This window comes from Stenotrophomonas sp. YJH_SMC_40 (assembly GCF_059368615.1).
The window spans coordinates 57,672-114,491 of sequence record NZ_JCAFRX010000004.1; the positions used below are offsets into that span (position 1 = coordinate 57,672).

Here is a 56,820-nt window from a genome sequence, read left to right on the forward strand (position 1 = left end):
GTACGGCCATGCAGCGCGATGCCATCAGCGGCACCCACATCGAGCCATCGAAGTCGATTCCATCGCGGGCCCAGGGACCGCCATGCGGGTGCACGACCGCCTTCCAGGGGCCGGCGCCACACAGTTCGGTGTTGGGCGTGGTCAGGAATGCCGGGATGTCCAGCCCGTCGCGGGCCTTGTAGTAGACCAGCTTCGTATCGCCCAGGGCCGCAGGCTGGATGTCCGGATAGGTCTTGGCCAGCAGGGTCAGCTTGCCGTTGCGCAGCAGGTGGTACTCGGGTGGGTTGGACGGGCCCGACGTGACCACCAGCACGGTGGACAGGTCGGGGGTGTAGTCCACCACCTGGTAGCTGCGGCCAGTGTCGTAATTGGTGGTGAAGCGCTGGCCATTGGCGGTGTCGACCATTTCCAGCGGTTGCTGCTGGATGCCCAAGGCCTGGCGAAGGCCCTGGTCCAGCGCCTTCATTTGCGGCGATGTCCACTGCAGGTCGTCACCGCGCGGGCCCGCATAGCGGATGCCGAGGATCTCGCCGAACGGGATCGCGCCGTTGCGATAGCGGTTGATCGACATCGAGCTGGCGTTGAACAGCTTGTGTTCGTACAGCACTTCCTTCTGCTTGCGGGCGGCGATGTCGTACTCGTACACGATCGCCTTGTCACGGCCGACGTTGCTCAGCACGAAGGCGATGTTCGGGTCATCGGCAAAGCCGATCACCTGGTTGACGTCGCGGTTCTTCACATAGGAGCGGAAGTGCTCTTCCCACGCACCGCTGCCAGTGTTGCGGAACTCGGTAGCGACATAGGCGCCGGTTCCGTCCACGTCCTGGCGCAGGCGTGCACGCAGCTCGCTGTCCAGGTCGGTGACATAGCCGGCCACACGTTCCTCGGTCTTCTGCACGCGCTGCGAGGTGAAGCTGCGCAGGTCGACCTTGTAGACATCGCCGGAACTGCCCCCGCTGCCGTTGATCACCAAAATGTGGTCCGGATCATTGGGAAGCGTGTCCAGCACCGTCGGGTTGGACAGCGCCTGCTCGAGTTCCTCGCTGCGGCTGCTGGCACGCGGCGGCGTAATGGGCTCTTTCCACTGCTTGCCCTCGATGTCGGTGATGAAGAACTTGCTGACGAAGGTCTTGGTCACGCGGTCGGTGCGCAGGTCGAAGGGCTGCCACAACACCACCGCCAGCTGCCCGTTCTTGATGAACGAGACGCTCTGGAACTTCATCCGGTTGGCGCCGATCACCGTCGGCGGCTTGTCCAGCGCATCGGTACGCCAGACCACGATCACGCGCTCTTCGCCATCGGCGCGCAGGCCGGCGATGTGCTGGCCGTCCGGTGAGAGCGACAGGCTGGAGATGGCAGGGAAGGCCGCCAGTTGTTCGACGGTTGGGGCGACAGGTTTGGCATGTAGCCAGGGGGAGATGCCGGCCAGGGCCGCCAGCAGCAGGGTTCGCTTCATTGCTTGCCTCGATCTCGGGACGATCCCGGCGCAAGGCCGGGGCCGGAAACGAAACCGCCGCCCCGAAGGGCGGCGGTGGGTGACAACAGGATCAGAACGAGCGGGTGATGTTCACGAAGTACGTGCGGCCGAAGTAATCGAAGCCGCTGTACAGGGGCGCGTTGCCAACCGTGCTCAGCACGCCCTGCGAAATGGTCGGCGGCTTCTTGTTGGCAAGGTTGCGCACGCCGCCGGTGACCGACCACTTGTCCGCTTCATACTGCAGCGAGGCTGCCTGGATGAAGTAGTTCGGGGTGTACATTTTGTACTGGCTGGTGGCCGGATCGAACAGGCCCGGGTTGCGCTCCTCGTAGTAGGCGTAGCTGTCCATGTTGTCGATCCAGTCCAGACCGTAACGGACGCGCCAGTTCTTCCACTTGTAGTTCAGGTCCAGGGTGGCGGTGTTTTCCGGCGAGCCGATCATGCCGGCCGAGTCGACCTTCGGATCGTCCGAGAACAGCTGGCTGGTCTGCTCGAAGTAGTGCGTGCCCTGCAGCGTGGCACGGAACTCGCCCGGGCCGATGTCACGCACATAGCGCAGGGTGAAGTCCAGGCCGCGCACCTTGTTGGTGGAGACGTTGATGAAGCCGTTGGTGACCGTCAGCTGGTTGGTCTGCGGGTTGCGCTGGATCAGGCGGCACAGGCCGTTGCCCGCAGTGAAGTCTGCGGTGGAGCTGCCGTAGCAGTTGCGCAGGATGGCGGCGCCGCCTGCGTCCTGCACACCGTTCTCGACCTTGATGTCGAAGTAGTCCAGGGCCAGCGACAGATCGCCGAAGGCTGGGCCGAACTCCGGCTGCAGCACCACGCCGAAGGTCTTGGCGGTGGAGGTTTCAGCCTTCAGGTTGTTTTCCGCGCCGCCCTGGGTGTAGACGGTGATGCCTTGCAGCTGGGTGAACTCCGGATCCAGGCCCAGCGACGCGCAGTTCTGGTAGCGCATCGATTCCGGGCGGGCCTCAATGTAGTTGTCGCAGGGGTCGGACGACTGCGGCAGGAAGCCGGTGGTGGCGCCCAGGAACTGCTCGAACAGGGCTGGTGCGCGGTACGAGGTGCCGTAGGATGCACGGAACGACAGCCACTTCACCGGGGTCCACAGGGTGCCAATCTTGTAGGTCTCGTCGGAACCATAGGACTTGTAGTCGGTATAGCGGCCGGACAGGTTGACCGACAGCTCCTCAGCGCCGGTAACACCGGACAGCAGCGGCAGTTCCAATTCGCCGTAGGCTTCGAACACCGAGTCGCTGCCGCGGGTCGGCGAGGAAGCGGTCAGGTTGTACAGGTCCTGGTCAATGGAGTACTGCGACGGGCTGTCGTCGATGCGGGCCTTGCGGTACTCCACACCGAACGCGCCGCCGGCCGAGCCATACGGCATGTCGAACAGCGGGCCATTGACGTTGAAGTTGACCGTGGTTTCCTTGTACAGCGTGTTGCCGGTGACCGGGACGAACACCCAGTCCTTCCAGTCCTGCGGCAGGCGGCCGCCGATGGTGTTGTTGTTCACCGGGGGGGCGGCGACGCAGCCGTTGGAGGCGTCACGGCAGACGAAGCCACCGGCCCCGTTTGAGACCACGTCCAGGCTCTGCGCCAGGCGGCTGGTCAGGAAGCTCTGGAAGGTGTAGTCCGCATCGCTGCGCGAATGCATGATGTTGAAGTCGTAATTCCATTCCGAGCTCAGGTGGCCACGCAGGCCGGCGTTAAAGCGCAGGAAGTCGACCTTCTGCTTGCTCTGGTCGTTGCCGAAACCAATGAAGGCACGTACGCCCATCGGCACGCCATTGGTCTGGTCGGTGGCCGGGCCCGCAACGCTGTCGCGGAGGTTGGCCGGGATAAGCGGATTACCCACTGCATAGTCCAGGGTCAGCTGGCGATAGCCGGTCTGGGTCGACTTGCGGTGGTTGCCGAGGAACTCGTAGTACAGCTCAGCGTCGCCCAGTGCGTTGAGGTCGAAGCCGCCCTGGAAGTAGGCGGTGTGGGTCTTGACCGGCGAGATCAGCGACTGGTTGAGCATCTGCGGGTCGAAGGTGTCGCGGTTCAGCGCACCCACGCCTTCGTAGCCAACCAGGCCGGTGGTGACCGACGAATTCGGGCGCCAGCGGTTGAAGCGGGTGCCGCTGCCCCCCGGCGCGGCGACGCCGGTACGGGTGTTGGTGCCAAGCGTGTTGATGGTCACGCCGCCGCCGTCGAGGGTGTAGCACTTGGACTTGCCGGTCAGCGGATCGATGAAGTCGCCGCTGCCCCAGTAGTCGCCGGCATCGATGTCGCGATACTTGTCGGTGGCGCAGCGGGTCCAGTCGCGGTCGCCAAGGTTAAGTGCGTTGCGCACTGTGTACTCGTACGAACCGGAGAAGTGCGAACGCTCGCCGGTGGTGCCGAAGGTCAGCGCATAGCGACGTTCGTCGCCGCCGCCGCCGTCGGTCGCATTGTGCTGGCCTTCGAAGGTGACGCCGTCGACCTTCTTCTTGGTGATGATGTTGATCACGCCCGCGACCGCGTCGGAGCCGTAGATCGAGGAGGCGCCGTCCTTCAGGATTTCGACGCGGTCGACGATCGAGTTCGGCAGCACGTTCAGGTCCGTCGAGCCGACCGAGCCGCGCGAACCGGCCGGCGAGACGCGGCGGCCGTTGAGCAGGATCAGGGTGCGGGTCGGGCCGAGGCCGCGCAGGCCGAGGGTGTTGGCGCCGGGGCCGCCGTCGGTGACGTAGCCACCGTAGGCGTTGTTGATCTGCGATGCACCTGCGGTCACCGCGGTGCTCTGCAGTGCGGCGGTGGTCGAGTTGAAGCCGGCCAGCGTGGTTTCCTCACGGGTCACGACCTGGACCGGGGACACCGAGTTGAACACGTCGCGGCTGATGCGCGAGCCGGTGACGGTCACCGTGTCCAGGTTGGTTGCCTTCGACTTGGCCGCTTCCTCAGCGGTCAAGTCGAAGGCGCCATTCTGGGCGATCGCCGGCGCCGCTGCGGCGAGCAGCACGGCGGTAGCGAGGGCAAAGCTCAGCGGATGCCGGCCGAGCGACTTGCGATTGATCATCTGAAATCCCCTTGAATCCAATGATTGCGTCGTACACCGGGGACTTGCCTTGCGGGCGTCTCCGTGTGCCCCGTGCCCGGTACCGGCAGTACCCTGCCGCCTCCCGGCGTTACCGGCTTCACCTGCCGGTAACTCGAGATTAACACGACATTAGCTGATGCTGTCAAACGTTCATAAGGGAGTCATCAAGCTGTGGTCAGGAGCCTCTTCGCTCTCCGTGTACTTCGATCTAAATTGATACAACCTATTGATTTTTATTGTTTTGTTCGAGTGTCGCTGAACATGTCTGGATGCTGAATGATTCCTGCCGGCCCGACGCAGCCCCAAAAAAAAGGCCCCGCCGAAGCGGGGCCTGGTCCAGACACGAAGTCCGGAAAACGACGGGATCAGAAGTTGTACTTGACCTGGGCCGAGATCTGGCGGCCGTAGACGCTGTAGAAGCCGTCATTGAACGGGGTCGATTCGTTGCCCGGGTAGTTGTAGCGCTGGCCTTCCGGCAGCTTGTTGAACACGTTGTTGACCATCAGCGACAGGACCAGATCGTCCTGTGCCTGATAGTTCATGCTCAGGTTGTACGTGGTGTACGAACCCCACTTGCCGGCCTTGGCACCGGAAGAGTGGACATAGCCGTAGCTGCGGCCGGTGTAGGCCAGGTAGTTCGGGGTGCTGCCGACGTAGTTGGCGTACACGGTGGTGGTGAACTTGGCGATGTTCCAGGCCACCGACAGATCGCCACGGACCTTGGCGAAGTTGTCGTAGTACCACATGTTGTACGGATCGCTCAGCAGGTCGAGCTTGGCGGCGCCCGGCATCGGCTGCACTTCACGCTTCAGCATGTTCGTGTAGTTGCCGGAGAACATCAGCGAGCCGAAGCGACCGATATCCTGCTGGTACTTGGCCGCCACCGTCACCGCTTCCAGGTTCTGGCTGGCGACGTTGAGCTTCGGCGTGTACACGCGGGTCAGGTTGCCGCCGGCATCGCGCGACACCCAGTCGGTGACGTTCTGGCAGCTGGCCGAGGTGTTGTTCGGCAGGCCGTTGTGGCACTGGTACTCGGCCAGCAGCAGCTGGTCGGTGCTGAGGGTCTTGACCTCGTTCTTGATCTTCCAGTTGTAGTAGTCGGCCGACAGCGAGAAGTTGCTCACCGGGGCCCACACCACGCCTGCGCTCCACACGTCGGCGGTGATCGGCTTCAGGTCCGGGTTGCCGGACTTTTCGCTGTACACCGAGGTGTTCTTGTAGAACGCGCACTTCTCGTCGCGCAGGCCGTAGCCCAGCTGGCTGCAACGGTAGTAGTCGTTCTGGCCGGACGAGTACGAGCCGCTCATGCCCTGGAAGGCATCGGACAGGGTCGGTGCACGGAAGGCGGTGCCGTACTTGCCGCGCAGCAGCAGGCTCTCGATCGGGCGGAATTCCAGACCGATGCTGTAGGTGGCCTTGTCGACGGTCTTGTCTGCGATCTTGAACGCGTCATAGCGGCCAGAGGCGCTGACGGTCAGCTTCTCCAGCAGCGGCATGCGCAGTTCGCTGGTGACCGCGTAGTTGCTGCGGTGGCCGGCGCCCGCGACGGCGGTGGTGCCCCACACATTGCCGTCGACGAAGGCCTGGTCCGGCGAGTAGTCCCAACCTTCGCTGCCACCTTCCAGCACGACGGCCAGGCCGGCGTCACCGCCCGGCAGGCTGAACAGCGAGCCGTTGGTCACCTGCACGCGACCCAGGTTCTGCTAGGTCTTGCTGCGGTGGGTGCCGTAGCCGGTGAAGCTGGCGAACTGGTCCGGGGTGATCGGCGAGTAGAAGGCAGCGTAGTTCGGGTTGTAGATGCCGAACGTGGCGGTCGGGTCCTTCGGGTCGGTGTAGGTGCCCAGGCGCGGGCCAAGCACGGTCTGGCCGAAGAAGTCCTCGATCTTGTCCTTCCAGCGCACGAAGCGGTTCTGGTCCAGGCGGTACTCGCCACGGGTGAAGCTGGCGCTGTAATCCCAGTCGCCGACCATGCCCTTGCCGCCCAGGGTGACCTGGTAGGCGCGGCTCTCATCGGAGTTCAGGATGTTGTTGTAGTCGCCCGCGCCGATCTCCTCCGGCGCGAAGGCGCGCTGCAGGTTCACGACCTTGCCTGCGCCCTGGTCGTAGAAGCCACCCATGACCGACTTCGTGCCCCACCACAGGGCGCTGGAGCCGGAGGTGAACTCGGTCTTTTCCTTGCTGTACAGCACGTCGGCGAACAGCTGGAAGTTGTCGTTCACGTCGAAGGTCATCGACGAGTAGAACTGGCCGCTGTTCTTGCCGTTCTTCAGGGTCTTGTAGCCGGCGCTGTACACCGAACCGCAGGACTCGCCCGACGCGCGCTTGCCGACGACGGTGGTGCCGTCGTACAGGCCTGCCACGTTGGCGCAGCGGCTCGGGTCCATCATCAGCAGCTTGTTGTCTGCATTGGTGATGACGGCGAAGTCGTTCGACGGCACCTGCGCGGTGTAGCCGACCGGGTTGTTCTGCTTGGTGATGTCACGCTGGTAGCCCCAGATCGGGCTGCCGTTCTCGATCTGCACGTTGACCAGCGCGTGGAAGCGGTCGTCGAACGCGTTGAAGCCCTTGGCTGCGCTGAAGCGGATGTTGCTGCCGCCGCCTTCGGTGTAGGTGCCGCCACGGACGGTCATCGTACCGCCGTCCATGCGCTCCTTCAGGATGATGTTGACCACACCGGCGATCGCGTCCGAGCCGTACAGCGAGGACTGGCCACCGGGCAGCACTTCGATGCGCTCGACGATGTCGATCGGAATGCCGCTGATGTTGTTGAAGGTGTCGCTACCGTTGTACAGCGCCGGATACGAGAGCATCGGGCGGCCGTTGATCAGGTACTTGGTGTAACCCGGATTCAGGCCGAACATGCCGGCTGCTTCAGCGCCCTGGGTGAACGAACCCGAGGTCTGGCCACCCTGCAGGCCGCCGGTGGTCAGCGAGGACTGCTGCAGCACTTCAGCAACGCTGCTGAAGCCGCGGGTCTGGATGTCTTCGGCGGTGATGGACATCACCGGGGTCTGGGTTTCAACCTGGGTCTGCGGGATCAGCGAACCGGTGACGGTGATCTTGTCCAGGTTGGTCGCCTTGTCCTGGGCTATTGCCGGGGCGGCGGCCATCAGGGCGGAAATCAGGGCGACGGCGAGCGTGTTGCGACGTGCGGTGTTGCTTGCGTATTTCATGTAGTTCCAATAGAGAGCAAAAACAAAAATCGGCACTGCGCATGCGCCATCGTGCGCGCTGGAAACCAGCTCCGCAGCCCAAAACAGTGCTTCAGGAACGTAACATGAACTTAACAATCTGTGCACGAATCTGTAGCAATCCTGAATTTCAGTCAGGCTACGTCCAGCTTGTATGATGTTGGGTTATTCCCCCTGATACAGCTGGTGCCCGTTGTGAACAGTTCCCCCCGCCGCCCCCATGCCAGCCAGGTCCAGAAGGGACTGACGCCACATGCCCGCATCCGCAATGTCATCGCGGTCGGCTCCGGCAAGGGCGGCGTGGGCAAGTCGACCACCGCGGTCAATCTGGCCGTGGCGCTGCAGCAGCTGGGCGCACGTGTCGGCGTGCTGGACGCGGACATCTACGGCCCCAGCGTGCCCGCCATGCTGGGCTTGTCCGGGCGGCCGGAAAGTCCCGACAACAAGAGCATCGAGCCCCTGCGCGCGTTCGGCGTGGACACGATGTCGATCGGTTACCTGATCGAAGAGGACACGCCGATGATCTGGCGCGGTCCGATGGCCACCTCGGCAATGACCCAGCTGTTCAACGACACGCTGTGGGATGACCTGGATTTCCTGCTGATCGACCTGCCGCCGGGCACCGGCGACATCCAGCTGACCCTGACCCAGAAGATCCCGCTGGCCGGTGCGGTGATCGTCACCACGCCGCAGGACATCGCCACGCTGGATGCGAAGAAGGCGCTGAAGATGTTCGAGAAGGTCGAGGTGCCGGTGCTGGGCATTGTCGAGAACATGGCCGTGCACACCTGCAGCAACTGCGGGCATGTCGAGCATCTGTTCGGCGAGGGCGGTGGCGAGCGCATGGCCGCGCAGTACGGCGTGCCGCTGCTGGGATCGCTGCCGCTGCAGATCGGCATCCGCGAGCAGGGCGATAGCGGTACCCCGATCACCGTGGCGCAGCCCGATTCGGTGCCGGCGCAGGCCTACCGCCATGCCGCGCAGCGCCTGATCGAGGAAGTGGGCAAGCGCCCGCGGGCGTCGATTCCGATCCTGTCGTCGCTGCTCTGACCGCGGCTGCAAAGAAAAAGCCGCCGGCGCGAGGCCGGCGGCAATCCGAGGCGTTCCTGGAGAGGGAACCGTTTACCAGTCGTACTGGACCTGGAAGCGGACGTAGCGCGGATCGTTGAAGTATTTCGGCGTGTTGTAGTTGTAGTAGGTGCGGATGGTCGGTGCCGAGCTCGGCCGGCCGTACTTTGTTTCGTACACCTGCACCGGCTTGATGTTGTTGAATGCGTTGATCACCGACATCTGCACGCTCAGGCCCTTCAGCCAGTTCGGGGTGTAAGTGATGTTCGGGCTGACCGTGAACTGCCACGGGGTACGGCCCGCGCTACCGACCTTGGAGATGTCGTCAGCCGGCTGGTTGCCATTGAGTTCGCAGCTGTGGAACACGCCGGAGTAGCCATACTCGGTATCGAAGCTGCCCCAGCCGCCACCCAGGCAGCTCTTCGGTGCACCGGACTGGGCCAGCATGTTCAGACCGACCGACCACTCATCCGTGAACTTGAACCCACCGTACAGCTTGATGCTGTGGCGATGGTCATTGAACAGATATCCGTCCGAGCCATACATGATTTCGGCAAAATCGAAGTCGGATGTGGTGCCAGTGTCATCCTGGCCGTTGGTGCTCTTGACCAGACCTTCGTAATTGCCTTCCAGCTTGGACCACGTGTACGAGAAGCTGGCGTACCAGCGCTCGGTCTGCTTGTCTGCACTGAGGGTTACGGCCTTGTACACGCGCTTGGCCTTCGGGCCCAGGCTTGCCCCCGGCACTGTGATGTCGTCAACCTTGCCATCACCGTCCACGTCCAAGGTGACCTGCAGGTCGCTGCCCGGGTTGTAGATCCAGCAGCCCGGCAGGCCTTCCGGCACGGTCCAAGGATCGGCCCAGTTGGAAAGGTCATAGCCGGCGGCTACCGCAGCGTTGTAGAGCGAACGGGAATCGCAGGTATCGTCGATAACCTTGTTGGCACGGCGATAGGTCGCTTTGATGCCGACGGTCCAATCGTTGAAGAAGTCGATCGAGGAGTTGATCTGCTGCTGGTAGCCAAGGATCACCTCATCTTGCGTATAGGGCTTCAGACCCTTGGACGCCACCGCGCGAGGATCTGGGGTGACGCCGCTTTCACCGTTGACGATGTTGTCATATGCACCATCTTCGTAGCTCCCAGTAATGATGGGCGAGCCGTTCGGATTGATGCCGTCGTAGGTGAAGTACTGGTCCAGGTAGTACGACGCGCTCGCTGCGCGAAGCGCCACATTCGCAGCAATGGGCAGGGAGTAGCGGCCGGCCGACGCGAACAGCTTGCTGCGGCCGTCACCCAGAATGTCCCACGAGAATCCGAAGCGCGGCTGCCAGATATCATCCTGCTTTACGAAGCTGATACCGTCGGAGTTCTTGTTGTCGAACGAGTCGTTGCGGATGCCGGCGTACAGCATGAAGTTGTCGGTAATCTGCCAGTTGTCCTGTACATACCAGGACTTCTGCTTGATTTCGATCGAGCCACCATTCCGGAAGTTCACACGGTTTGCGTAGTCATCTTCCAGATACCACAGCGCACCTGCGGAGTAGGAGGTGCCCTGCACCGAAGTCCACTTCTCGTCGCTGTAGCCAAAGCCGATCTTGTGGTCGCCCAACTGCCAGTCAAAGTCCGCACGTGCGCCTTTGCGCTCGTTACGGCCGCCGAACATTCCTACCGTGCTGGCGACGGCGCAGCCGATACGACGGCCGGTGCCGCCGGTCTCCGAGCGGTAATCCAGCACGTACGGGCATGCGCCTTCAGGGCTGTTGATGTTGCCGTCATAGAAGCTGGTCACACCATCGGGGCTGATCGTGTGTTCCGAGCTGCGGTTGCGCATCTGGCCGTACTGGATCGAACCCGTAAGATTCTCGGTCAGGTAGCTAGTCCACTTGAAGATGTCGGTCTGGCCGCCGGTCTTGCCGATCAGTTCGCCGAGATCATTGGTGCGTGCGGGTTCGCCACCCGCGTCTGGCTTGTCATAGAGTGCATTGAAATAGTTGTAGCTGTAGCGACGGCTGTTGTCGAAGCCGGTGTACTCCAGGTGATTGTTCTCATTGAGGTACCAATCGACCTTCAGCAGCCAGTAGGGCGTCTTGGACTCATAGTCGTACCCGGTCGTAGAGAGCGCAGCAGCGCTCGGTGGGCGACCGTTGGTGGTGTACTGCGATCCGCGGCTGCTGTAGCTGCCGGTCTTGGAGTTGCTGAACTGGCCCATCGCGAACACGAACAGCTTGTCCTCGATCAGGGGGCCGCCAGCCCAGACGCTGTAGACGTTCGAACTGCTGCTGTTCTTGTCGTAGGAGCGGAAGATCGAGCCATCGTTGTAGTAGGTGTCCGGTTCGTTCTCGCGCAGCGAGTCAGGAGCGCCTGTCCAGCTGAAGCCACCCTTCCACTCGTTGGTGCCGCGCTTGACGTTGACGCTGGTCACGCCACCGGTCGAAAAGCCGTACTTGGCGCCATAACCACCGGTCTGAATGTCCAGCTGGTCGATGGCCTGATACGGAATCTCCGAGAACGACAGGCTGTCGTACAGGTTGGTGACGTTGAAGCCATTGACGTAGTAGCTGTTCTCGGCGGCCGACGCACCGCCGAACGAGGCTGGGCCGAAGTATCCGCTGGACGATACGGTGCCGGGAGTCAGCAGCGAGACGCTGGTGACATCACGGGCGACCGGCAGTGAGTTGAGCTTGTCGGCGGTGAACGTGGTGCGGGATTCGACACTGCCCAGGTCAATTGCGTTCGCCGCTCCCAGCGCGCGTACATTCACCGTATCCAAGGATGTCGCGCCACCAGAGGATGCGGACGCGAAGGTGGCCATCGAGGACTGGCCGGCGACCACGGTCACCCGGGTGGTTGCGGTGGGGCTGCCATTGCTGACCGTGGTGACCTCATAGGTGCCGGTTGGCAGCTGCGAAACACGGAAACGTCCGTCGCCACTGACATTCACTTCACGCGTCGTGCCCGACGCCAAGCTCTTGACCTGGATCTTGTCCGCCGAGGTCACGCTGCCGACGATATCGCCGGTGGTGCTCTGGGCATAGCTGGTGCCGGCCAAGGCGCCTAGAACGAGCGCAAGTGCAGTGCGCTTCAGCGTGCGTCCATTGAAGTTCAGATTCATCGTGTTCCTTTGCGGTTGCAGAGGGGAAGCGGTTCGATTCAAACGGACCTGAACGAATTGTTCAGGATGAATGAAACCGTAACGATGAAGCTTTTGCTGCGCAATGTTCATCTAGCGCTCATGAATCGCCGGAATGCCGAAAAGCGGGCTCAGGTTATTGAATTAAAAGGTATTTTAATTTTTGTTTCGGTTTGTTTCGTGTCTGGCGATATGATTGAAAATGACACAAATATGTGATAACTGGTTAAAATTTTGGCGATAAGTCTCATTTGTTATTCAAGATTCTGGTGCATCGATCGTAGGCGTGGCGCTCTGAAGCGGCTCTCTTCGCCAAGCGGCAAGCATGGCCGCCGCAGGAAGGCCACCTGTAGAATCGCCGCCTCGGGCGCAGCCCCATTCCCCCTCGTTCAACAGGACAGAGCATGAGCATCAAGAGTGACCGTTGGATCCGCCGCATGTCCGAGCAGCACGGCATGATCGAGCCGTTCGAGGCAGGGCAGGTCAAGCAGGCCAACGGCGAGCGCATCGTCAGCTACGGCACGTCCAGCTATGGCTACGACGTGCGCTGCTCGCGCGAGTTCAAGGTGTTCACCAACATCAACTCGACCATCGTCGATCCCAAGCATTTCGACTCGGGCAGCTTCGTCGACATCACCGCCGACGAGTGCATCATTCCGCCGAACAGCTTCGCGCTGGCGCGTACCGTGGAGTATTTCCGCATCCCCCGCGATACCCTGGTGGTGTGCCTGGGCAAGAGCACCTATGCGCGCTGCGGCATCATCGTCAACGTGACGCCGCTGGAACCGGAGTGGGAAGGCCACGTCACCCTGGAATTCAGCAACACCACGCCGCTGCCGGCACGCATCTACGCCAATGAAGGCGTGGCGCAGATGCTGTTCTTCCAGGCGGCCGCCGATGACATCTGCGAGACGTCGTACCGCGATCGTGGCGGCAAGTACCAGGGCCAGACCGGCGTGACCCTGCCGCGGACCTGACTGGCGCGCCATCGCATGACGAAAACGCCGGGCATGCCCGGCGTTTTCATGGGTGCGGCCACACGCTGCGCTCGCCGGGCGTGGCCCGGCACCAGCTTATTTCCCGCGACCGAACAGCATTGCGATACCCACGCCCACCAGTGCCACCGGCCACCAGGTCAGCAGCAGCTTGGACAGGTTCAGGTGCGTCCAGCCGAGGTTGCTGGCGAGCATGAACAGGCCGATCAGGATCAGCAGGATGGCGGCAACGAGGTTGAATCGCATCGGGTCGGCGAAGGCTCAGGTGTGGGCCGGATATCCTAGCCGTTCCTTCCAGTAGGCGACATGCTGGTCCAGTGCGGCCGCTTCGTAGCGGTGCGCGGGACCGCTGCCCCAGACCGGGCCCGGCCAGGCCGGATCACCGTCATGGCGGCCGATCACGTGGAAGTGCAGCTGGCGCACGATGTTGCCCAGTGCGCCGATGTTGATCTTCTCCACCCCGTCGGCGCCCTTCAGGGCCTTGCAGGCGCGGTTGAGCTCGGTGCGCAGCTTGTCCTGCTGCTCGCCGTCCAGCTCGATCCACTCGGTGACCCCGGCCAGGCGCGGTACCAGTACCAGCCACGGGAATCGTTCGTCGTTCATCAGCCGCACTTGCGACAACGGTCCTTCGGCCACCAGCACGCTATCGGTGGCCAGGCGTGAATCGAGTTTGAATTCGCTCATCCAAGATGCTCCGAGAAGAAGTCCAGGGTGCGTTGCAGCGCCAGGGCGGCGCTGTCTGGATCATACGCATGTCCGACCTCCCGGTTGAAGGCGTGGTCGGCCGGATAGACGAAGGTGGTCATCTGCGGCAGCTTCTCGCGATGGGCCTGGACCGCTTCCGGCGGGATGCTGCGGTCCTGGGCGCCGAAGTGGAAGATCACCGGCGCCTTCGGCGTCTCATCGAGGAACTGGACGTTGCGCGCGCCGTAGTAGCTGACGGAGGGCAGGCCCAGGCGCACTGCGGACAGCATCGCTACCGTACCGCCCCAGCAGTAGCCGACGGTGCCGACCTTGCCGTAGGGGGCCAGCCGGGTGGCCGCCGCGCGGACCACTTCCAGCGCCTTCTCCATGCCCAGCGCGCTGACCCGGTCCAGGCCCTGCTTCACCCCGTCGGCGTCGTAGGGCAGGGCGTCCGGGTCGGCATCGGGGCCATCGACCAGGTCGAAGAACGACGGTGCCAGCACCGCATAGCCCTCGGCGGCGAAGCGTTCCGCCACGCCGCGGATGTGCGGGTTGGCGCCGAAGATTTCCTGCACCACCACCAGCCCGCCTCGCGCGGTGCCCTCGGGGAGTGCCTGCCAGGCCCGTACCGCGCCGTGGTGCGTATCCAGGGTGATCCACTCGGCCATCGTCATCTACTCTCGTTGCAGGGACAGGACTGCATTGTCGGTGCTGCGCGGGTTAGCGCGGTGTCAGCGGCTGTGCGCGATCGGGCGGCTGGCCATTCAGAGCCCGGCCGCCAACCCCGGTATACTGGCGCCCTTTCAGGCCCCGGCCCCCAGGACCCCCTGCCATGCCGGCAGGGGCCTAGGCCCCCAGAGTCCCGCGATTCCATGTCCCAGCTGAACCCCAAAGTCGGCTTCGTCAGCCTTGGCTGCCCGAAGGCCCTTGTCGATTCCGAGCGCATCCTCACCCAGCTCCGCTCGGAAGGTTACGACATCGTCCCGTCCTACGATTCGGCTGACGTGGTGGTGGTCAACACCTGCGGCTTCATCGATTCGGCGGTGACCGAGTCGCTGGACGCGATTGGCGAGGCGATGAACCAGAACGGCAAGGTCATCGTCACCGGCTGCCTGGGCAAGCGCCCGGAGCAGATCCGCGAGGCCTACCCGAACGTGCTGGCGGTGTCCGGCCCGCAGGACTACCAGAGCGTGATGGAAGCGGTGCATGAAGCACTGCCGCCCAAGCACGATCCGTTCGTGGACCTGGTGCCGGACTACGGCATCAAGCTGACTCCGCGCCACTACGCTTACCTGAAGATCTCCGAAGGCTGCAACCACAAGTGCAGCTTCTGCATCATCCCGTCGATGCGCGGCAAGCTGGTCTCGCGCCCGGTCGACGAGGTGCTGCGTGAGGCCGAGCGCCTGGTGCGTGGTGGCGTGCGCGAGCTGCTGGTGGTGTCGCAGGACACCTCGGCCTATGGCGTGGACGTGAAGTACGCCGAGAAGATGTGGCGCGACAAGGCCTACCAGACCCGCCTGAAGGCACTGTGCGAAGGCCTGTCCGAGCTGGATGCGTGGGTGCGCATGCACTACGTCTACCCGTACCCGCACGTGGACGAGGTGGTGCCGCTGATGGCTGAGAACCGCATCCTGCCGTACCTGGACATTCCGTTCCAGCACGCCAGCCCGCGCATCCTGCGCCTGATGAAGCGTCCGGGTGCGGTCGAGAAGACCCTGGAGCGTGTGCAGAACTGGCGCCGTATCGCGCCGGACATCACCGTGCGTTCGACTTTCATCGTCGGCTTCCCGGGCGAGACCGAGGCCGAGTTCGAAGAACTGCTGTCGTTCCTGGACGAGGCACAGCTGGATCGCGTCGGTGCGTTTGCCTACTCACCGGTCGAAGGTGCCACCGCCAACGACCTGCCCGATGCGGTGCCGGAAGAAGTGAAGCAGGAACGCCTGGCCCGTTTCATGGAGAAGCAGGCGAAGATTTCCGCCGCGCGCCTGGAAGCCAAGATCGGTACCGTGCAGCAGTGCCTGGTCGATGCCATCGAAGGTGACATCGCCGTGGCCCGTTCCAAGGCCGATGCGCCGGAGATCGACGGCCTGGTGCACATCCAGAATGCCGACCAGGTGCCGCTGCGCGTGGGTGAGTTCGTCGACGTGGAAATCACCGAGAGCGACGAGCACGACCTGTACGGTGATGCGCTGCCCGCCGCTACCCGCCCGGCATTCGATCTCAAGATGCTGTGACCGCAGCGACGACCGCCGCCGGTGACGGCAGCGGTGTGCGCCGCTTCGTGCCGCCGCCGCGTGCGGCGGTCGATCCGCAGGTGTTCGCGCACCCGGTGTTTGCCGGGTTGCGCGACATCCATGACCTGCTGGCCAGCCCTGAGTGGCCGTCCATTGCAGCGCTCGAGGCACGCCTCACGCTGCCCGGCAAGCACCTGGTCGAGCAGGATGCCGCGCTGCTGGCCGACGGCCTGCACTACGAAGCCCGCATCGCACAGGGGCGCATCGCCACCCGCGCCGACAACTGGCATGACCTGTTCAATGCACTGGTGTGGGACCGTTACCCGCAACTCAAGCAGGTGCTCAATGTGCAGCAGTGCAGGCATATCGCATCCATGCCGCCGGGCCAGCGCAATCGCGCGCAGGCCGCGCTGACCCAGTTCGACGAAACCGGTGTGATCGTGCGTGTGCGCGATGAGGACGTGTTGGCCGCATGGGACGTGCATGATTGGCCGGCGTTGTTCGAGCCTGCGCGCTGGCAGAGTGGTGACATCGCAATCGCTGCGATATTCGGGCACGCGCTGATGGAGCAGGCGCTGCTACCGGGGCGCCTGCTGGTCGGCAAGTGCGTGGTGGTGCACGGCGAAGTCGATGATGCCTGCGTTGACGCAGTGGCTTCGGCCATCGTCGAGGGCAGGGCAGTGACCGATCCCCTGCAGTTGCGTCCGCTGCCGCTGGCGGGAATCCCGGGCTGGCACCATGGACAGGATGCCGCCTTCTATGCAGATGCCGCGTACTTCCGCCCGCTGCGTGCCGGCCGCCAGTACCCGCCGCCGTTGCACGGGGCTATGTAGAGTCGACTGTCAGTCGACTGCTCTTCGTTCCGAGGCCGTGAACGCCCGACAGATGGCTTCGGCGAGTCATCAACCGCGATGAGGATCGCGGTGCGTTTACCGTCCGGCTGCGGAGGTTTGTGCCGCGCTTGGCGCGGTGGTCGACTGACAGTCGACGCTACAACGGCTCATATTCCACTCCGATCACCGCAAAGGTGAACTGGCCGCCGGGCAGCTCCACCGAGAACTCGTCATCCAGCCGCTTCTTCAGCAGCGCACGCGCCAGGGGGGAATCGATGCTGATCCAGCCCAGCCCAGCATCGGTCTCATCCGGCCCGACAATGCGATAGCGGCTGGTCTCACCGCTGTCCACGTTCTCCAGTTCCACCCATGCGCCGAAGAACACCGCCAGCGGATCGGTCGGCGTGGTATCGACCACGCGTAGCGATTCCAACCGCTTGGTCAGGTAGCGCACACGACGGTCGATCTCGCCCAGCTGCTTCTTGCGATAGGTGTACTCGGCGTTTTCCGAACGGTCGCCTTCCGCAGCGGCCGCGGCCAGTGCCTTCACCACCTCGGGGCGGCGCACACGCCACAGGTCATCCAGCTCGGTCTTCAGCCGGGCATGGCCGGAGGCAGTGATCAGGGCGGTACTCTTTTCTGCAGGGGGACGCCAACGCGACATGTGGTGCGACTTCTTTTCAGGGGAACGATGGGGTCGGATCCTTTCCGCAGGAAAGGGATCCGACCCCAGTAGTGGCGGATCAGCGCTTGCCGCCGAAGATGCCACCCAGGATGCCACGCACGATCTGGTTGCCCAGCTTGGTGCCGACGGTGCGCGTGGTCTGCTTGGCCATGGTTTCGATCATGCCCTGGCGGCGCTTGGTGCCGAAGATCGCGTCCTTGATCGCCTGGCCGAAACCGCCTTCCTGCGCTTCGTCCTGCTCGCGGCTGCGCGCGGCCGGTGCCTGCGCCTGTTCGACGGTCTTCTGCGCACGCTGGGCCAGCAGTTCGGCGGCCGATTCGCGGTTGATCGCGGTGTCGTAGCGGCTGCCGACCGGGCTGCCGGCACGCACCTGGGCACGCTCGGCGTCGGTGATCGGCCCCATCCGGCAGCGCGGCGGCGCGATCATCGTCTGCTGCACCGGCATCGGCACACCCTTGTCCTGCAGCGTGGACACCAGCGCTTCGCCGGTACCGAGCTGGCTGAGCACCTTGGCCACGTCCAGCTTCGGGTTCGGCACGAAGGTCTCGGCAGCAGTCTTCACTGCCTTCTGGTCGCGCGGGGTGAATGCACGCAGCGCATGCTGCACGCGGTTGCCGAGCTGGCCGAGGATGTTGCCCGGCACGTCATCAGGGAACTGCGAGCAGAAGTACACGCCCACACCCTTGGAGCGGATCAGGCGCACCACCTGCTCGATGCGCTGCACCAGCGACGGCGGTGCATCGTCGAACAGCAGGTGCGCTTCGTCGAAGATGAAGACCAGCTTCGGCTTGTCCAGGTCGCCCACCTCCGGCAGCTGCTCGAACAGCTCCGACAGCAGCCACAACAGGAAGGTGGAATACAGCTTCGGCTTGAGCACCAGCTGGTCGGCGGCAAGGATGCCGATCATGCCGCGGCCGTCGTGATTGACCCGCATGACGTCGGCCAGTTCCAGGGCCGGCTCACCGAAGAAGTTCTCGCCGCCATCCTGCGCCAGGCGCAGCACCGACCGCTGGATCGCAGCGATGGACTGCGCGCTGACCAGGCCGTACTCGGTGGAGATGTCCTTGCGCTCCTCGGCCACCAGGCCGAGCAGGGCGCGCAGGTCGTCCATGTCCAGCAGCAGCAGGCCACGGTCGTCGGCCAGCTTGAACACGATGTCGAGCACGCCGGACTGGGTGTCGTTCAACTCGAGGATGCGCGCCAGCAGGGTCGGGCCCATCTCGCTGACCGTGGTGCGCACCGGGTGACCCAGCTTGCCGTACAGGTCCCAGAAAATGGTCGGGCTGGCGGCCGGTGCGTAGTCGGCCACGCCGATCTCGGCGGCGCGCTTGAGCAGGTTCTCGGCGCCGGTGCCGGGCACCGCCAGGCCGGACACATCGCCCTTCACATCGGCCAGGAACACCGGCACGCCCAGCCGCGAGAAGCCCTCGGCCAGGGTCATCAGGGTCACGGTCTTGCCGGTACCGGTGGCGCCGGCCACCAGGCCGTGGCGGTTGCCGAGTTTCGGCAGCAGGGTGACGGCCACATCGTCGGTGATGCCTTTGCCGAGCAGAATCGGATCCATGGTCCAGCCCTTGTGGTGAATAGCCCAATGTTAACCGCCGGCGGTGACGGTCCGAAGGTCGGCTTGCCCGGACCTTGGCGGCGCCGCTACTCTGCCTGCCTGTTTCGCACACAGTGCCATCAATGCCCGTTCCTGTCCTGATTTCCCGCGGTTGGCCGCTGCTGGCCCTGGCCGGCCTGGTTTCCCTGGCGCCCGACGCCCATGCGCAGCGGGTTTCGGCCCGGGACAAGGTGAGGGTGGATGCGCTGCAGCAGCGCATGACCGTCGCCGAGAAGCGTTACAGCGATGCGCTGCTGCTGGTCGCCAATGCCGACCCCAAGGGCAGCAACGAAGCCGACGCCGCGCTGGAGGACATGGAAGATGTCCTCAACGACTGCGTGAAGCAGAAGGGCTGCCAGATGGGCACGCTGCTGGCCAGCTACAAGCGCCTGCTCAAGCACGACGCCGACGCGGCCGCCAGCGATGACGTGGCGGACGAGGGCGGTGATCGCCTGGAAGCCGACCCCGACCACATCGGCCCGCTTACCGCCGACGTACCGGAGGCCGCGCGCGCTGCCGCGCTGCTGAACGACAAGCGGCACGCCTTCGACAGCATGGTCGAATACAACCCGGCGGTGCAGGCCGGCATCCGCCGCTGGCTGACCGACATGCGCCCGGCGTTGCTGACCAGCTACGAGAACTACCAGAACCTGCGTGCGGTGATGTGGCCGGAGTGGGAGAAGCGTGGCCTGCCTGAAGCGCTGCTGTTCGGCATCATGGCCAAGGAGTCCAATGGCCGCGTGCATGCTTCATCGCGCGCTGGCGCCGCCGGGTTGATGCAGTTCATGCCGGCCACCGGCCGCCGCTTCGGCCTCGGCCCGGATGGCACCGGCTTTGACACCCGCTTCGATGCACGCAGTGCGGCCGAGGCCAGCGCCAGCTACCTCAACGAACGCCTGCGCGAACTGAACAACAACGTGGAAATGTCGGTGGCCGCCTACAATGGTGGCGAAGGCCGCGCCGCGCGCGTGTTCAAGCAGAGCGCCGGGCAGAGCTTCTGGACCGACAGCGTCTACAACCAGTTCCCCGGCGAGACCAAGGACTACGTGCCGATGGTGATCGCCGCGGCCTGGATCTTCCTGCACCCGCAGCAGTACGGCGTGGAGTTCCCGAAGATCAGCGCGCAGCCGGCCACGCTGCGCCTGGCCAAGTCGACCACCATCTACGAACTGACCATCTGCCTGGGCAGCCACGGCACCCGCGATGGCTACATGCGCGCGCTGCGCAACCTCAACCCGCGCTATGAGGCCGATGGCTGGATCCCGGCCGGCACGCTGATCAATGCCACCACCCGCATCGCCGGCCTGTACCAGCGCAACTGCGTCAGTGGCCCGCGTGCCGACCTGGCCCGCACGCTGATCACCGCCGATCTGAACGCAGCAATCAAGCGCCCGGCCGCGACCAGCTACACCGGAAGCGTGGCCGTGGGCGGCGTGGTGCCGGTGGCCGATGCGGCCGCGTCCACCAGCGTGCCGACCACGCCGGTCGCTCCGGTGGCCACGCCGCGCCCGGCGGCGCGCCCGAAGCCGGTGCGCAGCCACAAGGTGGGCCGCGGTGAAACCCTGGGCGCCATCGCGGCCAAGTTCCAGTGCGACGTGCCCACCCTGGCCCGTGCCAATGGCCTGAAGGCCCCGGCCTACAGCCTGCGCCACGGCCAGACGCTGAAGCTGCAGGGCTGCGACAAGTAATCCCCCCGACCCTGGAATCCGCATGGACCTCGAAGACACCCGCAACCTGTTCGCCAACCTCCGCGAAAACACCGACTGGGACATCACCGGCCCGTTGCTGTGGGGGTACTTCTTCGTGCACTCCACTGCCGAGCCGTTGCAGGCACTGGCGCAGCACCTGCAGGCGCAGGGTTACACCTTCGTGGAATTGTTCGAGCAGGATCCGGAAGAGGGCGACGCGCCGTTCCACGTGCTGCATGTGGAGCGCGTGGAGATCCACGACGAAGCCTCGCTTGACCGCCGCAACCAGGAATTCGCAGCGCTGGCCGCGGAGAAGGGCGTGGAAGACTACGACGGCATGGACGTCGGTCCGGCCCCGTCCCTGCAGTAACGCGCGTACCGGTAGTGCCGGCCGCTGGCCGGCAATGCTCGACGCGTTGGATCAGCGGAGATGCCGGCCAGCGCCCGGCACTACCGAAGCCTCAGCGCAGCCTGGCCAGCGCCTGGCCCAGCTGCACCGGGCTTTCAGCGCCCAATTGCGGGGCGAAGTCAGCCACGCCCGGCGGCAGCAGTACGATCACGGTGGAGCCGTAGTTGAAGCGCGCCATCTCGGCAAAGCGCTCCAGCCTGATGCCCTGGCCGCGGTAGTCCTTGCGGGTGATGCGGTCGCCATAGTGCGGAATCTCTTCGCCGCTCCACACGGTTTCCACCCCGGACACCAGCAGCGCACCGACCATCACGCTGACCATCGGCCCGAAGCTGGTGTCGAAGTGGCAGACCAGGCGCTCGTTGCGGGCGAACAGGCGCGGTACGCCGTTCACTGCCGCCGGACCAACGCTGAACAGGCGCCCCGGCACGTGCACGGTCTCACGCAGGGTTCCGGTCCACGGCATGTGCACGCGGTGGTAATCGCGCGGCGACAGGTACACCGTGGCGTAGAGGCCATCGTTGTATGGCTTGGCGTCCTCGTCACTGCCCAGCAGTTCGGCAGCGGTGAATGACTGGCCCTTGGCCTGGAAGATGCGGCCGGCCTCGATCTTCCCCAGCTGGCTGATGCGGCCGTCGGCCGGCATCACCAGGCTGCGCGGATCGGCGTCAGCCACGCGCGCACCCGGCTTCAGCGCACGGGTGAAGAACTGGTTGAAGGTCGCATAGCTGCGCGGGTCCGGGTTGGCCGCTTCGTCCAGGTTGACGTTGAACTTGCGGGTGACCGTGTCGATCAGCCAGCGCGATACGCGCGGATCGTCCGAGTACGCCAGCGAACGCGCCATCGAGGACAGCAGGCGGTGTGGCAGGGCGTACGTCAGGGCGGTGGTGAGGCTCATGGGGCGGTTTTCTCGGTCAGCTTCTGCAGGTCGCGGGCAATGGCCGGCGCGTTGAACGGGGGGCGTACCAGGCCGGCAAGGCGGCCCTGCGGGTCGAGCACGGCCAGGCTGGCCGAATGCTCGACGGTGTAATCCTCGGGGTTCTCGTCGAAATGCTTGCCCGGCACCTTCTGGAACACGAAGCCCAACGAGGTGGCGAAGCGCTCCAGCGAGGGAACGTCAGCGGTGGCGGCCAGGGTGTCCTTGTGGAAACCGTGCACGTACTCGCCGAGGCGGGTGGCGCTGTCGCGGTCGGGGTCGACCGAGATGAACAGCACGCGTGGGCGCAGGCTGTCGGGCAGGGCTTCCCACTGGTTCTGCGCGCCGGCCAGCTCGGCCAGGGTGGTCGGGCAGACGTCCGGGCAGAAGGTGAAGCCCAGGAATACCAGGGTCCAGTGGCCCTTCAGTTCGCCCGGGATCAGGCGGGTGCCGTCGGACTGGGCCAGGTTGAAGTCGGGCAGTTCGCGCGGCTGCGGGTACAGCGTGATCGCTTCGGTGGCCGGGGCATTGGCCGGCGGCTTCGGCGCGAACAGCTGCTGGGCGGCCAGCAGGCCGAGACCCGCCGCCAGGGCGATCAGCAGGATGATGCCGGCGTTGCGATTGAACATGGGGGCTCCCGCGCGAAGTGGGCCCCATCATACCGGCTGTGGCCCGAATCGTTTCCGCCGCAACGGATGCCGCCACGGGCGCCAGCCCCTATAATCGGGGGCCACTTTGCCCGCAGTACCGCCATGACCGCTGAAACGGCCGCCGAACTCCACACGATCATCGATCTGATCCGCTACGGCACCAGCCGTTTCAACGAAGCCGGACTGACCTTCGGGCACAGCTACGACAATGCGCTGGACGAGGCCACCCAGCTGGTGCTGCACAGCCTGCACCTGCCGCACGACCTCGGCCCGGCCTATGGCCAGGCGCGCCTGCTGCAGGCCGAGAAGCTGCGCGTGCTGGAGCTGTTCCAGCGTCGCATCGACGAACGCATCCCGGCCGCCTACCTGACCGGTGAGGCCTGGTTCGCCGGCCTGAGCTTCAAGAGCGACAAGCGCGCCCTGGTGCCGCGCTCGCCGATCGCCGAACTGATCGAATGCGGCTTCGAGCCGTGGCTGGCCGGCCGCGATGTCAGCCGTGCGCTGGACCTGTGCACCGGCTCGGGCTGCATCGCCATTGCCATGGGTCACTACTACCCGAACTGGGAAGTGGACGGCGCCGACCTGAGCGACGATGCATTGTCGCTTGCCGAAGAAAACAAGGAGCGCCTGCAGGCGCACAACGTCACCCTGCTCAAGTCGGACCTGTTCAACGGCCTGACCGGCCGCCACTACGACCTGATCGTCACCAATCCGCCGTACGTCACCAACGACGAAACCGATGCCCTGCCGCAGGAATACTCCTACGAGCCGGAGATGGGCCTGCGTGCCGGCGACGACGGCCTGGACCTGGTGCTGAAGATCCTGCGCGACGCCCCGCTGCACCTGAGCGAGGACGGCCTGCTGATCTGCGAAGTGGGCGAATCCGAGCAGCACCTGATCAAGCTGCTGCCGGAAGTCGACTTCGCCTGGATCGAGTTCAAGGTCGGCCAGATGGGCATCTTCGCGGTCGAGTGCCGCGAGCTGATCGCCCACAGCGCGCGCATCACCGAACTGGCGGCGCAGCGCCCGTGAGCTCCAATTCGTTCGGCAAGCTGTTCACCGTCACCACGTTCGGTGAGTCGCACGGGCCGGCCATCGGCTGCGTGATCGATGGCTGCCCTCCGGGGCTGGCGCTGGACGCGGCCGAATTCGGCCATGACCTGCAGCGTCGCGCGACCGGCAAGAGCCGGCACACCTCGGCCCGCCGCGAGGCCGATGAGGTCGAGATCCTGTCCGGCGTGTACGAGGGCCTGACCACCGGCACCCCGATCGCGCTGCTGATCCGCAACACCGACCAGCGCAGCAAGGATTACGCGAACATCGGCCAGCAGTTCCGGCCAGGTCATGCCGACTACAGCTACTGGCACAAGTACGGCATCCGTGACCCGCGCGGTGGCGGTCGTTCCTCGGCGCGCGAGACCACCATGCGCGTGGCCGCCGGCGTGGTCGCCAAGAAGTGGCTGGCCGAACGCTTCGGCGTCGCCGTGCGCGGTTACCTGTCGCAGCTGGGCGACATCACTCCGGCTGGTTTCGACTGGTCGGCGGTGGAAGACAATCCGTTCTTCTGGCCGCATGCCGCGCAGGTGCCCGAGCTGGAGGCGTACATGGATGCGCTGCGCAAGTCCGGTGATTCGGTCGGTGCGCGCGTGGACGTGGTCGCCGACAGCGTGCCGCCGGGCTGGGGCGAGCCGATCTACGGCAAGCTCGATGGCGAACTGGCCGCCGCGCTGATGAGCATCAACGCGGTGAAGGGCGTTGAGATCGGTGACGGTTTCGCCAGCGCCGCACAGAAGGGCACCGAACACCGTGACCTGCTGACCCCGCAGGGCTTCGCCAGCAATCACGCCGGCGGCATCCTCGGTGGCATCTCCACCGGCCAGCCGGTGGTCGCCTCGATCGCCCTGAAGCCGACGTCCAGCCTGCGCCTGCCGGGCCCGTCGCTGGATACCGCCGGCAACGTGGTCGAGGTGGTCACCACCGGTCGCCACGATCCCTGCGTCGGCATCCGCGCCACCCCGATCGCCGAGGCGATGGTGGCGATGGTGCTGATGGACCAGGCGCTGCGCCATCGCGCGCAGTGCGGCGATGTCGGCACGATCACCCCGCGCATTCCCGGGCAGATCGATGGCTGACACGCGGCCGACCGTGTGGGTGAGCCAGCCGCTGATCGACGCGGCCATCGCGCCGCTGCGCGATCGCGTGCAGCTGCGCAGCACCGATGCGGTCACCGCCTGGTCGCCCGACCAGATCGCCGAACAGCTGGCCGGCGTCGACGGCGCGATCATCACCCTCAACGAGCGCATCGGTGCGGCCCAGGTGGCCGACGCCGCGCAGCTGCAGGTGATCGCCAATGTCGGCGTCGGCTACAACAACCTGGATGTCGATGCGCTCAGCGCAGCCGGCATCCTCGCCAGCAACACGCCGGACGTCCTGACCGAAACCACCGCCGATCTCGGTTTCGCCCTGTTGATGGCGACCGCGCGCCGGATCACCGAATCCGAGCGCTGGCTGCGCGAAGGCAAGTGGCAGCAATGGTCGTTCCAGACCATGCTCGGCGCAGACATCCATGGCAGCACGCTGGGCATCCTCGGCATGGGCCGCATCGGCCAGGGCATCGCCCGCCGCGGCGCGCATGGTTTCGGCATGAAGGTGCTGTACCACAACCGTTCGCGCCTTCCGGCCGAGACCGAGGCTGCGCTCGGCGCGACCTACGTGGACCTGGACACGCTGCTGGCGCAGTCCGACCACCTGATCACCGTGCTGCCCTACACGCCGGCCTCGCATCACATCATCGATGCGGCTGCGCTGGCGAAGATGAGGCCCTCAGCCACCCTGGTGAACATCGCCCGCGGCGGCATCGTCGACGAACTGGCGTTGGCCGACGCGCTTGCCCGAGGCCGTCTGGCCGCTGCCGGCCTGGATGTCTACGAGGGTGAGCCGGCGGTGCGCCCCGAACTGCTGGCGCTGCGCAATGTCGTGCTCACACCGCACATCGGCAGCGCCTCGCTGGCCACGCGCACGGCGATGGTACAGCTGGCCGTGGATAATCTGGTTGCCGGGCTCGGCCTGGACGGCGGCCCGTCGCGCATGCCGAGCGCGATCAACGCTGATGCGGCGATGGCCGCGCGCGTGACGCTGGGCAAAAAAACCGGGAAACGATAGGGAACCTCCGCGCGCCCCGCTTGAGGAGGTTCCCCGAACCCAGCTGTCGTGCGTGTTTCTTCCCCATTCCCGTTTTCGTGAGAGTTCCCCCATGAGCAATGCACAGCGCAGTTTCCACGTCGCCGTCGTCGGTGCCACCGGTGCGGTCGGCGAGACCATGTTGTCGATCCTGGCCGAGCGTGGTTTCCCGGTCGGTACCCTGAGCGTCCTGGCTTCCGAGCGTTCGGCCGGCGGCGAGATCGAATTCAACGGCCAGAAGGTCACGGTCCAGGACCTGGCCACCTTCGATCCGAGCGGCGTCGAGATCGCGCTGTTCTCGGCCGGTGGCAGCGTGTCCAAGGAATACGCACCGAAGTTCGCCGCTGCCGGTGCGGTGGTGATCGACAACTCTTCGGCCTTCCGTTACGACGATGACGTGCCGCTGGTGGTGTCCGAGGTCAATCCGGAACAGGTGGCCAACCGTCCGCGCGGCATCATCGCCAACCCGAACTGCTCAACCATGCAGATGCTGGTGGCGCTGGCGCCACTGCACCGCAAGTACGGCATCGAGCGTATCAACGTCTCCACCTACCAGTCGGTGTCCGGCGGCGGCCGTTCGGCTACCGAGGAACTGGGCAAGCAGACCGGCCAGCTCCTGAGCTTCCAGGAAATCGATCCGCAGCGCTTCCCGGTGCAGATCGCCTTCAACCTGATCCCGCACATCGACGACTTCCAGGACAATGGCTTCACCAAGGAAGAAATGAAGCTGATCTGGGAAACCCGCAAGATCCTCGGCGACGACAGCATCCTGGTGAACCCGACTGCGGTGCGCGTGCCGGTGTTCTACGGCCACTCCGAGTCGGTGGCGATCGAGACCCGCGACAAGGTCACCGTCGCCGAAGCGCGCGCGCTGCTGGAGCAGTCGCCGGGCATCGAAGTGGTGGATCGTCACGAAGCCGGTGGTTACCCAACCCCGGTCACCCACGCCTCGGGCACGGACGCGGTGTACGTCGGCCGCATCCGCGAGGACCTCTCGCACCCGCGCGGCCTGAACCTGTGGATCGTGTCGGACAACGTGCGCAAGGGCGCGGCGTTGAATGCCGTGCAGCTGGCCGAGCTGGTCGCCGCCGAGAAGCGCTGATCACAGCGGTTGCCTCACCGGTAGTGCCGGCCGCTGGCCGGCATTGCCGTGATCCTTGTGCCGGAGTGCATGCCGGCCAGCGGCCGGCACTGCCTAAAGGGTCTTTCCGGTGGGTGCGGACCCCGGTCCGCACGCTTTATAGTGTCGCCCATGAATAAACGGGCCAGGGGCGCAAAGCGCCCGCTCCTCTATCTTTCCACTGCGCTGCTGGCCCTGGCCAGCAGTTCGGCACTCGCATTGGGCCTGGGAGACATCCGTGTCCTGTCCAAGCCGGGGCAGCCATTGCTGGCCGAAATCCCGGTGGTGTCGGCGGACCCGTCCGAACTGGAAAACCTGCGCGTGGCGCTGGCCTCGCCGGTCACCTTCGAACGCGTCGGCCTGCAACGGCCGACCGGGCTGGTCAGCGAGCTGCAGTTCGAGCTGACCCGCAATGCGCAGGGCAGGGCGGTGGTGCGCGTCACCTCGCAGGCCCCGGTGGAGACGCCATCGCTGAGCTTCCTGATCGAAGCTGACTGGGGCCAGGGCCGCCTGGTGCGCGAGTACTCCGCGCTGGTCGACGCGCCGTCCAGCGCGCTGGCCGTGGCCGAGCCGGAGATCGTCGCGCCGGCAGGCACGCTCTCCAATACCATCGTGCGCGAACCTGCACCGGCTTCGGCAACGGTGCCAGCGGCAGAGGCGCCCACTACGCCGCCACCTGCGGTGGCGCCTGCACCGGCACGCCCGCGTGCGGCCTCCGCGCCGGTCGCTGCACCGGCGGCCGATGGCAGCGTCACCGTACAGCGCGGTCAGACCCTGTCGCAGATCGCCAGCGCGGTGGCGCGTGGCAACCAGGTCAGCCGCGACCGCGCGATGATCGCCCTGCTGCGCGCCAATCCCGAAGCCTTCATCCGTGGCAACGTCAATCTGCTCAAGCAGGGCGCGGTGCTGCGCGTGCCGGGCAGCGATGCGCTTGCCGCTGTCGATGCCGCCGAGGCCACCGCGCTGGTACGCGAGCACGCCGCGCAATGGCGGCAGGCGCGCACCGTGCCGCAACCGGCGGGTGCGGTCGCGCCGGCCGCCAAGGCGGCAACCGCGAACGCTTCTTCCCCGGCTGCCGCCAACGGGGCACGACTTGAGATCGCTCCGGCGCTGGCGTCCGACGCCGCGCACGCGGGCACAACCACCGGCACCGCTGCCGGCAGCGAGGGTGACATGCTGGGCAACGAACAACTGCGACAGGCGCGTGAGGACATCGCCACCCGCGATGCCGAGATCGGTGAACTGAAGCAGCGCGTGGCTGATCTGGAGAAGTTGAAGGAGCAGCAGCAGTCGTTGATCGCGATGAAGGACAACGACCTGGCTGCCGCGCAGCAGCGCCTGGCACAGGCGCCGGGTTCCCGTGATGCGGCAACGCCGTGGTTCTGGCTGGGGCTGCCGGTGCTGCTGTTGGCGGCGGGCGCGGCCTGGCTGCTGCGTCGTCGCAAGCCGTCGCCGCTGCCGCCGCTGCGTGAGGAAGACGATGCCGCCGGCCTGGCCGCTGCGGTGCCGGCAGGTGCGGCGCTGGATACGCTGGCCGAGCAGTCCTCGTGGTCGTCGGCTGTTGCCGACAATGGTCGCCAAGAACCGGCGATGCCTGCCTGGGCGACCGAAACCGAAGTACACGAAGTGGTGGTCGCCGAACCCGTCGCCGAGCACGCGGTGCGGGCCGAATGGCAGGCCGAGACACTGCGCGACGAGGACGCGGTGGCATTGCCCGAAGCGGTGACCGATCTGCCGCGCTGGGACGATTCCGCAACCACCGGCGACGAGGTTGTCGTCGCCGAGCCGCTGCAGGACGAACGCGTTGTACCGCAGGCGCCGGCCGAAGTGGCGGTGCCGGACTACGCACTGCATGCCGAACAGCAGCCGCAGTTCCGCGGAGTGTTCGATCTGCCGGCTGATGCGCATGAGAACGAGGCTCCGGCGGATACCGTACATCCCGAGGCCATCGACAGCATCGACCACGGCAGCGTCGACGCTTCTTATTCCGACGATATCGCGCCGAGCGCGGCCGCGCCCGCCGGCGACGCGGGCTGGTCGCCGCGTGCCGGCCAGGAGCGCCTGGAACTGGCCATTGCCTACCTCGATCTGGGCGACGCGCAGACTGCGCGCACCCTGTTGCTGGAAGTCGCCGAAGGCGGTGACCTGCACAGCCAGGCCCAGGCCCGCGAACTGCTGGCCCGCCTGCCGTGACCGAACCTGCCGACAAGGACCCTGCCATGAGCCGCGAGCGTCGCATCGACTACGTTGAATTCGCTTCCAGCGACCCGGCCGCAAGCCGCGCCTTCTTCGAGAAGGTGTTCGGCTGGTCGTTCGTCGATTACGGCAGCGACTACACGGCGTTCGACGATGGCCGCCTGCAGGGCGGCTTCTTCCGCGGCCAGCCGCAGCGGGCCAGCGACAGCGGCGCACCGCTGCTGGTGCTGTATGCCGACGCACTGGCACCGGTCGAGGCCGCCGTGCGCGACGCCGGCGGCGAGATCGTGCGCCCGGTATTTTCCTTCCCCGGTGGCAGCCGCTTCCAGTTCGTCGAGCCCGGTGGCAACGAACTGGCGGTCTGGTCCGAACGCGATCCGGCCTGAGCGCCGCCCCATACGCAATATCGAGGTAGCACATGCGTTACGCGCTTGGCGTCGAATACGACGGCAGCGATTTCAGGGGCTGGCAGAACCTGGGCGAGGGCGGTCCCAGCGTGCAGGCCAGCCTTGAGCAGGCCCTGTCGTCGGTTGCCGATTCGCCGCTGCAGGTGGTCTGCGCCGGCCGCACCGATGCCGGCGTGCATGGCCAGTGCCAGGTCGTCCATTTCGATACCGACGTGGTGCGCGATCCGCGCGCCTGGATGCTGGGCACCACCACCCGCCTGCCGCGCTCGATCGCGGTGCGCTGGTGCGTGCCGGTGGCCGACGATTTCCACGCCCGCTTCTCGGCACGCGCGCGCCGCTACCGCTACCGCCTGCTCAACCGCGAGGTGCGGCCGGCGCTGGACCGGCAGACCCTCAGCTGGGAGCGCCGGGCGCTGGACGAGACGCTGATGCACGCCGCCGGCCAGGCCCTGATCGGCGAAAATGACTTCAGCGCGTTCCGCTCCGTGCAGTGCCAGGCGCTGCATGCGCGGCGTGAGCTGCAATCACTGCAGGTCAGCCGCCAGGGCGAAGTGATTGAAGTGGCCGTGCAGGGCAATGCATTCCTTCATCACATGGTCCGCAATATCGTTGGATCGTTGATCCTGGTGGGCAGCGGTGAAAAACCGGTGGAATGGATCGCCGAACTGCTGGCCGGGCGCGATCGCACAGTAGCCGGTCCCACCGCACCGCCGCAGGGCCTGGTGTTCCTTGGGCCCCTGTACCCCGACAACTGGCATCTGCCCGCCGAGGTCACGCTATGAGCCGCTCCTACTACCGCACGCGCATCAAGTTCTGTGGCATGACCCGTGCCGGCGATGTCCGCCTGGCCGGTGAGCTGGGCGTGGACGCAGTGGGTTTCATCTTTGCCCGCGAGAGCAGCCGCCGGGTTGCTCCTGCCGAAGCACGCGCGATGCGCCAGGCGATCGCGCCGATGGTCGATGTGGTGGCCCTGTTCCGCAACAACAGCAAGGAAGAGGTGCGTGAGGTGCTGCGCACGGTGCGGCCAACCCTGCTGCAGTTCCATGGCGAGGAAGACGAGAGCTTCTGCCGCAGCTTCAACATGCCCTATCTGAAGGCAATCGCCATGGGGGGCCGGGAAGAGGTCAATGCGCGCACGTTGCAGCTGCGTTACCCGAGCGCGGCGGGGTTCCTGTTCGACAGCCACGCTCCCGGCGGCGGCGGCGGTACCGGCTTGGCCTTCGACTGGGGCCGTATCCCGACCGGCCTGCACCGGCCGTTCCTGCTGGCCGGTGGCCTGAACCCGGAAAACGTCTACGACGCTGTGCTGGCCACGCTTCCCTGGGGCGTGGACGTGTCCAGCGGCATCGAACTGGAGCCGGGTATCAAGGACGGCTACAGGATGCGCACCTTCGTCGAGGAAGTGCGCCGCGCGGACTGCACGGTCCTGGAGTGATCCGCGCCCCCTGAGGGCGCACCCGGAACGTCATCGCCGACGGTGCATTCCGCCGGGTCTGTGTTCTTGCCTGTCGCGTGCCGTGCCATGAAGGCGGACGTCTACTGAATGCGGTGAGCATCCAACTTTCGGGTAATTCAGGATCCAGCGCCAGGAAGTCGACACCCCCGAGCATCTGATCGGACACAATGGGCCCGGCCTGACCTGGCTGGGTGCGATGCGGTGTGCGTGTCGCTGGCCGCACCCCTGAGATACGCCTTGGCTTTCGAACGAGGACGCAATGGATATGCGCCATCTCTCTTCCCACCGTATCCGCCTGGCCCGCCTGACGATCATGCCCGGCCTGCTGCTTGCATTGGGCGCGTGTGCGGGCGGTGACTCGTCCGCCCCGACTGCATCGGCACCGGCCGCTGCCACACCGGCAGGCGCAGCCGCCACAGCACCGGCGACGGTTCCGGCGGCAGCACCGGCTGCCGACGGCCTGGCGGCGCTGATCCAGGCCAGTGGCGTGAAATGCAGCAACGCCAATACGGGCAGCGGCTGCACGGCCGGCGATGTGGACAGCGGTGATTTCTACGATGTCGAACTGTCGCCGGACTGTGGCGACCAGGGCTTCTTCGCGGGCGTAGCCGACGCCAAGGGCGTGGAGACGTTGAATGCGGTGCCATCCACCGGCAGCAAGGCCAGCGTGACCGCAAAGCTGTCGAAGGGGCAGCTGGTCTGCGTGCAGGGCATCGGGCGTACCGGACAGAATCCGCTGTTCTATTACGTCGTGGCGGTTCCCGCAGCAACGGTCGGCAAGTGCAAGGGCAACACGTTGTGTGACACCTATGGCGACAGGCCGATCACTGGCCTGGCGAACACGGGGGGCGAGGCCTGCCATGTGGCGGCGCCGGGACGTTACGCCGGGAACTGCGCGCAGGGCTGGGTCAGTGCGGACGTGCTCGACGTGTTTTCCAACGGAATGTAATCACGGTATCGATGCGGCCGACAAGCTGCAGAGCATCACGGTGCAGGATGGCAAGGCGTTCGTGATGGGCACGACGCCGGGCTTCCGCACCGCCATCGATCTGGCTCAGGCGCCACCGCCGCTGGAGCAGACCAGTGCCAAGCTGCTGGCAGATCCGCCGCACCAGCAGCGGGTGCATGAGGAGCAACAGCGGGTCGCGATGGGCGGTCGCTGAGGCTTGTGTTGCCGGCTTCGGGAGCGAACGCCACCCGGAGCCTTGTCTCATCGCAGCTGTGCTGCTGCCCAGTCGGCCAGGGCGTCCACCCGTGCATCGGCCGGGCCATCCGGCTGCGCCAGCACCCAGAAGCCGCCGGTGGCGGTAAATCCCCACGGTGCGACCAGCCGGCCTGCGGCCAGGTCTTCGGCCACCAGCGGCTCCGGTGCGATCGCCGGGCCCAGCCCGGCTACCGCGGCTTCCAGCAGGTAGTACAGGTGCTCGAAGGCGGTGCCCAGCTGCAGCTTCGACACGTCCAGATCGTGCGCCTGTGCCCATGCCGGCCATGCCTGCGGCCGTGAGCTGGTGTGCAGCAGCGTCTCCTGCAACAGCGCCGACGGCGGTGCATGCCGCAGGCGCTGCGCGGCCGGATGCGATGGCGCCACCACCACGCCGACCCGTTCCGGCGCCAGCTCGCGTACCTGCCAGCCTCGTGGCCACGGGCCCTGCGCCAGCAGCAGCACCGCGTCCAGCGCCGCCTGTGCTTCGGTGAAACTGCCATCCAGTGCCGACCACTGCAGGCGCACGCCGGACAGGGCAGCCTGCAATGCTGGCAGTCGTGGAATCATCCAGCGCGCCAGCACGCTGCCACTGCAGCCCAGTACCAGCGCCGGGGCTGCTGTCGGCCGCCGCAGTTCGCGCACGCAGTCTTCGATGCCGCTGAAGGCCTCGCTGCATGCTGCCTGCAGCCGCGTGCCCGCAGCGGTCAGGCGCAGGCCACGGCCGGCCCGCTGGAACAACGCCAGGCCAAGGTGATCCTCCAGCAGCTTCAACTGCCGGCTGACCGCGCCGTGGGTGACGTGCAGGTCCTGCGCGGCGCGCCCAACGCCGCCAAGGCGGGCCGTCGCTTCGAACGCGCGCAGCGCATTGAGGGGAGGCAGCAGGGAACGGCTCATGTGAGATTTACTGACGATATGCGCCAAATAATATCCATTTTCCGGTCATGACCCGTGCGCTAGAGTATCCACCTGTCTGAACCACCGGTCGTATCCATGTCTGCCTCCCCCATTGCCGACTATCACGCCTTCCCGGATGCCCAGGGCCACTTCGGCCGCTATGGCGGCAGTTTCGTTGCCGAAACCCTGGTCGGCCCGCTGCAGGAACTGGCCCAGGCCTATGACCAGGCGCGCCAGGATCCCGCATTCCAGCTGGCCTATGACCGCGACTTGGCGCACTACGTGGGCCGGCCGAGCCCGATCTATCACGCCCAGCGCCTGAGCGATCACGTCGGTGGCGCGCAGATCCTGCTCAAGCGCGAGGACCTGAACCACACCGGCGCGCACAAGATCAACAACACCATCGGCCAGGCCTTGCTGGCCGCGCGGATGGGCAAGAAGCGCATCATTGCCGAGACCGGTGCCGGCCAGCATGGCGTGGCCAGTGCCACGGTTGCCGCGCGGCTGGGCCTGGAATGCGTGGTGTACATGGGCGCCACCGACATCGAGCGGCAGAAGATCAATGTTTACCGCATGAAGCTGCTGGGCGCGACGGTGGTGCCGGTCACTTCCGGCTCGGCCACCCTGAAGGACGCACTCAACGAAGCCATGCGCGACTGGGTGACCAACGTGCAGGACACCTTCTACATCATCGGCACCGTGGCCGGCCCGGATCCGTATCCGCGCATGGTCCGTGACTTCAATGCCATCGTCGGCCGTGAGGCGCGCGAGCAGATGCTGGCCGAGTACGGCCGCCTGCCCGATGCGATCACCGCCTGCGTGGGCGGCGGCAGCAATGCCATCGGCCTGTTCCATGCCTTCCTCAACGATCGCCAGGTCGAAATCGTCGGTGCCGAAGCCGCCGGTGATGGCATCAACACCGGCCGTCACGCCGCTTCGATCGCTGCCGGTCGCCCCGGTGTGCTGCACGGCAACCGCACCTATGTGCTGTGCGACGACGACGGCCAGATCATCGAGACCCACTCGGTATCAGCCGGCCTGGACTATCCGGGCGTCGGCCCGGAGCACGCATTCCTGGCCGATACCGGTCGCGCACGGTACCTCGGCATCACCGACGAGGAAGCGCTGCAGGCTTTCCATCTGCTGGCGCATACCGAAGGCATCCTGCCGGCACTGGAGTCCAGCCATGCGCTGGCGCAGGCGATCAAGCTGGCGCGTGAGCGACCGCGTGACCAGATCGTGCTCTGCAATCTATCCGGCCGTGGCGACAAGGACGTGCACACCATCGCTGCGCGCGAAGGGCTGGTGCTGTGAGCGCGCGGCTGCGGAACAGCGGCGTGCTGCTGCTGGCGCTTGGGCTGGCCGCGTGCCAGCCGCCGGAGCCACCGGTACTGGCGCCGGCCGCCAAGGCCACCACGCAGCCGGCGCAGCAGGCCGCCAACGATGATCTTGACCCGATGGCGCGTACGCCCATTGTCGATGCCCCCTCCGAAGAAGGGACGAGCGGCGATGACGCGCCCGCGGTGGTTTCGGTGGCGCTGGATCATGCCGGTGACGTGCTGGTTGGCCAGCACATGACTGACCTGAAGGCGCTGGGTCCCTGGAAGGCGCAGGGCGCGAAGGAGTTCTTCGAAGGCGACTGCGAGTACTACGACGGCAAGGGGCTGCCGCCGGGCGTGTCGATGATGACCGACGACGACCGCGTGGTCCGTTTTGATCTGAAGCCGGGCGATGAGCCGGAACTGCCGGTTGAACAGCCGGGGCCGTTCGGCCTGCGCATCGGCATGACCCGTGCCCAGGCCATGGCCCAGTTCCCGAAGCCGCCGGTGTCCAGCCCGCATGCCTACGACGGTGACCAGGGCGAGTACCTCACCTGGCAGGACCCGGGTTCGGACCTGGGCATCCGCCTGGAACTGTTTGAAGGGAAGGTCACCCGGATGTACTGGGGGACCAGTGATGCGATTGAACTGATTGAAGGATGTGCCTGAGATGCCTGTATCCCGACTCGATGCCTGTTTCCAGCGCCTGCGCGAGCAGCAGCGCAAGGCGCTGATTCCCTTCATCACTGCCGGTGATCCCTCGCTGGAGGCCACCGTGCCGGTCATGCACGCGCTGGTTGAGGCCGGTGCCGATGTGATCGAGCTGGGCGTGCCGTTCTCCGACCCGATGGCCGATGGCCCGACCATCCAGCGCAGCTCCGAGCGCGCGCTGGCACGGGGGGCTGGCAGCCGCTACGTCCTGCAGGCCGTGGCGCAGTTCCGCGAGCGCGACGCGCAGACCCCGGTGGTGCTGATGGGCTACCTCAACCCGGTGGAGATCCATGGCTACGCGGCCTTCGCCAAGGCCGCCGTCGACGCGGGCGTGGACGGCGTACTGCTGGTCGACCTGCCGCCGGAAGAAGCGGTTGAAGCGCAGCAGGCCTTCGATGCAGCCGGCCTGGCACTGGTCCTGCTGGCGTCGCCGACCACCAGCGAAGCGCGGGCCGACAAGCTGCTGGCGCTGGCCCGTGGCTACCTCTACTACGTCAGCTTTGCCGGTGTCACCGGCGCGTCCGAACGCCTGGACAGCGATGCCGCCAGTGCCCGCCTGCAGGCCCTGCGCGCGCGCGCTTCAGTGCCGGTGGTTGCTGGCTTCGGCATCAAGGACGCCGCCAGTGCGGCGGCGATGGCGCGCCAGGCCGATGGCGTGGTGGTCGGCAGTGCATTGGTGGCGGTGCTGGCCGAAGCGGGCTCGGCTGGAGAGGCCGCGCAGCGCGCTGGAGCTTTCCTGGCCCCGCTGCGGCAGGCGCTGGACGCGTAACGGTAGTGCCGGCCGCTGGCCGGCATCTGCTTGACGGCCACATGCAAGTGCTGCCGGCCAGCGGCCGGCACTACCCATGGGTCTGCACGTAGGGGGCTGCCGGCCAGCGGCCGGCACTACCCATGGGTCTGCATGTACGGGCTGCCGGCCAGCGGCCGGCAGTACCCATGGGTCTGCATGTACGAGCTGCCGGCCAGCGGCCGGCATGACCCAGCACCTAAACGTACGTCCCAGCATGGTTTTTTCCGGCGGCTCCGTGGCCGGCAAGGGGGTGCACGGGCAGGGAAAGCGGAGCTAGACTGTCCGCCTTTGCGGCCCTCGGGCCGCCCTGAACGGAAGTGTCCTCCCGCATGAGTTGGCTCAGCAAGTTGATGCCGTCCGGCATCCGCACCGACAACACCCCCAGCAAGAAGCGCAGTGTCCCCGAGGGCCTGTGGGAAAAGTGCAGCAACTGCGGCAGCGCGTTGTACCGTCCGGAACTGGAAGAGAACCTGGAGGTCTGCCCGAAGTGCGGCCACCACATGGCGATCCGCGCGCGTGCGCGCCTGGCCGCCCTGTTCGACGCCGACAGCACTACCGAGATCGGTGCGCGCCTGGGCCCGACCGACCTGCTCAAGTTCAAGGACCAGAAGAAGTACAGCGAGCGCATCAAGATCGCGCAGAAGAACACGGGTGAGTACGACGCGCTGATCGCCATGCGCGGTCTGCTCAAGGGCCGTGCACTGGTGGCCTCGTCGTTCGACTTCGCCTTCATGGGCGGCTCGATGGGCTCGGTGGTGGGTGAGCGTTTCGCGCTGGCCGCCGAAACCGCAGTCGAAATCGGTGCCCCCTACGTGTGCTTCTCGCAGAGTGGCGGCGCGCGCATGCAGGAAGGCCTGTTCTCGCTGATGCAGATGGCCAAGACCTCGGCCGCACTGGGCAAGCTGCGTGAAGCGGGCCTGCCGTACATCTCGGTGCTGACCCACCCGACCACCGGTGGCGTGTCGGCCTCGTTCGCGATGCTGGGCGACATCAATATCGCCGAGCCGCAGGCGCTGATCGGGTTTGCGGGTCCGCGCGTGATTGAGCAGACCGTGCGCGAGAAGCTGCCGGAAGGCTTCCAGCGTTCGGAGTTCCTGCTGGAGCACGGTGCCATCGACCAGATCTGTGACCGTCGCGAGATGCGCGACCGCCTGTCCGATCTGCTGGCAATGCTGGGCCGTCAGCCGGCGCCGGAGGTGGCTTGATGGGAGGCCGCAAGTACTTCGGTACTGACGGCATCCGTGGGCGGGTCGGCCAAGGCGTGATCTCGGCCGACTTCGTGCTGCGCCTGGGCAACGCCCTGGGCCGTGTCCTGGTCGCCCAGCGCGGCCAGGACGGGCGCCGGCCGATCGTGGTGATCGGCAAGGACACCCGCATTTCCGGCTACATGTTCGAAGCGGCGCTGGAAGCCGGCCTGGTCGCTGCCGGCGCCGACGTACAGCTGCTGGGGCCGATGCCGACCCCGGCGGTGGCGTTCCTGACCCGCACGCTGGGCGTGGACGCCGGCATCGTCATCAGCGCTTCGCACAACCCGCATTACGACAACGGCATCAAGTTCTTCTCCGCCCAGGGCGAGAAGCTCGACGACGCCACCGAACTGGCCCTGGAAGCGGCGCTGGACGTTCCGTTCACCACCGCCGAGTCGGAGAAGCTGGGCAAGGCTTCGCGCGCGCGCGAAGCGGTCGGCCGCTACATCGAGTTCTGCAAGGCCAGCGTGCCGCGCGCGTTCGACCTGCGTGGCGTGCGCCTGGTGCTGGATTGCGCGCACGGTGCCACCTACCAGATCGCACCGCTGCTGTTCCGCGAACTTGGCGCCGAGGTGATCGGCATCGGTGCCGAGCCCAACGGCGTCAACATCAACGCCGGTGTGGGTTCCACCCATATCGACAACCTGGCGGCCAAAGTCCGCGAGACCCGCGCCGATCTCGGCATCGCCTTCGATGGTGATGGCGACCGAGTGCTGATGGCCGACGACCAGGGCAACCCGGTCGACGGCGATGACCTGCTGTACATCCTGGCCCGCGCCTGGAAGGACGAAGGCCGCCTGCGCGGCCCGGTGGTCGGCACGCTGATGAGCAACTACGGCGTGGAGAAAGCTTTCGCCGATCTGCAGATCCCGTTCGTGCGCAGCAACGTTGGTGATCGATACGTGCACCAGGCGCTGGTCGAAGGCGGGGGCGTGCTTGGCGGTGAGGCCTCGGGCCACCTGCTGTGCCTGGACCGGGCGACCACCGGCGACGGTATTGTCAGTGCCCTGCAGGTACTGGTGGCACTGCGCAACGGCGGCCAGACCCTGCGCCAGGCGCTGAAGGGTTTGGAGCGGGTGCCGCAGAAAACGGTCAACGTGCGGTTGGGCAATGTCTCGGCCAAGGCCACGGTGCAGGCCGCCAGTGTGCAGGCCGCGCTGGCGGCCGCGCAGCAGTCGGTGGCCGGCCGCGGTCGCGCGTTCCTGCGCCCGTCGGGTACCGAGCCGGTGGTGCGGGTTACCGTCGAAGCCGATGACGCCACGCTGATGCAGGAGACACTCGATCGCTTGTCCGCTGCGGTGCGCGAAGCCGCTGCCTGAGCAGCGTGGCAATACCGCGTATTGCTCCCGACATGGCCGCGTTTGCGGCCATGTTCTTTTCTGGTAGGGGGGGGGCTCAACCGTGCGCGACCCGCGATCGCGTTCAGCTGCGGCTGTGCACCTTGTGACGCGTCGTGTACGGGCGTTTCCGACCGCTGGGTCCTGCCCGCATCAGCGCGCGGGCAGGTGCTCTGGCATTGCACCTTGCGCGGCGCGTGACATCGCCCGCTGCCACTTCCAGGTGTCCCGGCACATGTCGGTGAGATCGTGACGCGCCTTCCAGCCCAGCTCGCGCAGCGCCAGCGAGGCATCGGCGAAGCTGACCGCGATGTCGCCATCGCGCCGCGGTACGATGCGGAACGGAACCCGCACGCCGGTGGTGAGCTCGAAGGCCTGGATCAGTTCCAGCACGCTGTGGCCCTGGCCGGTGCCAAGGTTGAGGGTGATGCTGCGCCGCTGGTCGCGAAGGAACTGCAGGGCCAGCACGTGGGCGCTGGCGACGTCCTGCACATGGATGTAGTCGCGCACGCCGGTACCATCATGGGTCGGATAGTCGTCCCCGAAGACCTGGACCTCCGGCAGCAGCCCGGCGGCGACCTGCGCGATGTAGGGCATCAGGTTGCTCGGCGTGCCATGCGGCAGCTCGCCGATCAGCGCGCTGGCGTGGGCGCCGACCGGGTTGAAGTAGCGCAGCGTCGCAATATGCAGGTCCTGGCCGGTTGCCGCCAGGTCGGCAAGCAGCTGCTCGACCACCAGCTTGGTGCGCCCATAGGGCGTCATCGCACAGGTTGAAGCGGTCTCGGCCACCGGGCAGTGGTCCTGGTTGCCGTACACCGTTGCCGAAGAGCTGAAGACCAGCAACTGCACGCCTGCATCCTGCATGGCACCGAGCAGGGCAATCGAACCGCTGATGTTGCTGTCGAAGTACTGCAGTGGAATCTTCTGGGATTCGCCCACGGACTTGAGCGCTGCGAAGTGCAGTACGGCATCGATCGCGTGCTCCTGCATCAAGACGGCCATGCGCGGCCGGTCCCGGATGTCAGCCTGCACGAACACCGGTGCCGTGCCGGTGATCCGTCCGATGCGCTCGACCACGCTGGCGTCGCTGTTGCACAGCGAGTCCACGATGACCACGCCGTGCCCCTGCTGCTGCAGCTCCACGCATGCATGCGAGCCGATGTAGCCAGCACCGCCGGTCACCAGTACGTTCATTGCCTTCACTTCCTTTGAGTCCATTCGAAAAACGGGTGCTGCCGCGATCAAGATGAACGTGGCCTCCTAAGGGCCAGGCACCATCTTCTTCTGCCGCGCCTTGAAGCCGTTGAAGATCGGCGCGATCAACGGGTTGTAGCTCCATGCGATGCGCTTGCGCAGCCAGCTGGCCGGCCGGTTGCGGATCGCGAAGCGATAGATCCGCTCCGGATCGCCGCCAATCACGTTGCGGCCGAAGGGATGGGTGGTGTGCAGGTAGCGGAAGCCCTGTTCGCGTGCCACTTCGATGTAGTCATCGTCGAAGTCACCATAGGGCCAGCACAGCGTATCGGAGACTTCGCCGAGCTTCTCCAGCAGCGTCTGCTTCGCCATGGCCAGGTCGCCGCTGATGCCTTCGCGGCGCTGCGCACGGTCCAGGTCATCGCGCTTGAGCCAACGGGTGTGGCTGTGGGTATGGCAGTGGACCTCGAACGTGCCGGCTTCGATTGCCGCACGCGCTTCGCTCCAGCGCATCATCACTTCGTCGCTGCGGCCCTGCTTGTAGATCAGGTCCTCGCAGGCGCGATGTTCAGGCGTGGCCGGCAGCTCGGCGCCTTCGATGCCTGCATGCGGGCGGATCGGACCTTCGTGCATCCAGCCGGTGACCACGAACACCACCGCATGCATGCCGTATTTCTGCAGGATCGGATGGGCGTAGACCCAGTTGTCCAGGTAGCCGTCGTCGAACGTGATCACGATCGATTTGCGCGGCACCGGCTTCCCGGCGAGAAAGCCGGCGTACTGGTCCAGCGTCAGCGAGGTCCAGCCGGTCCGTGCGAGCCAGGAGATCTGGCTCTCGAAGTTCTCCGGGGATACGGTGATCATTCCCGGCGAGTTGCTGACATGGTGGTGCATCAGCACCGGTACGGTTCTGGCGTTAGCCATGACCCAGCTCCTTCAACCATTGGAGGTAGTAGTTTTCAGTGGCCTCTCCGTGGCCGGCCGCGCTGAACTGCTTGGCGCTGCGGATCCAGTCCCAACCGGCGCGGCCCATCTGCCGGCGACGTTCCTGATCATCCACCAGCAGCCGCAACGCACCAGTGAGGGCGGCGTCATCACCCAGCCGGGTGAGGATGGCATTGCTGCCTTCCACCAGCATTTCAGGCACGCCGCCAACGCGATGCGAGACGATCGGCAGTGCCGCCTGCGCCGCCTCGAGGAACACCGTCCCCGAGGCTTCCTTGTGGGTGGCCAGGGCGAAGATGTCGAAACCGGCCATCAGCCGGTGTGCGTCGCTGCGGAAGCCGAGCAGGTGCACCTGGCGCTCCAGCCCGAGTTCGCTGCGCAGGGCCTGCAGGCGGCCCATGACCGGCTCGCCGTCGCCGACCACGGCCAGGTGCAGGTCGGGATTGGTCTTGCATAGTGGCGCCATGGCGCGCAGCAGCTCGGCATGGCCCTTGGGCTCGCGCAGCACGGCCACGCAGCCGACCACGATATCGCGCTCGGCGAAACCGAGTTCGGCGCGGACCTGTGCGCGGGTGGCCTGCAGGTTCTCCCAGGGATCGCCCTGCTCGGTCATGCCCCAGCGCGGCGGCGTCGCCATGGGGGGCACGATGCCGATGTGCTCGGCGGCAATGCCGCGGTCGACCAGCAGCCGCTTGACGAAATCGCTGACGGTGATGATCCGGTGCGGAAGACCGGTATAGGTCAGCAACGAATTGACCGGACTCATCAGGTGGCGCGAGCGCACCACCAGTGGCGTGCCGCCCAGGCGTGCGCCGGCCGCGGCGATCAGTGCGTCGCGGCGGCTGGTGGTGTTGACCACGTCGTAGCGTTCGCGGCGTACCAGGCGTGACACCGACCAGATGCCGCGCAGCAGCCGTGCCAGGCCGCCCATGCGCAGGGTATGCACAGTGAAGCCATCGTCGCGCGCGAGTTGGGCCAGGCGGGCATCGGGCTGGCACAGCAGCGACACCTGGTGCCCACGCGCACGCATCACCTGCATGTGGCGGAAGATGTAGATCTCCTGGCCGCCCATTCCCCGGGCAGCTTCGGTATGCAGGATCCGCAGCGAGCGTTTCATGGAATCCATCCTCTGTGGTCAGCGGTTGCGGAAGCGGGTCAGCGCTTCCCATGCGGTACGGACGGCGCCGGCATCCGGGGCTTGGCGCGGCAGCGGGCGGTAGTGCCGGTCGAGCGCGGTGGCGTTGCCGAACTTGTCGAACACGTAGATGGCACCGCCATGGCGGACGGCGCGTTGTGACCAGCTTTCCACCACCAGTGCGCGCTCGCCTGCGGGTTCGGCCAGCAGATCCTGGCCGGTGCTGAAGTCGCTCAATGCGTTCTCGCAGCCCAGGGCGTGGCGCATCAACGTCGGCACCCAGTCCTCATGTGAACTGGTGCGTGTCTCACGGCCGCTGGCCTGGCCGGGCCAGTGCAGCACGAACGGTACCTGCAGCTGGTAGTCGGAGAAGTTGCCGTTGTGGCCCCAGTAGTTCAGCTTCAGGTCGTTGAACTCCTCGGCGTGGTCGCCGGTGACCAGGACGATGGTGTTCTGATCCAGGCCCTGCGCGCGCAGATCGTCCAGCAGGGTGCCGACGAGGCTGTCGGCGTAATGCACGGCGGTCCGGTAACGGTTCAGTTCCGGGGCCGGGTCGTGGTCCGGACCGAACCTGAGGAAGTCGATTTCCTGCGCCATCGGGGTCGCCAGCGGCGGGTAGCCTGCGGGCATGTGGTAGGGCGCGTGGGTGGAATCGAGGAAGACGAAGCCGAACCACGGCGTGTGCGCTGCCTGGCTTGCACGGATGTCCTTCTGAAGCGAGGCCACGATGCTGCTGTCACGGCCTTCCGAACCCAGGCCGGGCGGGCCCTGGTGCAGCTGGTCGCGGACGTCCGCAAATGCAGTGCGGTCGAATTCCGGGCTGTACATCGGCGCGCTGCCGTACAGATGCAGGTCGTACCCCTGCTGGCCCAGCACCTTGAACAGCTGTGAGCCGCGCTGTTCGTCAAGCATGCTTTGCCAGTAGCCGCCCGGCAGGCCGTAGAGCAGGCCGAACAGGCCATAGCGGGTGGCGTTGCCCGTGCTGAAATGTTGGTCGTAGACACGAGCGGAGGCCGCCAGTGCCGAGGTGTTCGGCATGATCTGCGGAGTAAGCGCATCGTGGCGCAGCGATTCCAGCACGACCATCAGTACATTGGGCCGCTGTGGGCTCTGGCAGCGCAGTGGCTGCAGCGGATACAGCAGCTGCGCATGGCGAGGATCGGGCAGGCCGACCTGCTGTTCACTGACCACGCCCAGCCTGCGCATGAAGCTCTTGGCGGTGATCGGCTGGGCCCAGGGCAGGTAGTTCCACTGGGCAATCACGTCACGGTCGCCGCGTGCGTCGTAGTAGGCGGTGGCCACCTGGCCGCTCGCCATCAGCAGGGCGACCACCGCCCAGGCCTGCAGCACCCTGCGCCGGCGGGGCGCGGCCGGCAGCAGCTTCCAGCACGCCCAGGCCAGGATGCCCTCGGCGGTGAAAATGGCCGCCACCAGCAGGCCGACCTGCATCCAGGTCTTCCACGACAACGCAACCTGGTCCTGCAGGGCGCCGCCGAACACCATGTTCAGGACCATGGCATTGAGGTGGAAGCGGTACAGGGTGAACACCTTGGCGTCGACCAGCAGCAGACACAACCACAAGCCCTGCAGCAGTACCGCACTGATGCTCAGCGTGCGCGCGCTGCGCGGCCACAGGCCCAGCAGCAGTGGCAGCGCGCCGGCCAGCGCGCCGAAGGCGAGCAGGTGCCCGGGCAGGGCAATCGCGAGATAGGCCAGGCCCTGGCGGCCGCCCGGGTTGTCGTACAGCGGCACGTTGCCGAGGGTGATCATCGTCGCCAGCAGCGCATTGCCCAGGACGAACAGGGACCACCACGCAAGCCGGCGCCAGCGAAGAGCAGGGCCCGCAGAGGGAAGGGCGATGGCGGCTGGGGCGTCGGGCATGGTGCGTCGGGTCGGGGAGGCGCGGTCGGGGCTTGCGCTGCCAACGTGATGGATTCGTTAAATTGTGCGCAGGTCGCGCATTGTATCGATTTGTTTCCGAGGATCGAGTAGCGTCCGCCGGGTGATCTGTCACAATGTTCAGGCGGGCCATGAATGCGCAGGCCCCCCAAGACCCAATGACAAGCCAGGAATTGCTGTGAGCCAGATCCCCACCCTCGACATCACCCGTTTCGACAGCGACCGCGAGGCCTTCGTGGCCGAGCTGGGCGCGGCCTACCGCCAATGGGGATTCGCGGGCATCCGCAACCACGGCATTCCGCAGGCCGACATCGACGCGGCCTACGATGCCTTCAAGGCCTTCTTCGCCCTGCCGGAAGAGGTCAAGCGCAAGTACCACGTGGCCGGCAGCGGCGGCGCCCGCGGCTATACCCCGTTCGGCGTGGAAACCGCCAAGGGCTCAAAGCACTTCGACCTGAAGGAGTTCTGGCACATCGGTCGTGAAATCGCCGACGACTCCAAGTACCGCGACGTGATGGCGCCGAACCTGTGGCCGACCGAGGTCGAGGGCTTCCGTGAGCGCGGCTACGGCCTGTACCAGGCGCTGGACAACCTGGGTTCGCGCGTGCTGTCCGCGCTGGCCCTGCACATCGGCCTGCCGGAAGACTTCTTCGCCGACAAGACCAACTTCGGCAACTCGATCCTGCGCCCGATCCACTACCCGCCGATCACCACCGACGACATCCCGAACGTGCGTGCCGGTGCCCATGGCGACATCAACTTCATCACCCTGCTGGTCGGCGCCAGCGCCGCGGGCCTGGAGGTGCAGTCGCATGAGGGCGAGTGGGTGCCGTTCACCTCGGACGCGGACACCATCGTGGTCAACATCGGCGACATGCTGCAGCGCCTGACCAACCATGTGTACCCGTCGACGATCCATCGCGTGGTCAACCCCCCGGGCGAGCTGGCCCGCCAGCCGCGTTACTCGGTGCCGTTCTTCCTGCACCCGAACCCGGATTTCCTGATCGACGTGCTGCCCTCGTGCATCACCCCGGAGAATCCGAGCCGGTACCCGGAGCCGATCACCGCCCACGGCTTCCTCGAGGAGCGCCTGCGCGAGATCAAGCTGAAGTAAAGAAAAGTGAGGCCGCCGAAAGGCGGCCTTTGTCTTTGCAGGGTTGCACCCTGCACCCGCGGTAGCGCCGGCCGCTGGCCGGCAAGTCCAAAGCCAAAGCGGCTCTGGGTTTCTGCGTGTTGGGCGGGGCGGTGTGGGTTGGCAGGACACGCCGTGAACCCCCAGACCGGCCCAGCCGCTGGCGGCTGTGCGTTCGGGCGCTTGCGAAGCAGTGCTTCGCAAGCAAAGCGCCCTCACCCCTGGGAGCTCGATGGCGCCATCCATGGCGCCAACGGTCCTGCCAACCCACACCTCCCCGCTTTCGACAGTTTCCCGGTGACGGTGGGTAAATCGCGATTCCCGGTGGGTGTCGACCTTGGTCGACGCGGTAGATCCACGCCTTGCGTGGATGAGATCTGTCGGATCGAAGTGGGGTAGGGGTTGGTCCAGCCAGCAGCAACCCGGAATGCAGCTTTTGCCTTTGCTCTTGCTCTTCTTTTTTCTTTCCGTGGCGGGCGGAGCCGCCGGACTGTGTCAGAGGCCGGGTGGGTGGGGCTGCGCAGGGGCGTGAGCCGCATGGATGCGGCGATCGAGCTTACATGGACGTACTTGCAGCGTCCCCTGCGCAGTCCCACCCGCCCGGCCAAGCCCTGGATCTAGCCTGGCTCTCCGCGAGCAACCAAACCCCGCCCCCCCCCCCCGCCACGAGGGGCTGCGCCGTTGGCTGAAAATCCATGTAACCGCTTACAAGGAAACGGATTTTTGCCGCAGCGGGTATCATGACCGGCTGACTTCACACAGGAGCCACCCGCTCATGCGCCGCAAGATCGTCGCCGGAAACTGGAAGCTGCATGGCAGCCGTCAATTCGCCAATGAACTGCTGGGGCAGGTGGCCGCCGGGCTGCCGGTGGATGGGGTGGATGTGGTGATCCTGCCGCCGCTGCCGTACCTGGGCGAGCTGGTCGAGGACTTCGGCGAGACCGGCCTGGCCTTTGGCGCGCAGGACGTGAGCAGCAACGAGAAGGGCGCCTACACCGGCGAGGTCTGCGCGGCCATGCTGGTCGAGGTCGGGGCCCGCTATGGCCTGGTCGGCCATTCCGAGCGCCGCCAGTACCACCACGAGAGCAGCGAGCTGGTCGCGCGCAAGTTCGCCGCCGCCCAGCACGCCGGCCTGGTGCCGGTGCTGTGCGTGGGCGAGACACTGGAACAGCGCGAGGCCGGGCAGACCGAAGCGGTCATCGCCAGCCAGCTGGCACCGGTGCTGGAGCTGGTCGGCGCGGCCGGTTTCGCCCGGGCCGTGGTCGCCTATGAGCCGGTCTGGGCCATCGGTACCGGCCGTACCGCCACCAAGGAGCAGGCACAGCAGGTGCACGCGTTCATCCGTGGCGAAGTCGCGCGTATCGATGCTAGAATCGCTGATTCACTGCCCATTGTTTACGGCGGTAGCGTGAAGCCCGACAATGCCGGGGAACTGTTCGCGCAGCCGGATGTCGATGGTGGGCTGGTCGGCGGCGCCTCCCTGGTGGCCGCGGACTTCCTGGCCATCGCAAGGGCGGCGGCCGCGAACTAATCCTAGAAGTATTGTCCGAGGGCGGTTTCCAATGCTGATGTTGATCCTCAATGTCGTCTACGTGCTGGTCGCTGTGGCCATGATCGCGCTGATCCTGATGCAGCGTGGCTCGGGTGCGGCGGCGGGTTCGGGCTTTGGTGCCGGCGCCTCGGGTACGGTGTTCGGTGCGCGTGGCGCCTCGAACTTCCTGTCCAAGTCGACCAAGTGGCTGGCCGTCGTGTTCTTCGGCATCAGCCTCTTCATGGCCTGGTATGCCGGTCATGGCAGCCGTCCGGCGGCCGACCAGGATCTGGGCTTGATGTCCGCCCCGGCGGCGGTCGCTCCGGCGGCTCCGGCAGGCGAATTGCCGGTCGTTCCGAAGGCTGATGCGGTCCCGGCCGCCCCGGTTCCGGCCGCGAATGTGCCGGCTCAGGCGGAATCTTCGGTTTCTGGTGAAGAAAAGCCTTCGGAAGGCTCCCAGAAACACTGAAGCCGGTTACAATACGCGGCGCATCGGGAAGATAGTCTGATGTGATCGTTTGCCCAGGTGGCGGAATTGGTAGACGCACTACCTTGAGGTGGTAGCGACTTAGGTCGTAGGGGTTCGAGTCCCCTCTTGGGCACCATTTGTAAGTAAAGCGGGTTCGCCTGGCGCGCAAGGCGCCAGGTAGATTCCCGTCCACTCCCCCATGCCAAAGCGCCTGCAGGCGCAGCGGCAGAGGCAAGAGAGAATCGCTGTGCTGGCCGAATATTTGCCGTCTCTGCTGTTTCTGATCGTTGCCACCGGTATCGGCATTACGCTGATGCTGGTTGGTCGATTCCTCGGTCCCCGCCGCCCCGATCTGGAAAAGCTGTCGCCGTACGAGTGCGGCTTCGAGGCCTTCGAAGACGCGCGCATGAAGTTCGACGTGCGCTACTACCTGATCGCGATCCAGTTCATCGTCTTCGACCTGGAAATCATCTTCATCGTGCCGTGGACCCAGGTCTTCATGGAGCTGGGCGCGCGTTCGCTCGTCACCATGGGCCTGTTCGTCGGCATGCTGTTCCTCGGTTTCATTTACGTCTGGAAGAAGGGAGCGCTGGAATGGGAGTGATTCAGACTCTCGATGGCCTCATGAACAACCCCACGCCGGAAGGCCGGGTTGATGACATCCTGCGGCCGGAAGGCGACAACCCGCTGCTGGAAAAGGGCTTCGTCACCACCAGCGTCGATGCACTGCTGAACTGGGCGCGCACCGGCTCGATGTGGCCGATGACCTTCGGTCTGGCCTGCTGCGCGGTCGAGATGATGCACGCCGGCGCCGCGCGCCTGGACCTTGACCGCTACGGCGTGGTGTTCCGCCCGTCGCCGCGCCAGTCCGACGTGATGATCGTGGCCGGTACCCTGGTCAACAAGATGGCCCCGGCGCTGCGCAAGGTCTACGACCAGATGCCGGACCCGAAGTGGGTCATCTCGATGGGTAGCTGCGCCAATGGTGGCGGCTATTACCACTACTCCTATTCTGTCGTGCGCGGCTGTGATCGCGTGGTGCCGGTGGACGTCTACGTCCCGGGTTGCCCGCCGACCGCCGAGGCGCTGGTGTACGGGATCCTGCAGCTGCAGAAGAAGATCTGGCGTACACAGACCATCGCCCGCTGACCCCTTCACCTGACAAGAGTGCGCCAAGCCCCCATGGCAGAGCAAGCATCCTTCATCGACCGACTCTCCGCACGTTTCGCTGGTGCGAAGGTCATCGTGGTCGAACCCCGCGGCGAAGTGACGCTGGAAGTGCCTGCCGCCGAGTGGCACGCCACCGCCCTGGCGCTGCGTGACGAGTTTGGTTTCGAGCAGGCCGTGGATCTCTGCGGCGTCGATTACCTGGGTTATGGCTCCGACGAATGGGACACCGCCGACGTGTCCTCGCAGGGCTTCAGCCGTGGCGTCGAAGGCAAGGCCCAGGGCCGTTTCGCGTGGGGTGAGTTCCCCACCGAGGAAAACGGTGCCGACGGTGCCCGCCCGCAGCACATGCCGACCCAGCGTTTCGCCGTGGTCGCCCAGCTGCGCTCGTACCAGCACAACCTGATGATGCACCTGCGCTGCTTCGCCCCTGACGAAGCACTGCCGGTGGTGTCCTCGCTGACCGGCATCTGGCCGGGCCTGAACTGGTTCGAGCGCGAAGCGTTCGACCTGTACGGCGTGATCTTCGAAGGCCACCCGGACCTGCGCCGGATCCTGACCGACTACGGTTTCGTCGGCCATCCGTTCCGCAAGGACTTCCCGCTGATCGGCAATGTCGAAGTCCGCTACGACGAAGAAAAGAAGCGCGTGATCTACGAACCGGTCACCTCGGTGGAGCCGCGCGTCGGCGTGCCGCGCGTGATCCGCGACGACGCCCGTCTGCAGACCGCAGAAGGTGAGCGCGCGCAGGAGGCAGTGAAGTGAGCCACGTACACCAGGCCGGCGAAGCATTCGCCAGCAACGCCGCCGAAAGCCGGCAGGAAATCCGCAACTACACCATGAACTTCGGCCCGCAGCATCCGGCCGCTCACGGTGTGCTGCGCCTGATCCTGGAAATGGACGGTGAAACCATCATGCGCGCCGACCCGCACGTGGGTCTGCTGCACCGTGGTACCGAAAAGCTGGCCGAGTCCAAGCCGTTCAACCAGTCGATCGGTTACATGGATCGACTGGATTACGTGTCGATGATGTGCAACGAGCACGCCTACGTGCGCGCGATCGAGACCCTGATGGGCATCGAGGCGCCGGAGCGTGCGCAGTACATCCGCACCATGTACGACGAGATCACCCGCATCCTCAACCACCTGATGTGGCTGGGCTCCAACGCGCTCGACCTGGGTGCGATGGCGGTGATGCTGTACGCCTTCCGCGAGCGCGAAGAGCTGATGGATTGCTATGAAGCAGTCTCCGGCGCACGCATGCACGCGGCGTACTACCGTCCGGGCGGTGTCTACCGCGACCTGCCGGACCACATGCCGAAGTACAAGGAGTCGCGCTGGCACAAGGGCAAGGCGCTGAAGCAGCTCAATGCTTCGCGCGAGGGCTCGCTGCTGGACTTCCTGGAGAACTTCACCGTCGAGTTCCCCAAGCGCATCGACGAATACGAAACCCTGCTGACCGACAACCGTATCTGGAAGCAGCGTACCGTCGGCATCGGCGTGGTGACGCCGGAACTGGCGCACCAGTGGGGCATGACCGGCGTGATGCTGCGTGGCTCGGGCGTCGCCTGGGACCTGCGCAAGAAGCGCCCGTACGCCAAGTACGATGCCGTCGATTTCGACATCCCGCTGGGCAAGGAAGGCGACTGCTACGACCGCTACCTGGTCCGCGTTGCCGAAATGCGCGAGTCCAACCGCATCATCAAGCAGTGCGTGGCGTGGCTGAAGGCCAACCCGGGCCCGGTGATGGTGAAGAACTTCAAGGTCGCTCCGCCCAAGCGCGAGGACATGAAGGACGACATGGAAGCGCTGATCCACCACTTCAAGCTGTTCAGCGAAGGCTACTGCGTGCCGGCCGGCGAGACCTACTCGGCGGTGGAAGCCCCGAAGGGCGAATTCGGCTGCTACCTGGTCTCCGATGGCGCCAACAAGCCGTTCCGCGTGCACCTGCGTGCGCCGGGCTTCGCCCACCTGTCCTCGATCGATTCGATCGTGCGCGGCCACATGCTGGCCGACGTGGTGGCGATGATCGGTACCTACGACCTGGTGTTCGGCGAGGTTGACCGGTAATGCCGTCCGCCACGCCAACGCCCGCTGCAGGCAGCCGGCGCAAGCCGGCGCCGCAGTTTCTGGAATTTCACGTTATGCATTTCGCTGAGGTCGGCCGATGAAGGCGACAGGTAATTTCGAGGCGGCGCGCGACGTCGACCCGATGGTGGTGCTGAGCGACAAGACCCGCGCTCACATCGATCACTGGCTGTCCAAGTTCCCGCCGGACCGCAAGCGCTCTGCCGTGCTGCAGGGCCTGCATGCGGCCCAGGAGCAGAACCAGGGCTGGCTGACCGACGAGCTGATCGCCGGCGTGGCCAAGTACCTGGACCTGCCGCCGGTGTGGGCCTACGAGGTCGCCAGCTTCTACTCGATGTTCGAGACCGAGAAGGTCGGCCGCAACAACGTGGCCATCTGCACCAACATCAGCTGCTGGCTCAATGGCGCCGAGGACATCGTCCGCCACTGCGAGAAGAAGCTGGGCATCAAGCACGGTGAATCGACCCCGGACGGCCGCGTCTACCTCAAGCGCGAGGAAGAGTGCCTGGCCGGCTGCGGTGGCGCGCCGATGATGGTCATCAACGGTCACTACCATGAGCGTCTGACCCTGGAAAAGGTCGACGAGCTGCTGGACGGGCTGGAGTAAGGGCATGGCACATCACCACGAATCCAAGGGTCCGGTCGGCCCCGCGCCGCTGCCGCACCAGGTGGTCTACACCACCCTGCATTACGACACCCCGTGGTCGTACGAAAGCTACCTGAAGACCGGTGGCTACGCCGCCCTGCGCAAGATCCTCGAAGAGAAGATCCCGCCGGAGCAGGTCATCGAGATGGTCAAGGCCTCGGGCCTGCGCGGCCGCGGTGGCGCAGGCTTCCCGACCGGCCTGAAGTGGTCCTTCATGCCGAAGGGCAACATGCAGAAGTACATCCTCTGCAACTCGGACGAATCCGAGCCGGGCACCTGCAAGGATCGCGACATCCTGCGCTACAACCCGCATTCGGTGGTGGAAGGCATGGCGATCGCCTGCTACGCCACCGGTTCGACCGTGGGTTACAACTACCTGCGCGGTGAGTTCCACCACGAGCCGTTCGAGCACTTCGAGCAGGCCCTGGCCGACGCCTATGCGAACGGCTGGCTGGGCAAGAACATTCTCGGCAGCGGCGTGGACATCGACATCTACGGTGCGCTGGGCGCCGGCGCGTACATCTGCGGCGAAGAAACCGCGCTGATGGAATCGCTGGAGGGCAAGAAGGGCCAGCCGCGCTACAAGCCGCCGTTCCCGGCCAATTTCGGCCTGTATGGCAAGCCGTCGACGATCAACAACACCGAAACCTATGGTTCGGTGCCGGCGATCATCCGCAACGGTCCGGAGTGGTTCAAGGGCCTGAGCCTGACCGCCAACGGCGGTCCGAAGTGCTTCTCGGTGTCCGGCTGCGTGCAGAATGGCGGCAACTTCGAAGTGCCGCTCGGCACCAAATTCCACGACCTGCTGGAAATGGCTGGTGGCCTGCGTCCGGGCCGCACGCTGAAGGGCGCGATCCCGGGCGGCGTGTCGATGCCGGTGCTGACCGCGGCCGAGCTGAAGGACCTGCCGATGGACTACGACACCATCCGCGCGCTGGGCTCCGGCCTGGGTTCGGGTGCGATCGTGGTGCTGGACGACAGCGTCTGCTGCGTCAAGTTCGCCTGCCGCATCAGCCAGTTCTTCCACAAGGAATCCTGTGGCCAGTGCACCCCGTGCCGTGAGGGCACCGGCTGGATGCACCGCGTGCTGGAGCGCATCGTCGCCGGCAAGGCCACGATGGAAGACCTGCACCAGCTGAAGGCGGTGGCCGGCCAGATCGAAGGCCACACCATCTGTGCGTTCGGTGAAGCGGCTGCATGGCCCATCCAGGGCTTCCTGCGCCAGTTCTGGGACGAATTCGAGTACTACATCGTCAACGGTCATTCGATGGTTGACGGCAAGAAGGTGGAGGCAGCCGCCGCATGAGCGCGCAACCCGTAAACCCGAACGTGCCACCGGATCACGTGACCATCGAAATCGATGGCAAGTCGCTGGTCGTGCCCAAGGGTTCGATGATCATCCAGGCGGCCGACAAGGCCGGCATTTCGATTCCGCGCTTCTGCTACCACGAGAAGCTGCCGATCGCCGCCAACTGCCGCATGTGCCTGGTGGACGTGGAAAAGTCGCCGAAGCCGGCGCCGGCCTGCGCCACTCCGGTGATGGATGGCATGAAGGTCGCCACCCGCAGCGAGAAGGCACTGAAGTTCCAGCGCTCGGTGATGGAGTTCCTGCTCATCAACCACCCGCTGGACTGCCCGATCTGCGATCAGGGCGGCGAGTGCGAGCTGCAGGACGTATCGCTGGGCTATGGCCGTTCGGTCAGCCGCTTCAACGAGCGCAAGCGCGTGGTGCCGGACGAGGACATGGGCCCGCTGGTCGCCACCGAGATGACCCGCTGCATCCAGTGCACCCGCTGCGTCCGCTTCACCGCCGACGTCGCCGGTACCTACGAACTGGGTGGCATGTACCGCGGTGAGAACCTGCAGATCGGTACCTTCGACGGCAAGCCGCTGACCACCGAACTGTCCGGCAATGTCGTCGACGTCTGCCCGGTCGGCGCACTGACCAACAAGGTGTTCCAGTTCCGCGCCCGCCCGTGGGAACTGACCGCGCGCGAGTCGCTGGGCTACCACGACGCGATGGGTTCGAACCTGTTCCTGCACGTGCGTCGCGGCGAAGTGCTGCGCACCGTGCCGCGCGACAACGAAGCGGTGAACGAGTGCTGGCTCTCCGACCGTGACCGCTACTCGCACCAGGGCCTGTACAGCGAAGACCGTGCGGTCAAGCCACTGCGCAAGGTCAATGGCGAGTGGAAGGAAGTGAGCTGGGCCGAAGGCCTGGCCGCGGCCGTCGAGATCCTCAAGGCCAACCAGGGCGACAACCTGGGCGTGCTGGTGCATCCGTCCACCTCGAACGAGGAAGGCGCGCTGCTGGCCCGCCTGGCCAAGGGCCTGGGCTCGAGCAACATCGACCACCGCATCAACAACCGTGATTTCTCCGACGCTGCAACCGCCGAAGTGTTCGGCCTGCCGCTGGCCGAAATCGAGGGCGCCGACCGCATCGTCGTTCTGGGCAGCAACATCCGCCACGAACTGCCGCTGCTGCACGCCCGCCTGCGCAAGGCGCAGACCACCAAGGGCGCGAAGATCCACGTCGTCAATCCGGTGGACTTCGACTTCGCCTTCAGCATTGCCGGCAAGCAGATCGTTGCACCGTCGAAGTTCGTCGACGCACTGGCCAGCGCCGAACTGCGTTCGGCCGTGCAGGGCGGCAACAACACCGTGCTGATCGTTGGTGGCATCGCCGAGAACCACCCGCAGGCTGCCGCCATCCGCGCCGCCGCGCGTGACTTCGCCGCCGCCACCGGTGCCAAGCTGTGCCGCATCCCGCAGGGCGCCAACGCCGTGGGCCTGACCCGCGCTGGCGTGCTGCCGGCCGGCAAGGACGTCGCCGCGATGCTGGCGCAGCCGCGCCAGGCCTACGTGGTGTACGGCCTGGAGCCGGGCCTGGATTTCGCCGATGCACCTGCCGCGCGCAAGGCGCTGGCCGGTGCCCAGGTGGTGGCCTTCAGCCAATTCGCCTGTGCCTCGACCCGCGACGTCGCCGACGTGATCCTGCCGATCGGTGCGCTGCCGGAAATCGACGCCACCCTGACCAATCTCGATGGTCGCGAGCAGTCGGCCCGTGCCGGCGGCAAGCTGCCGGGCGAGGCCCGTGAAGGCTGGCGCGTGCTGCGCGCACTGGGCGGCGACATGGCGCTGGCCGGTTTCGACTTCACCGACCTGGCCGGCCTGCGTGCCAGCCTGGCCCCGGTGTCGGTCACCGTTGCCGCTTCGGCGCAGCCGGTGATTGCCGGCGAAGGCCTGGAAGTGGCTTCGACCGCCGCGATCTACCGCACCGATGCGGTGGTCCGTCGCGCCCCGGCGCTGCAGTCGCATCCGCTCAACAACGCCCCGCGCATCGTGCTGAACGCTGAAGATGCCGCTCGCCTGCAGCTGCAGGAAGGGCAGATGGCCAAGGTCGGCACCGATGCCGGCAAGGCCACCCTGCCGGTGGTGGTCGACGCCCGCGTCGCTGCGGGTTCGGTCTGGATTGAATCGGGCCACGGCGCGACCGCGCCGCTGGGTGCCGCTCGCGTAACGGTGGTGGCTGCATGAACGAATTGCTGTTGAACGCGGTCGACCCGCTGCACCAGTGGCTGCTTGGCCTCGGTGACATCGGCGCGCTGATCTGGATCATCCTGAAGATCCTGGTGATCACCGTTCCGGTGATCATCTCGGTGGCCTTCTACGTGGTCTGGGAACGCAAGCTGATCGGCTGGATGCACGTCCGCCACGGCCCGATGTACGTGGGCATGGGCATCTTCCAGGCCTTCGCCGACGTCTTCAAGCTGCTGTTCAAGGAAGTGGTCCAGCCGAGCAGCGCCAACAAGGCGATCTACCTGCTGGCACCGCTGATCACCCTGGCCCCGGCCTTCGCGGCCTGGTCGGTGGTCCCCTTCGATTCGCAGATCGTGCTGTCCAATGCCAACGCCGGCCTGCTGTACCTGCTGGCGATGACCTCGCTGGGCATCTACGGCATCATCCTGGCCGGTTGGGCGTCCAACTCGAAGTACGCGTTCCTGGGTGCCATGCGCGCCTCGGCGCAGATGATCAGCTACGAAATCGCCATGGGCTTCGCCTTGGTCGGCGTGATGATCGCCGCTGGCAGCCTGAACCTGAGCAATATCGTGATGGCGCAGGCCGGCAACTCCGGCTTCTTCGACTGGTTCCTGCTGCCGCTGTTCCCGCTGTTCGTCATCTACTGGGTGTCGGGCGTGGCTGAAACCAACCGCGCGCCGTTCGACGTGGTGGAAGGCGAATCGGAAATCGTCGCCGGCCACATGGTCGAATACTCCGGCGGTGCCTTCGCGCTGTTCTTCCTGGCCGAATACGCGAACATGATCCTGATCAGCTTCCTGATCTCGATCTTCTTCCTCGGCGGCTGGCTGAGCCCGGTCCAGGGCTGGGTCAACTTCGGCGATGTCTCGCCGCTGGTCGACTGGATCTGGAAGGGCGGTGCACCGTGGCTGTTCGTCAAGGTGTTCTTCTTCGCCAGTGCCTACATCTGGTTCCGTGCCAGCTTCCCGCGCTTCCGCTACGACCAGATCATGCGCCTGGGCTGGAAGGTCTTCATCCCGCTGGCCATTCTGTGGATCGCGGTTACCGCCGTCATGGTGTTCTTCGGCGTGATTCAAAAGGGCGTCTAAAGTGATGAACAGGATTACCCATTACTTCAAGAGCCTGCTGCTGCTCGAACTGCTGGCGGGCCTCTGGCTGACGCTGAAGTACAGCTTCAAGCCGAAGTACACGATGATGTACCCGATGGAGAAGTTTCCGCAGTCGCCGCGCTTCCGTGGCCTGCACGCGCTGCGCCGTTACCCCAACGGCGAAGAGCGCTGCATTGCCTGCAAGCTGTGCGAAGCGGTGTGCCCGGCCCTGGCCATCACCATCGACTCGGCCAAGCGCGAGGACGGCACCCGCCGCACCACCCGCTACGACATCGACCTGTTCAAGTGCATCTTCTGCGGCTTCTGCGAAGAAAGCTGCCCGGTGGACTCGATCGTCGAAACCCACATCCTCGAGTACCACTTCGAGAACCGTGGCGAAAACATCGTTACCAAGCCGCAGCTGCTGGCCCTTGGCGATCGTCTCGAAAACGAGATCGCCGAGCGTCGTGCCGCCGATGCCGCTTACCGCTGAGGTCGAGAGATGGATTGGGTAAATATCGCTTTCTGGGTGTTCGCCATCGCGGCAACGGTTTCGGCCGGTGCGGTGATCAGCGTGCGCAACCCGGTGCATGCAGTGCTGTGCCTGGTGCTGACCTTCTTCTCCATTGCCTGCGTGTGGCTGCTGGTGGGCGCCGAGTTCCTCGGCGTGGCGCTGGTGCTGGTCTACGTCGGCGCGGTGATGGTGCTGTTCCTGTTCGTGGTGATGATGCTGGACATCGATCCCACCAAGATGCGTGAGGGCTGGGTGCGCTACCTGCCGGTCGGCCTGATCGTGGCAGTGGCGATGCTGGTGCAGATGCTGATCCTGATCGGCGTGAAGGGCAGGGCGGTCACTCCGTTCCCGGCCGACAACGCCGCAGCGGTCGCTGCCGACAGCTCCAACGTCACCTGGCTGGCGCGCACGCTGTTCACCGAATACCTGCTGCCGTTCGAGTTCGCCGCCGTCATCCTGACCGTGGCCGTGGTCGCCGCCGTGATGCTGACCCTGCGTCGCCGTACCGGCGTGAAGAGCCAGAACCCGGGTGAGCAGACCATGGTCAAGGCCGGCCAGCGCCTGCGCATGGTCAAGATGGGCGCCGAAGCACCGGTCGTGCACAGCAACAGCAAGCCGGCCACCGGCGAGGAGACCCAGCCGTGATTACCCTTGGCCACATGCTTGCGCTTGGCGCGGTGCTGTTCGCCATCAGCCTGGCCGGCATCTTCCTCAACCGGAAGAACGTCATCGTCCTGCTGATGTCGATCGAGCTGATGCTGCTGTCGGTGAACATCAATTTCGTCGGCTTCTCGCGTCAGCTGGGCGATCCGTCCGGCCAGCTGTTCGTGTTCTTCATCCTGACCGTCGCCGCCGCGGAAGCCGCCATCGGCCTGGCGATCCTGGTGACCCTGTTCCGTACCCGCCGCACGATCAATGTCGGCGAAGTCGATTCGTTGAAGGGCTGATCCACAGATGGAAATCACTCTCTCCAAGAGTCTGTTGAT

General features: G+C 65.7%; 51 protein-coding genes, 1 tRNA gene and 2 pseudogenes (2 of these 54 running past the window's edge). 38 read left to right on the forward strand and 16 right to left on the reverse strand.

Annotation, left to right across the window (positions count from 1 at the left end; all coding sequences use genetic code 11):
* From AC5P6X_RS08595 to AC5P6X_RS08605, 3 genes and pseudogenes are all read right to left on the reverse strand, one after another.
* Positions 1–1,456: the 5' portion of an alpha/beta hydrolase family protein gene (locus tag AC5P6X_RS08595; protein ID WP_049451978.1), read on the reverse strand. 572 nt of this gene lie to the left of the window's left edge; 1,456 of the gene's 2,028 nt are visible here — the first part of the coding sequence; the start codon lies at positions 1,454–1,456; its stop codon lies beyond the left edge, outside the window.
* A gap of 91 nt (positions 1,457–1,547) precedes the next feature.
* Complete coding sequence (locus tag AC5P6X_RS08600) at positions 1,548–4,520, reverse strand: TonB-dependent receptor plug domain-containing protein (RefSeq protein WP_495215410.1); 2,973 nt, start codon at positions 4,518–4,520, stop codon at positions 1,548–1,550.
* A gap of 386 nt (positions 4,521–4,906) precedes the next feature.
* Positions 4,907–7,714: pseudogene (locus AC5P6X_RS08605) on the reverse strand (TonB-dependent receptor plug domain-containing protein).
* Between the two features lie 213 nt (positions 7,715–7,927).
* Between AC5P6X_RS08605 and apbC the strand changes: the two are divergent.
* Entirely contained in the window at positions 7,928–8,782 is an 855-nt protein-coding gene (gene apbC, locus AC5P6X_RS08610; RefSeq protein WP_005414099.1) for an iron-sulfur cluster carrier protein ApbC, read from the forward strand.
* Positions 8,783–8,854: 72 nt separating this feature from the next.
* Here apbC and AC5P6X_RS08615 read toward each other — a convergent pair whose 3' ends face one another.
* Positions 8,855–11,914 (reverse strand): TonB-dependent receptor, encoded by a 3,060-nt coding sequence (locus AC5P6X_RS08615; RefSeq protein ID WP_099605924.1) that lies wholly within the window; start codon positions 11,912–11,914, stop codon positions 8,855–8,857.
* Positions 11,915–11,980: 66 nt separating this feature from the next.
* Here AC5P6X_RS08615 and AC5P6X_RS08620 point away from each other — a divergent pair, with 66 nt between their 5' ends.
* Both AC5P6X_RS08620 and dcd read left to right on the forward strand, forming a co-directional pair.
* Positions 11,981–12,151: a hypothetical protein gene (locus AC5P6X_RS08620; protein ID WP_169448292.1), complete on the forward strand. Its 171-nt coding sequence runs from the start codon at positions 11,981–11,983 to the stop codon at positions 12,149–12,151.
* Between the two features lie 185 nt (positions 12,152–12,336).
* Positions 12,337–12,909 (forward strand): dCTP deaminase, encoded by a 573-nt coding sequence (gene dcd / locus AC5P6X_RS08625; RefSeq protein WP_005410499.1) that lies wholly within the window; start codon positions 12,337–12,339, stop codon positions 12,907–12,909.
* A gap of 96 nt (positions 12,910–13,005) precedes the next feature.
* Here dcd and AC5P6X_RS08630 read toward each other — a convergent pair whose 3' ends face one another.
* The 3 genes from AC5P6X_RS08630 to AC5P6X_RS08640 are packed head-to-tail and all read right to left on the reverse strand — an operon-like array spanning position 13,006 to position 14,279.
* Complete coding sequence (locus AC5P6X_RS08630) at positions 13,006–13,173, reverse strand: LiaI-LiaF-like domain-containing protein (RefSeq protein WP_005410498.1); 168 nt, start codon at positions 13,171–13,173, stop codon at positions 13,006–13,008.
* Positions 13,174–13,188: 15 nt separating this feature from the next.
* Complete coding sequence (locus tag AC5P6X_RS08635; RefSeq protein ID WP_329756992.1) at positions 13,189–13,611, reverse strand: HIT family protein; 423 nt, start codon at positions 13,609–13,611, stop codon at positions 13,189–13,191.
* Positions 13,608–14,279 carry a dienelactone hydrolase family protein gene (locus AC5P6X_RS08640; RefSeq protein ID WP_169449099.1) on the reverse strand — a complete coding sequence of 224 codons (672 nt, stop codon included), beginning with the start codon at positions 14,277–14,279 and terminating at the stop codon, positions 13,608–13,610. The genes AC5P6X_RS08635 and AC5P6X_RS08640 overlap by 4 nt, the downstream gene beginning before the upstream one ends.
* A gap of 204 nt (positions 14,280–14,483) precedes the next feature.
* On the opposite strand from AC5P6X_RS08640, the gene rimO reads away from it, so the two are divergent.
* Positions 14,484–15,845 carry a 30S ribosomal protein S12 methylthiotransferase RimO gene (gene rimO / locus AC5P6X_RS08645; RefSeq protein ID WP_088435897.1) on the forward strand — a complete coding sequence of 454 codons (1,362 nt, stop codon included), beginning with the start codon at positions 14,484–14,486 and terminating at the stop codon, positions 15,843–15,845.
* Positions 15,842–16,678 carry a DUF3025 domain-containing protein gene (locus tag AC5P6X_RS08650; protein ID WP_049451983.1) on the forward strand — a complete coding sequence of 279 codons (837 nt, stop codon included), beginning with the start codon at positions 15,842–15,844 and terminating at the stop codon, positions 16,676–16,678. The genes rimO and AC5P6X_RS08650 overlap by 4 nt, the downstream gene beginning before the upstream one ends.
* A gap of 157 nt (positions 16,679–16,835) precedes the next feature.
* On the opposite strand, the gene greB is transcribed toward AC5P6X_RS08650, so the two are convergent.
* Entirely contained in the window at positions 16,836–17,342 is a 507-nt protein-coding gene (gene greB / locus AC5P6X_RS08655; RefSeq protein ID WP_049451984.1) for a transcription elongation factor GreB, read from the reverse strand.
* 79 nt (positions 17,343–17,421) lie between these two features.
* Entirely contained in the window at positions 17,422–18,927 is a 1,506-nt protein-coding gene (locus AC5P6X_RS08660) for a helicase HerA-like domain-containing protein (protein WP_329756990.1), read from the reverse strand.
* Positions 18,928–19,049: 122 nt separating this feature from the next.
* Between AC5P6X_RS08660 and AC5P6X_RS08665 the strand changes: the two genes are divergently transcribed.
* Both AC5P6X_RS08665 and AC5P6X_RS08670 read left to right on the forward strand, forming a co-directional pair.
* Entirely contained in the window at positions 19,050–20,654 is a 1,605-nt protein-coding gene (locus AC5P6X_RS08665; RefSeq protein WP_049451985.1) for a transglycosylase SLT domain-containing protein, read from the forward strand.
* A 22-nt stretch (positions 20,655–20,676) separates the two neighbouring features.
* The gene (locus AC5P6X_RS08670) at positions 20,677–21,024 is read left to right on the forward strand and encodes a ribonuclease E inhibitor RraB (protein WP_005410490.1); all 348 of its coding nucleotides are present in this window, start codon (positions 20,677–20,679) and stop codon (positions 21,022–21,024) included.
* 91 nt (positions 21,025–21,115) lie between these two features.
* Here the strand turns inward: AC5P6X_RS08670 and asd are convergent, their stop codons facing one another.
* Together asd and AC5P6X_RS08680 are read right to left on the reverse strand one after the other, a co-directional pair.
* Positions 21,116–21,958, reverse strand: coding sequence for an archaetidylserine decarboxylase (gene asd, locus AC5P6X_RS08675; RefSeq protein WP_049451986.1), 843 nt, complete (start codon positions 21,956–21,958; stop codon positions 21,116–21,118).
* Positions 21,955–22,605, reverse strand: a complete 651-nt coding sequence (locus AC5P6X_RS08680) for an SCO family protein (protein ID WP_005410488.1) — start codon at positions 22,603–22,605, stop codon at positions 21,955–21,957. Before AC5P6X_RS08680 ends, asd begins: the two co-directional genes overlap by 4 nt.
* A 123-nt stretch (positions 22,606–22,728) precedes the next feature.
* Here AC5P6X_RS08680 and prmB point away from each other — a divergent pair, with 123 nt between their 5' ends.
* The 10 genes and pseudogenes from prmB to AC5P6X_RS08730 form a co-directional block, all read left to right on the forward strand.
* Entirely contained in the window at positions 22,729–23,658 is a 930-nt protein-coding gene (prmB, locus tag AC5P6X_RS08685) for a 50S ribosomal protein L3 N(5)-glutamine methyltransferase (protein WP_049451987.1), read from the forward strand.
* Positions 23,655–24,758: a chorismate synthase gene (gene aroC / locus AC5P6X_RS08690; RefSeq protein WP_049451988.1), complete on the forward strand. Its 1,104-nt coding sequence runs from the start codon at positions 23,655–23,657 to the stop codon at positions 24,756–24,758. Before prmB ends, aroC begins: the two co-directional genes overlap by 4 nt.
* A complete protein-coding gene (locus AC5P6X_RS08695) occupies positions 24,751–25,788 on the forward strand; it encodes a 2-hydroxyacid dehydrogenase (protein ID WP_049451989.1) in 1,038 nt (345 codons plus the stop codon). The genes aroC and AC5P6X_RS08695 overlap by 8 nt, the downstream gene beginning before the upstream one ends.
* A gap of 91 nt (positions 25,789–25,879) precedes the next feature.
* Complete coding sequence (locus tag AC5P6X_RS08700; RefSeq protein WP_012480893.1) at positions 25,880–26,908, forward strand: aspartate-semialdehyde dehydrogenase; 1,029 nt, start codon at positions 25,880–25,882, stop codon at positions 26,906–26,908.
* Positions 26,909–27,058: 150 nt separating this feature from the next.
* Entirely contained in the window at positions 27,059–29,119 is a 2,061-nt protein-coding gene (locus tag AC5P6X_RS08705; RefSeq protein ID WP_495215411.1) for a FimV/HubP family polar landmark protein, read from the forward strand.
* Between the two features lie 26 nt (positions 29,120–29,145).
* On the forward strand, positions 29,146–29,508 hold the full coding sequence (locus tag AC5P6X_RS08710) for a VOC family protein (protein ID WP_005410482.1): 363 nt from the start codon (positions 29,146–29,148) through the stop codon (positions 29,506–29,508).
* Between the two features lie 32 nt (positions 29,509–29,540).
* Positions 29,541–30,311 (forward strand): tRNA pseudouridine(38-40) synthase TruA, encoded by a 771-nt coding sequence (gene truA / locus AC5P6X_RS08715; protein WP_005410481.1) that lies wholly within the window; start codon positions 29,541–29,543, stop codon positions 30,309–30,311.
* Positions 30,308–30,964, forward strand: a complete 657-nt coding sequence (locus tag AC5P6X_RS08720; protein WP_049451991.1) for a phosphoribosylanthranilate isomerase — start codon at positions 30,308–30,310, stop codon at positions 30,962–30,964. The genes truA and AC5P6X_RS08720 overlap by 4 nt, the downstream gene beginning before the upstream one ends.
* 280 nt (positions 30,965–31,244) lie before the next feature.
* Positions 31,245–31,934, forward strand: a complete 690-nt coding sequence (locus AC5P6X_RS08725) for a hypothetical protein (protein WP_080353165.1) — start codon at positions 31,245–31,247, stop codon at positions 31,932–31,934.
* A 1-nt stretch (position 31,935) separates the two neighbouring features.
* Positions 31,936–32,148 (forward strand): annotated as a pseudogene (locus AC5P6X_RS08730) (peptidoglycan-binding protein); the annotation flags it as partial.
* A gap of 47 nt (positions 32,149–32,195) precedes the next feature.
* On the opposite strand, the gene AC5P6X_RS08735 reads toward AC5P6X_RS08730, so the two are convergent.
* A complete protein-coding gene (locus tag AC5P6X_RS08735) occupies positions 32,196–33,083 on the reverse strand; it encodes a LysR family transcriptional regulator (protein WP_049451992.1) in 888 nt (295 codons plus the stop codon).
* A 96-nt stretch (positions 33,084–33,179) separates the two neighbouring features.
* Here AC5P6X_RS08735 and trpB point away from each other — a divergent pair, with 96 nt between their 5' ends.
* The 5 genes from trpB (at position 33,180) to glmM (ending at position 38,469) form a co-directional block, all read left to right on the forward strand.
* Positions 33,180–34,397 carry a tryptophan synthase subunit beta gene (gene trpB / locus AC5P6X_RS08740; protein WP_005410476.1) on the forward strand — a complete coding sequence of 406 codons (1,218 nt, stop codon included), beginning with the start codon at positions 33,180–33,182 and terminating at the stop codon, positions 34,395–34,397.
* Positions 34,394–35,071, forward strand: a complete 678-nt coding sequence (locus AC5P6X_RS08745) for a hypothetical protein (RefSeq protein WP_049451993.1) — start codon at positions 34,394–34,396, stop codon at positions 35,069–35,071. The genes trpB and AC5P6X_RS08745 overlap by 4 nt, the downstream gene beginning before the upstream one ends.
* Position 35,072: 1 nt before the next feature.
* Positions 35,073–35,882 carry a tryptophan synthase subunit alpha gene (trpA, locus tag AC5P6X_RS08750; RefSeq protein ID WP_329756989.1) on the forward strand — a complete coding sequence of 270 codons (810 nt, stop codon included), beginning with the start codon at positions 35,073–35,075 and terminating at the stop codon, positions 35,880–35,882.
* Between the two features lie 350 nt (positions 35,883–36,232).
* Positions 36,233–37,108, forward strand: coding sequence for an acetyl-CoA carboxylase, carboxyltransferase subunit beta (accD, locus tag AC5P6X_RS08755; RefSeq protein WP_005410473.1), 876 nt, complete (start codon positions 36,233–36,235; stop codon positions 37,106–37,108).
* Complete coding sequence (glmM, locus tag AC5P6X_RS08760; RefSeq protein ID WP_049397008.1) at positions 37,108–38,469, forward strand: phosphoglucosamine mutase; 1,362 nt, start codon at positions 37,108–37,110, stop codon at positions 38,467–38,469. The genes accD and glmM overlap by 1 nt, the downstream gene beginning before the upstream one ends.
* A gap of 171 nt (positions 38,470–38,640) precedes the next feature.
* Here the strand turns inward: glmM and galE are convergent, their stop codons facing one another.
* The 4 genes from galE to AC5P6X_RS08780 all read right to left on the reverse strand — a co-directional run bounded on the left by galE (position 38,641) and on the right by AC5P6X_RS08780 (position 43,642).
* A complete protein-coding gene (gene galE, locus AC5P6X_RS08765; protein ID WP_049451995.1) occupies positions 38,641–39,681 on the reverse strand; it encodes a UDP-glucose 4-epimerase GalE in 1,041 nt (346 codons plus the stop codon).
* Positions 39,682–39,747: 66 nt separating this feature from the next.
* Positions 39,748–40,605, reverse strand: coding sequence for a polysaccharide deacetylase family protein (locus tag AC5P6X_RS08770; protein WP_123958850.1), 858 nt, complete (start codon positions 40,603–40,605; stop codon positions 39,748–39,750).
* The gene (locus AC5P6X_RS08775) at positions 40,598–41,743 is read right to left on the reverse strand and encodes a glycosyltransferase family 4 protein (protein WP_005410469.1); all 1,146 of its coding nucleotides are present in this window, start codon (positions 41,741–41,743) and stop codon (positions 40,598–40,600) included. Before AC5P6X_RS08775 ends, AC5P6X_RS08770 begins: the two co-directional genes overlap by 8 nt.
* Before the next feature lie 18 nt (positions 41,744–41,761).
* Entirely contained in the window at positions 41,762–43,642 is a 1,881-nt protein-coding gene (locus AC5P6X_RS08780; RefSeq protein ID WP_169448295.1) for a DUF3413 domain-containing protein, read from the reverse strand.
* 196 nt (positions 43,643–43,838) lie between these two features.
* Here AC5P6X_RS08780 and AC5P6X_RS08785 point away from each other — a divergent pair, with 196 nt between their 5' ends.
* From AC5P6X_RS08785 to nuoL, 16 genes are all read left to right on the forward strand, one after another.
* Positions 43,839–44,774, forward strand: coding sequence for an isopenicillin N synthase family dioxygenase (locus tag AC5P6X_RS08785; protein WP_024958320.1), 936 nt, complete (start codon positions 43,839–43,841; stop codon positions 44,772–44,774).
* A gap of 793 nt (positions 44,775–45,567) precedes the next feature.
* Positions 45,568–46,323, forward strand: coding sequence for a triose-phosphate isomerase (gene tpiA / locus AC5P6X_RS08790; RefSeq protein WP_049451199.1), 756 nt, complete (start codon positions 45,568–45,570; stop codon positions 46,321–46,323).
* A 31-nt stretch (positions 46,324–46,354) separates the two neighbouring features.
* Positions 46,355–46,792 (forward strand): preprotein translocase subunit SecG, encoded by a 438-nt coding sequence (secG, locus tag AC5P6X_RS08795; protein ID WP_049451200.1) that lies wholly within the window; start codon positions 46,355–46,357, stop codon positions 46,790–46,792.
* A gap of 51 nt (positions 46,793–46,843) precedes the next feature.
* Positions 46,844–46,928: transfer RNA gene (locus AC5P6X_RS08800), tRNA-Leu, on the forward strand.
* Between the two features lie 111 nt (positions 46,929–47,039).
* The gene (locus tag AC5P6X_RS08805) at positions 47,040–47,396 is read left to right on the forward strand and encodes an NADH-quinone oxidoreductase subunit A (RefSeq protein ID WP_005414075.1); all 357 of its coding nucleotides are present in this window, start codon (positions 47,040–47,042) and stop codon (positions 47,394–47,396) included.
* Positions 47,387–47,941, forward strand: coding sequence for a NuoB/complex I 20 kDa subunit family protein (locus AC5P6X_RS08810; RefSeq protein WP_005410463.1), 555 nt, complete (start codon positions 47,387–47,389; stop codon positions 47,939–47,941). Before AC5P6X_RS08805 ends, AC5P6X_RS08810 begins: the two co-directional genes overlap by 10 nt.
* Positions 47,942–47,974: 33 nt before the next feature.
* Positions 47,975–48,724, forward strand: coding sequence for an NADH-quinone oxidoreductase subunit C (locus tag AC5P6X_RS08815; RefSeq protein WP_005410462.1), 750 nt, complete (start codon positions 47,975–47,977; stop codon positions 48,722–48,724).
* The gene (locus AC5P6X_RS08820) at positions 48,721–50,028 is read left to right on the forward strand and encodes an NADH-quinone oxidoreductase subunit D (RefSeq protein ID WP_014037950.1); all 1,308 of its coding nucleotides are present in this window, start codon (positions 48,721–48,723) and stop codon (positions 50,026–50,028) included. The genes AC5P6X_RS08815 and AC5P6X_RS08820 overlap by 4 nt, the downstream gene beginning before the upstream one ends.
* A 97-nt stretch (positions 50,029–50,125) precedes the next feature.
* Entirely contained in the window at positions 50,126–50,653 is a 528-nt protein-coding gene (nuoE, locus tag AC5P6X_RS08825; protein ID WP_005410460.1) for an NADH-quinone oxidoreductase subunit NuoE, read from the forward strand.
* Between the two features lie 4 nt (positions 50,654–50,657).
* Complete coding sequence (gene nuoF, locus AC5P6X_RS08830) at positions 50,658–51,998, forward strand: NADH-quinone oxidoreductase subunit NuoF (protein ID WP_010486436.1); 1,341 nt, start codon at positions 50,658–50,660, stop codon at positions 51,996–51,998.
* Entirely contained in the window at positions 51,995–54,229 is a 2,235-nt protein-coding gene (gene nuoG / locus AC5P6X_RS08835; RefSeq protein WP_049451201.1) for an NADH-quinone oxidoreductase subunit NuoG, read from the forward strand. The genes nuoF and nuoG overlap by 4 nt, the downstream gene beginning before the upstream one ends.
* A complete protein-coding gene (gene nuoH / locus AC5P6X_RS08840; RefSeq protein ID WP_088437031.1) occupies positions 54,226–55,320 on the forward strand; it encodes an NADH-quinone oxidoreductase subunit NuoH in 1,095 nt (364 codons plus the stop codon). The genes nuoG and nuoH overlap by 4 nt, the downstream gene beginning before the upstream one ends.
* A 4-nt stretch (positions 55,321–55,324) precedes the next feature.
* Complete coding sequence (nuoI, locus tag AC5P6X_RS08845; RefSeq protein ID WP_005410456.1) at positions 55,325–55,813, forward strand: NADH-quinone oxidoreductase subunit NuoI; 489 nt, start codon at positions 55,325–55,327, stop codon at positions 55,811–55,813.
* Between the two features lie 9 nt (positions 55,814–55,822).
* The gene (locus tag AC5P6X_RS08850) at positions 55,823–56,479 is read left to right on the forward strand and encodes an NADH-quinone oxidoreductase subunit J (RefSeq protein WP_010486441.1); all 657 of its coding nucleotides are present in this window, start codon (positions 55,823–55,825) and stop codon (positions 56,477–56,479) included.
* Positions 56,476–56,781 (forward strand): NADH-quinone oxidoreductase subunit NuoK, encoded by a 306-nt coding sequence (gene nuoK / locus AC5P6X_RS08855; RefSeq protein ID WP_005410454.1) that lies wholly within the window; start codon positions 56,476–56,478, stop codon positions 56,779–56,781. The genes AC5P6X_RS08850 and nuoK overlap by 4 nt, the downstream gene beginning before the upstream one ends.
* Before the next feature lie 7 nt (positions 56,782–56,788).
* Positions 56,789–56,820: the beginning of an NADH-quinone oxidoreductase subunit L gene (nuoL, locus tag AC5P6X_RS08860; protein ID WP_049451203.1), read on the forward strand. The gene runs 2,128 nt beyond the window's last position; 32 of the gene's 2,160 nt are visible here — the first part of the coding sequence; it begins with the start codon at positions 56,789–56,791; the stop codon falls past the right edge of the window.

Coding starts and splice junctions, on each gene's coding strand:
- galE (WP_049451995.1), bottom strand. CDS start 39,681: ATGAACGTACTGGTGACCGGCGGTGCTGGCTACATCGGCTCGCATGCA.
- greB (WP_049451984.1), bottom strand. CDS start 17,342: ATGTCGCGTTGGCGTCCCCCTGCAGAAAAGAGTACCGCCCTGATCACT.
- AC5P6X_RS08780 (WP_169448295.1), bottom strand. CDS start 43,642: ATGCCCGACGCCCCAGCCGCCATCGCCCTTCCCTCTGCGGGCCCTGCT.
- AC5P6X_RS08670 (WP_005410490.1), top strand. CDS start 20,677: ATGGACCTCGAAGACACCCGCAACCTGTTCGCCAACCTCCGCGAAAAC.
- truA (WP_005410481.1), top strand. CDS start 29,541: ATGCGTTACGCGCTTGGCGTCGAATACGACGGCAGCGATTTCAGGGGC.
- glmM (WP_049397008.1), top strand. CDS start 37,108: ATGGGAGGCCGCAAGTACTTCGGTACTGACGGCATCCGTGGGCGGGTC.
- AC5P6X_RS08635 (WP_329756992.1), bottom strand. CDS start 13,611: ATGAGCGAATTCAAACTCGATTCACGCCTGGCCACCGATAGCGTGCTG.
- AC5P6X_RS08725 (WP_080353165.1), top strand. CDS start 31,245: ATGGATATGCGCCATCTCTCTTCCCACCGTATCCGCCTGGCCCGCCTG.
- nuoE (WP_005410460.1), top strand. CDS start 50,126: ATGAAGGCGACAGGTAATTTCGAGGCGGCGCGCGACGTCGACCCGATG.
- asd (WP_049451986.1), bottom strand. CDS start 21,958: ATGAGCCTCACCACCGCCCTGACGTACGCCCTGCCACACCGCCTGCTG.
- AC5P6X_RS08615 (WP_099605924.1), bottom strand. CDS start 11,914: ATGAATCTGAACTTCAATGGACGCACGCTGAAGCGCACTGCACTTGCG.
- AC5P6X_RS08695 (WP_049451989.1), top strand. CDS start 24,751: ATGGCTGACACGCGGCCGACCGTGTGGGTGAGCCAGCCGCTGATCGAC.
- nuoH (WP_088437031.1), top strand. CDS start 54,226: ATGAACGAATTGCTGTTGAACGCGGTCGACCCGCTGCACCAGTGGCTG.
- trpB (WP_005410476.1), top strand. CDS start 33,180: ATGTCTGCCTCCCCCATTGCCGACTATCACGCCTTCCCGGATGCCCAG.
- nuoG (WP_049451201.1), top strand. CDS start 51,995: ATGAGCGCGCAACCCGTAAACCCGAACGTGCCACCGGATCACGTGACC.
- AC5P6X_RS08810 (WP_005410463.1), top strand. CDS start 47,387: ATGGGAGTGATTCAGACTCTCGATGGCCTCATGAACAACCCCACGCCG.
- prmB (WP_049451987.1), top strand. CDS start 22,729: ATGACCGCTGAAACGGCCGCCGAACTCCACACGATCATCGATCTGATC.
- AC5P6X_RS08735 (WP_049451992.1), bottom strand. CDS start 33,083: ATGAGCCGTTCCCTGCTGCCTCCCCTCAATGCGCTGCGCGCGTTCGAA.
- AC5P6X_RS08630 (WP_005410498.1), bottom strand. CDS start 13,173: ATGCGATTCAACCTCGTTGCCGCCATCCTGCTGATCCTGATCGGCCTG.
- AC5P6X_RS08720 (WP_049451991.1), top strand. CDS start 30,308: ATGAGCCGCTCCTACTACCGCACGCGCATCAAGTTCTGTGGCATGACC.
- AC5P6X_RS08660 (WP_329756990.1), bottom strand. CDS start 18,927: ATGGATCCGATTCTGCTCGGCAAAGGCATCACCGACGATGTGGCCGTC.
- AC5P6X_RS08620 (WP_169448292.1), top strand. CDS start 11,981: ATGAATGAAACCGTAACGATGAAGCTTTTGCTGCGCAATGTTCATCTA.
- AC5P6X_RS08850 (WP_010486441.1), top strand. CDS start 55,823: ATGGATTGGGTAAATATCGCTTTCTGGGTGTTCGCCATCGCGGCAACG.
- trpA (WP_329756989.1), top strand. CDS start 35,073: ATGCCTGTATCCCGACTCGATGCCTGTTTCCAGCGCCTGCGCGAGCAG.
- AC5P6X_RS08680 (WP_005410488.1), bottom strand. CDS start 22,605: ATGTTCAATCGCAACGCCGGCATCATCCTGCTGATCGCCCTGGCGGCG.
- AC5P6X_RS08815 (WP_005410462.1), top strand. CDS start 47,975: ATGGCAGAGCAAGCATCCTTCATCGACCGACTCTCCGCACGTTTCGCT.
- secG (WP_049451200.1), top strand. CDS start 46,355: ATGCTGATGTTGATCCTCAATGTCGTCTACGTGCTGGTCGCTGTGGCC.
- AC5P6X_RS08705 (WP_495215411.1), top strand. CDS start 27,059: ATGAATAAACGGGCCAGGGGCGCAAAGCGCCCGCTCCTCTATCTTTCC.
- AC5P6X_RS08640 (WP_169449099.1), bottom strand. CDS start 14,279: ATGGCCGAGTGGATCACCCTGGATACGCACCACGGCGCGGTACGGGCC.
- AC5P6X_RS08665 (WP_049451985.1), top strand. CDS start 19,050: ATGCCCGTTCCTGTCCTGATTTCCCGCGGTTGGCCGCTGCTGGCCCTG.
- nuoI (WP_005410456.1), top strand. CDS start 55,325: ATGAACAGGATTACCCATTACTTCAAGAGCCTGCTGCTGCTCGAACTG.
- AC5P6X_RS08770 (WP_123958850.1), bottom strand. CDS start 40,605: ATGGCTAACGCCAGAACCGTACCGGTGCTGATGCACCACCATGTCAGC.
- rimO (WP_088435897.1), top strand. CDS start 14,484: ATGTCCCAGCTGAACCCCAAAGTCGGCTTCGTCAGCCTTGGCTGCCCG.
- dcd (WP_005410499.1), top strand. CDS start 12,337: ATGAGCATCAAGAGTGACCGTTGGATCCGCCGCATGTCCGAGCAGCAC.
- nuoF (WP_010486436.1), top strand. CDS start 50,658: ATGGCACATCACCACGAATCCAAGGGTCCGGTCGGCCCCGCGCCGCTG.
- AC5P6X_RS08710 (WP_005410482.1), top strand. CDS start 29,146: ATGAGCCGCGAGCGTCGCATCGACTACGTTGAATTCGCTTCCAGCGAC.
- accD (WP_005410473.1), top strand. CDS start 36,233: ATGAGTTGGCTCAGCAAGTTGATGCCGTCCGGCATCCGCACCGACAAC.
- tpiA (WP_049451199.1), top strand. CDS start 45,568: ATGCGCCGCAAGATCGTCGCCGGAAACTGGAAGCTGCATGGCAGCCGT.
- AC5P6X_RS08600 (WP_495215410.1), bottom strand. CDS start 4,520: ATGATCAATCGCAAGTCGCTCGGCCGGCATCCGCTGAGCTTTGCCCTC.
- AC5P6X_RS08775 (WP_005410469.1), bottom strand. CDS start 41,743: ATGAAACGCTCGCTGCGGATCCTGCATACCGAAGCTGCCCGGGGAATG.
- AC5P6X_RS08700 (WP_012480893.1), top strand. CDS start 25,880: ATGAGCAATGCACAGCGCAGTTTCCACGTCGCCGTCGTCGGTGCCACC.